Origin of the sequence: Gottfriedia sp. S16(2024) (assembly GCF_050473765.1) — a bacterium.
Classification (GTDB): Bacteria; Bacillota; Bacilli; order Bacillales; family Bacillaceae_G; genus Gottfriedia.
The window spans coordinates 4,667,789-4,725,459 of record NZ_JBFLUO010000001.1; the positions used below are offsets into that span (position 1 = coordinate 4,667,789).

Here is a 57,671-nt window from a genome sequence, read left to right on the forward strand (position 1 = left end):
AGCAAACTCAATACTTTAAACTGTTTTCTACATTTTAACTTAAAATCCAATAAAATAACAGAACAATGTTTGTGTTTTTTTAAATATTTTTCCTTTTTCTTACTTTAAAATAATATTTATACACCAAAACACGAACATTCAAAAAGAAAGTTTAAGAAAATACGGGATTAATGGGATTGTAAAAGATTTTAAGAACATAAAAAAACTTTCTAACTATTACCAGTTTTTATTGTCTTTCCTGTCCTTCCTGTCTCCTAAGCCATTCATGTTCCAGTATGCTGAATAAAAAAGTGTCTCTCCAGCCGTCTCTTAATAATAAATCTTCACGCATTTTACCTTCTAAATTTAAGCCACATTTTTCAAGTACTTTTGCTGATGCAATATTTCTAACATCACATGTAGCAAAAATTCGATGGAGCTTAAAATTTTTAAATCCAAATGATATTACTTCTTTAGTAGCTTCACTAGCAAATCCCATGCCCCAATAGTTCGGATGAATTATATACCCTATTTCACCTATTTGATTGATTTCATCCCTAATATTAAACTCAATCGATCCGATTAATTCACCAGATTCCTTTTCTATTATTGCAAATGCAAATCGAGTCCTATTTATTTGTTTCATATCTCCTAGTATAGTTTGAACGAATTCCTTCGTCTCACTTTCAGTATTCGGTCCCCACGGCTGAAATTGACATACAACTAATTGTGATGCATATTTATGTACTTCCTGCCAATCACTTTCAACAAATTCACGTAAGATTGTTCTATTTGTGCTCAAATTTAAATTCATATTGTCACCTATTTCTATTTTATTTACAAATAAATTTTAACATATTTCAAAATATTTCATAAAATCAATTACATAAGAACTGGGCGAAGGATAAACTAAAATGAAAGAACTGCATAAAACAAACTTCTTTTCTAGCAAAACAAAAAAAGAGCCTCTATTAGATAGAGACTCTTTTTATAATATTAAAGTTCAATTGGAGCTTCTTGCTCAGGTTTCGTATCGAATTGAACTCCTACTACGTGAACATTTACTTCAGATAATTCAAGACCTGTCATCGTTAATAATGCTTGACGAATATTGTCTTGTACATTACCTGCTACAGTTGGGATTGACTTACCAAATTTAACTAGAATGTATACATCGATTGTAATTCGATCTTCTGATAAATCAACTCGGACACCCTTACCATGATATTTCTTACCGATAATTTCAGAAATACCAGATGCTAAGTTTCCACGCATGCTTGAAACACCTTCAACTTCAGCAGCTGCAATACCAGCAATTACTTCGATTACTTCAGGTGCGATTTCTACTCGACCTAATGTCGCAGTACCCATTTCTAAAATTTGATTTTCGTTCATACAGATCCCTCCACTTTATCCTTTAACAAGCGCATGCTCCTCAAGGAATTTAGTATTATACTTCCCTTTTACGAAGATTTCATTTTGCAATAAATTTAAATGGAATGGAATTGTTGTGTAAATTCCTTCTACCACAAATTCTTCAAGTGCTCTTATCATTATAGCAATTGCTTCTTCTCTTGTCTTGCCATGCACGATAACTTTCGCAATCATTGAATCATAATATGGCGGAATTGTGTACCCGCTATATACAGCAGAATCAACACGAACATTCGGACCACCTGGTGGTAAATACGTAATGATTTTACCAGGAGACGGCATAAAGTTCTTATCTGGATTTTCTGCATTAATACGACACTCAATAGACCATCCTTTTAAAGAAACGTCTGCTTGAGTCATTTTTAATGGATGACCTTTAGCAATTAATAATTGTTGCTTAATAAGATCAATTCCAGAAATATATTCAGTTACTGGATGCTCAACTTGAATACGTGTGTTCATCTCCATAAAGAAGAAGTTTTTAGTATGTGGCTCATAAATGAACTCAACAGTACCTGCTCCCCAATAATTTACTGCTTCAGCTGCACGAACAGCTGCTTGACCCATTTTTTCACGAGTTTCTTCGTCTAATACTGGAGATGGAGCTTCTTCTACTAATTTTTGAAGACGACGTTGAATTGTACAATCACGTTCTCCAAGATGAATCGTATTTCCATGTTCATCTGCTAAAACCTGAATTTCAACATGTCTAAAATCTGTTATATATCTTTCAAGATACACACCTGGATTACCGAAAGCTGTTTGAGCTTCTTGTTGAGTAATTTGAATACCTTTTTCAAGTTCGTTTTCATCTTTTGCTACACGGATTCCTTTACCACCGCCACCAGCTGTAGCTTTGATAATAACTGGATAGCCGATTTCTGCAGCAATCTTTTTACCATCTTCTATACTTTGAATAATACCTTGTGAACCAGGTACAACAGGTACACCTGCTTCTTTCATTGTTTCACGAGCAACGTCTTTTGTACCCATTTTAGAAATAGAATCAGCCGTTGGTCCAATGAATTTCACATTGCACTCTGTACATAATTCTGCAAAACTAGCATTTTCTGATAGGAAACCATAACCAGGATGGATTCCATCACAACCAGTTAATTTTGCAATACTAATGATATTAGTCATATTTAAATAACTATCTTTTGATAATTTAGGACCGACACAATAAGCTTCATCAGCCATTTGAACATGTAATGCTTCTTTATCTCCTTCAGAGTAAATAGCAACTGTTTCAATATTTAATTCTTTACATGCTCGAATAATACGAATGGCGATTTCTCCTCGATTCGCTATTAAAACCTTTTTCATTTCTTCACCTTCTCTAGTAAAGTACTGTTAATTTTGTAGCTACTTAGGCCTTTACCAAGAATAATGGTTGACCGTATTCTACTAATTGACCATTTTTAGCAAGTACTTCAACGATTTCGCCTTCAATTTCAGCTTCAATTTCATTAAATAGCTTCATTGCTTCAACGATACAAACGATTGAATCATTTTTAATACGATCGCCGATTGATACGTATTCTTTAGCATCAGGAGATGGAGATGCGTAGAATGTACCTACCATCGGTGATGTAATCTTATGTAAGTTACTTGTATCTTCTTTTTCTACTACAGGTGCAGCAACTTCTGCAGCAACTGGTCTTTCTAAAGTTGCAACTGGAGCAGATGTAACAACTGGAGCTAGCTCTTGGTGTACAACTGGTGTAGATGTAACTACAGTTGTTTGTCCACCTTTTTTAATTTTAACGATAGCACCATTATCCTCAAATTCGAATTCATTTATTGTTGATTGATCGATTAACTTAATTAACTCTCTAATTTCATGAATTTTCATTCTGTTCACCCCTTAAGACATATAGTCTAATCTTATAACCTAATACTAAACTTTTCAACAAATTATTTTAACCAAAGTATTTCCTAATTATTTTTAGCTATTTTACAAGGAATATTTATATATTATTCCTTACCAAAAATAATTCAATATAAACTATTATAACAGGGAAAACCAAAGACAGAAAGTGCGTAGGAATTAGGAATAATCCTAAAATTCACATTAATTATTAATAAGCATATTAAAAAAAATGAAATGGGACCTCTCAAAAGTCAAAGTAGATGGGAACCTCGTTCAAATAGCCCTGCAAAAGGCAAATAAGAAGTCCAACTATATTGAAGAGATGAAAAATGCAATTAAAATCTGAAAATCGCAAATAAAGTTAGCAAAACTGCAATTAAATCCAAGAGAATCGCAAATAAAAATTATAATTACCTACACTAGCTAGGGTATTATGCCTAAAAATTGTACTATATATAAATACTTTAAAACGAAAAAACTAGCAAATGTGCTCCAACTCATACTAAATCACATAAAACTCTCCTAATTTATAAAAAAATAAATCAATACTCTAAACTATAAATGAATAGTTCTCTTGAGATACCCCTAATACTTTGCCATATAGTTAATGTTAGAGAAGCTCTGGTCACGCCCCATGAAAAAGCGAGCATCCTGTAATGGAAATCAACCTCACGCGGGCTTCCTTTTTTAAAAAAATAATAGCCAGTAGAGTAAACTTCTACTGGCTTTGTTCAAAAAATTATTTAACTTGGAATTTTACAACTACTAGTTTTTCACCTAAGACACTTCTTGTCATTTGAATGATGTCATTCGCTGCTTTTCTGCTTGGTTTTGCTGACGTTACATCTACTTTTACTTCATCTTTGTCAGAACGAACTAGTGCATCTTTATAGCCAGCTTCTTTAATCATAGATTCTACATCTGATTCTAATGCAGTTAATTTTTGAAGTTCATTCATATTAGTGAATGCATCACTCTTCTCTTTTGCTGATGCAGTTGCTGAGTCAACAGTAGCTTTATATTCATCAATTAATTGACTTCTTTGATCTTCTTGTTCCATTCGCTGTTTTAAGAATACTTCACTAGTAGAATTTTCTTGAGAAGCAGTTTCTTTACCGTTTTGTTTAGAAGTATTTGTTTTAGAAGTATTTGTTTTAGAATCAGTATTAGAATCTGTCTTCTTAGTATCTTTAGGAGTTGAGTCTAATGAATCTGTATTTGTATTGTTATTCATGTTCATAAAACTTGTTGTTTTTAAATTATCAGGTGTCGTAACATAATAAACTGATAATACAACAACTAAACTTAACATTGTTAATAACCAAATCGTTTGTTTTTTCATTTAAATTTTACCTTCTTCCTCTTATTTTTTTGGTTGTACAGAGACACGATAGCTTGGTACATCAAGTAATCGCGTTACAGCTTCTCGAATCATTGACTTTACTTCAAGGTTTTCAGCGCCTTTAGCAATAACGAGTACACCTCTAATTCTTGGCATTTCAGTTTCGGCTACAACAGGTTCTTGTTTATCACCGTTATCAATAATGACTACTTGCTCTTCTTGTGATTGATCATCAATATTTCGTTTTCCACCTTGTTTATCTGTTTCCTCAGTTTCTTGAGTACGATTCGTTTTATTTGTTTGATAAACGTTCTTTCCACTACCTTCAAGATTTACTACTACTTTTACATTACTTACACCAGCCATATTATTTAATGTTTCTGTTAGCTGCTGTTCATATTTTGTTTCATATTCTTCCATTTTGTTTGATGATGATTTTCCACCATCACTTCCAAGAGTCTCAACAGCTTTTTCATTATTTTTTGGTGTTCCACTCGTTTCTGTCGAAATAGGTGAAAGCATTGAATTCGTTTTTTGATTTGTATTAGCAAATAGATTGCTAGCAATCATCCAACAAATCCCGAGTCCCAGTAGAGCTAGTACATATTTTCTCGTTAGTTTAAATGGACTTTTTTCTTTGTCAGAAGAGGTTTTGTCATCGCCATTTCCTTTTAGAAAGTCTGCTAATTTTATTGGTGGAATCTTTTTCTTCATTTGTCATTACTCCCCTCCTTCCATTTTGACTTCGATTTGCTTGTCCTCAAGCTCCCATTTATTTGCTAAAAAAGTTTGTAACTCTTGTTGTTTAATTTTTTCATCGTCTGTCTGAACAGGCTGATCGGAATTAATTGATACTTCTTGAACAGGCTCTACATTGCTTGTCTCATCTTTTTTAGGGCCTACGTAAACGATTACTTTAGATAGATCTTGTGCTGTTTTTACTGTAGTAACTCCATCTTTAACTTGTAAATCCACATTTGTAATGACCTGTTCAAATTCTTTTGAAAAGCTTTTTTCAACGTCCTTTTTCATTTGGACAGCCATTTGTTTTAATATATATGCACGTTCTGCTTCTTGTATTTCATTTTTCTTATTATTTATTTCATTTTTTATTTCGCCATTTGCTTCATACGTTTTAGACTGGTACCCTGCTAGCACTTCTTGTATATTTACTCTGAATAATTGAAAAATTGGTTGGAGCATCATGACAATTAATAATAGACTCGCTACAAATCGTACATATTTTGCTAAGCCGGTATTTGGAATTAACATCATAATGACGGTTGCAACTAATATATAGACGATAATATTTGAAACCCAGTGTATAAAGAATTCCATTTTCTCACCTACCTAAACATGACGACAATGTTTCCTGCCGCTATTATTAAAGTCATACTTAAGAAAAACATTAATGAAACGATTGATAAACAAACAAATAAATAAGTTACACTTTTTCCGATCGTATCAATCGTGCTAATGATATTTTTACTTCCAACTGGTTGTAAGATCGCCGCTGAGAATTTATAAATTAAAGCTAAAACCAATATTTTAATAGCTGGGAATACAACGATTGCTAATAAAGTAACTAAACCTACAATCCCAACTGTATTTTTTAACAATAAAGATGCACTAATAACTGTATCTGTAACGTCTGCAAAAACTTTACCAACAACTGGAATAAAATTACTTGTCACAAATTTAGCTGTTTTTACTGCTACCCCATCCGATACTGCAGTCGTCAAACCTTGTACACTTAACACGCCTAAAAAAATAGTTAAAAAGATTCCTAGTACACCTACAGCAACATTTCTTATTAAAGAAGCTAATTTTGTTACCTTTAACTCATCATTGATAATGCTTACAATACTTAAAATTGTAGATACAAGAATTAAAGGTAGTACAAAATACGTCACTAGTAATCCGCTTGTATGCATTAAAAATATTAAGATTGGATGGAAAACGCCAACAGATATGACACCACCTGATGTCGCAATCAAAGCTAGTAAAATAGGTATTAATGCTCGTAAAAAATCAATCATGACTGTAATTGCATCTTGGGTGGCCTGCGTAGCAATATAGAAACTATTTAATGCAAAAACTACTAATACTAGAAAAACAACATTATCTGCAATCTTACTGACCGTACTCTTCTCAAATGCATTTTGTAATGATTGGAGTAAAGAACTAAATATAACTAACATAATTAAGATCCCTAATATTTTTCCATTACTTAATAACTCAAAAAATATATATTTAGCAAATGCAATAAACCATTCTTGTAATGAAAATTTCTTTTCTCCCTTAATAAATTGGATAAAGTCCCCTTTTTGACTCTCGGGTAAAAAACCACCATATTGATGAACTACTTCATCCCAATATTGTTGCACATCATCGATCCCTAACTTTTGTATTTGTTCATTTACTATTTCAGCAGGTGGAGGAGCAGCTTGTACAATTCTTGGTACTAAAAAAAAGAGAGCAAAGAAAAGAAGAAAAACTTTCATCCTTTTTGACATAATGTCCTCCTTTCCTTACATCTAAGAAATTTTTGGTAAAAAACTTAAAATTGTTTCTATTAAAGCTGTTAAAATCGGTATTGCAAGAACCAAAATAAGTACTTTGCCCCCTAATTCAATCTTGGAAGCAATTGCTCCTTGGCCAGCATCTTTCGTAATTTGAACTCCAAATTCAGCTATGTATGCGATCCCAATTATTTTTAATAAAGTTTCAACATACACATTTTTAATACTCGCCTGATTTGCTAGCTTTTGAATTTGTTCCAATAAGAATTGCACCTTATCCAATAAAAATAAAAATAATACACAGCTTATAAAAACAGTTATTGCTAAAGTAAAATTATTCATTTTAAATTGATTTAATAAAAGAATGACAAATGTGGCAGCTAACCCAATGCCGACAATTTGGATGATTTCCAAAGACTCTCACCCCTAATCTAATGAAATAGAAATACATCCCGAACTTTATTAAATAGATCACCAGCTTTTGTGATAACTTGAAGAAATACGATAATGAATGCAGTTATAATCGTCCATGTAGCAAACTCTTCTTGTCCGGCTTTTTTTAAAACCGCATGGATAATTGCAGCAATTACTCCAATCCCAGCTATTTGAAACATAAGAGCATAATTTGTAATCAATCTAAATCCCTCCTACAAGAGTAATATAACGATTAATATTCCACTTAAAACTCCTAGCATTTTAGACATTCGTTCATAACTGCCCTGCGAATCGATTGCTTCTTGCTCTTCTCTTTCCAAATGTTTTAATGCTAAAATGATTTGTTTTTGTTGTGAATATTTATCATGCATACCAATCGTCTCACCAAACTGTAATAATACTTGTATGTCAGACTCTTTAATCGAGACAGTTTTAGCATATTTCATTAATGAATTTTCCCAGGCTTCTTTCGCTGAAAATGCACTCGTTTCAAGTTGAATTGCAAAATCTTGTAAACAGCTATTAATCGGTCCTTTTAATTGACTCGAAATTCTTCTAAACGCTTCTTGCAGTGGCAATTGACTATACATTACCTCTGCCTCAAGAGATTGAAGAGCCAACTTCCAGCCCCTTAATTCTTTTGTCCGTTCTGATAATCTACGTGCAAAATAAAATCCAAGCCAGCTTGTTGAAAAAATGATAACAAGCGCTCCAATCCACCTCATTTAAAACACCGCCCTTGGATGAAATAAACTAGAGCAATCCTTATTTTTAATGTCTGTAACAGTACCAGGTGAAGGAAAACTTGAAATTTCGATAAATCGTTCAAATGTCCCATTTTGAAACAAAGGCAAAAGAGAAGGGCGTTTTCTTATTTCATCTAGTGAATAGCCATGGACGGTCACTATTAATTGAACACCGGCAAAGATTGCTTCTAAAATCGCATCTACATCTTCCTTTTTTCCAATTTCGTCTACAAGAATGACATGAGGACTCATCGACCTTACAAGCATCATCATTCCTTCAGCCTTTGGACATGCATCTAATACATCAATTCTTTCACCAAATGTATATTGAGGTACCCCTTTAACTGAACCAGCTATCTCAGATCGCTCGTCAACAATACCGACCTTCCCAGGCCTTATTCCCCTCATGGCATCACCTTGACTCACCACTCTAGCAAAATCCCTAAGTAATGTTGTTTTCCCTGCTTGTGGCGGGCCAATCAGCATAGTGTTTTTCCATCTTCCTTCATAAACATACTTTACAAATGGATTAGCTATTCCTACTTTTTCTTTTGCAATACGAAAATTATAAGAACTAATATCTCGAATCATTTTAACCATTCCGTTTTCAGTTACAACGCGACCAGCTAACCCGACTCGATGACCACCTTTAATTGTGATATAGCCTTTTTTCAATTCTTCCTCAATCGTATAAATTGAAAATTGACTTAGCTTCCCAAGAATCTGCCCGCCTTCTTCTTCTGTTAGGATATAAGGTATAAAATTTGATTGATTATTAGAAATTACTTCAACTGGACGCCCGATCCTTAACCTTAATTCCTCTACTTGTTGTAGGTCTCCATATGAACGCTGTAGCTTTTCTTTAATTAATGTAGGCAATACATTGAAAACCTCTTCCATAAAAGGTCACATCCTATCATTTAAAAACTGCCAACATGATTAAAAACACACCACAAACTACTAAAACTAATCGAATAGGATCTAATTTAGATGCAACACCTATAATCCCAATAGCCATTGTTGAAATGAGAATAATAGGTCCAACTGTTGCCAAAACACTATTTACTGCTAATGCCTTCTTAATGTCGTTTAAATATAAAATTGTAAAAGCAGCAATCAATTCTACACTTCCACCAAAAACTCTGAGCATTCCCATACTTAGAACTGCTCGATCCATTGAATCAATCCAATCCTTCATAGCTACACACCTTTTCCTTTTTTCATTCTTTTTTATTACTAATATGCTGAACATGTCCATTTCAGAAGACAAACATTAATTAGAAAGCACAAAAAAAGAGAGAAGTCGTATAACTTCTCTCTTAGCTTGTTTGCATATTACATAGTCAATATTGGATTAAAAGGGTTCATAAGTCACTATTTAGGCTTAATCCTTAAAATTACTTACTCATAGATTAATTTATCAATTTTAATAAGTTGTTTGGAATGAAAAAGATGCTCGACCCCTATGTGAGATACCGGAAGGCTAAAGGTCCGGCCCCAAGGAAAGTGCGCATCCTGTAATGGAAATTAACATGACCATACTTTCTTTAATGCAAATTAAAATATCATATAAACGAAAAAGATTATAACCATAATAACTTGTAATACCGCTTTTGCTAATGAGCTGCTAATAAATGAGACAACTGTCGCCCATGCAGATTTAATCGAATCTTTCGTATTCTTCCCTTGTAATTTCTCAGCTATAAATACAGAAACGAATGGGACAATAATTAAGCCAAAGGGAGGAAAAACAAACGAGCCAACGATTACAGCTAAACAACCTACTCTTTCACCAGTTTTTGTACTACCGTATTTTTTAAGAAAATATTTATTAGCCAGAATATCCGCTAGAAAAATAACAGCTGTAAAAATCAGCATAATAATCCAAAACGACATATTTAAATTACTTTTATTAATTCCAAAATAATAAATTAAAAACCCTACCCATAATACTGGTACACCTGGAATTATTGGTTTGATTAGCGCAATAAACGCCAATGCAAAACAAATGATAATCAATGTCCAAAGAACAATTGATGTAACCATTTAATCACCCTTACTTATTTAAATTTGTTAATAAGAAAAAGAGACACTTGTTAAATAAGTGCCTCCATTTTTTACATTTAATTAAGATTTTGCACGTGAAACGTAGCTAGCTTCAGTTGTGTTAATAATTAATACTTCGCCTTCATTAATGAAGATTGGTACTTGTACTACTAAACCAGTTTCCATTGTAGCTGGTTTTGTAACGTTAGAAGCAGTATCACCTTTAATACCTGGTTCAGTTTCAACTACTTTTAGGTCAACTGTGTTTGGTAATTCAACACCTAAAATTTCACTTTCAAAAGTCATGATATAAACTTCCATATTTTCTTTAAGGAATTTTAATTCACGTTCAATATTTGCTTCTGGTAATTCAATTTGCTCATATGACTCGTTGTCCATGAATACATGTTGGTTACCATTAGCATATAAATATTGCATTTTACGGTTTTGAATATGTGCTTTTGCTACTTTCTCACCAGCACGGAATGTTTTTTCTTGTACAGCGCCTGTACGTAAGTTACGAAGTTTTGAACGTACGAATGCAGCACCTTTACCAGGTTTAACGTGTTGGAAATCGATTACTTGCCAAAGCCCACCGTCAGTTTCAATTGTTAAACCTGTACGAAAATCGTTTACTGAAATCATTAAATATCCTCCTAAAAAATGAAATGGTTCTATAAGTATGTATTGTGTAAAAAAGAACCATTTCTCTTACCATGAATTTCTTTTACAACTTTATATCATAAAGTAAAATACGCTTTTTGTGTAGTTCTATTTTCTAATCTAATGAAAACTTATAAAATGATTAGGTTTTTTGGTGAAGACATTAAGTTTTCGTTACCACCAGTTTTAACGATTAAATCATCTTCTATACGAACTCCACCTAGATTTGGAATATAAATACCTGGTTCACAAGTTACGATCATATTTGGCTCTAATACTGTATCAGAACGGAATGATACGCCAGGTCCTTCATGTACTTCTAAACCAATACCATGGCCAGTTCCATGTCCGTAATATTCTCCATAACCTTTTTCCGTGATATAATCACGAGTTAAAGCATCAGCTTCTTTACCAGTAATTCCTGCTTTAATTCCGTTAACACCACGTAATTGAGCTTCAAGAACGATATCGTAAATTTTCTTCAAATCAGAATGAGGCTCACCAACAGAAACTGTTCTCGTCATATCTGATACATACCCTTTATAGTATGCACCAAAATCTAACGTTACAAAATCACCTGTTTCAATTACTTTTTCAGATGCTACACCGTGCGGAAGGGCAGAACGAGTACCAGAAGCAACGATTGTATCAAATGATGATGAAGTAGCACCTAATTTACGCATAAAAAATTCTAACTCATTAGATACTTCTAATTCAGTAACACCTGGACGGATAAATCCTAAAATATGATCAAAAGCAGATTCTGCAATTTTAGCAGCTTCCTTAATGATTGAAATCTCTGCATCTGTTTTAATTAAGCGTAATTTTTCAATTAATCCACTTACAGGAACTAATTCTGCTTTTGCTACTTTGCGGTAAGAACCAAATTCTGTAAACGTAACATGATCTTGTTCAAACCCAAGTTTTGATACGCCTAATTTCTCTGTTAAAGCTGCAACTTCAGCTGGAATTGAACCTTCATGCTTAACGATTTCATAACCTTCACATTGGCTAGTAGCTTGTTCAATATAGCGGAAATCAGTAATGAATAAAGCTTTGTCCTGAGTAATTAAAGCAACACCAGCAGAACCTGTGAAGTTCGTCATGTAACGTCTGTTGTATGTACTAGTTACTAATAATGCATCTAATCCTTTTTCTACTAAAGCTTCACGTAACTTTTTAATTTTTTCCATTGTTTTGCTCTCCCCTACTTATGTTTTTTAACGCACTTAAACCTAAATCATATCCATACACACCTAAACCAACGATTTGCCCTACAGTTACTGCAGCTAATACTGAAGTATGTCGGAACTCTTCTCTTTTATGTATATTTGAAATGTGTACTTCAATAGTTGGCACGGTAATACTTGCAATTGCATCACGAATTGCATAACTGTAATGAGTAAATGCGCCAGGATTAAACAGAATCCCATCATAGACATTATTTGCTGCATGCAGTTTATCGATTAATTCACCTTCATGATTCGATTGAAAGCAATCAATCGTATCCCCATCTTCATGTGCAAGCGATGCTAAATGATCCTCAATATCCTTTAATGTAGTTGAACCATAGATAGAAACTTCTCTCTGACCGAGCATATTTAGATTAGGTCCATTCAATAACAAAAACTTAGCCATTTTAAAAGTCTCCACCCATCATTTTTCGCATATTTATCCCAAACAAACATATCTTGGAATACCCAAGGTTTATTTTATCATAGGCCAGACTATTTTGAATAGCCACGCAAATATGCCTTTTGCTCTTGAAATGCAAAAGAAACAGAATATGCAATAAAAGTTCCGTATAAAATGAATAAACAGATTGTAGTAACTGTCGTATCAGACGAATAATTCTTAATTGCTTTTAAATCGAATGCTAATTTACCAAGGACAATAAAAACAATAACCCAAAGGAGCACACCAAAAAATATACCTGGCAGAACTCCGTTAAATTTTCTACCGATAAAATAAAATACAAATGCAATAATGATCGAAATAATTCCTATACCAACTATAGAAATTAAGTTTTCAATATAACCATTTGCCCATTTTCCAAGTTTGATTCTTTCTAAAACAAAATTTGGACCAATTTGAGTAAAATCAAAATAACTAAGAACTAATAAAACAGTAGACCAAAATATACCACCGAAAAACCCAATACTAGCAATCTTATTAAAGTTCTTATTCTCTTTTGCATCAGCATCGCCACCTTGCACTAGGTATTCATTTTGATTTTTACTTTGACCCTGATCCTGATTTTGATCCTGATTTTGATCTTGATTTTGATTGTTTTCTTGATCCTGCATTTCCTTTTCTTGTTCTTTATCTTTATCTGGCATATATCATTTCCCTTTCCATACATTGCTAAATATCTCTGAGTATTATGTCCAACAAAGAAATCTTTAATGTGATTCTGAATTTTTATTAGAAAATTAAAAATTTTTCGATTATTACACTATTTTCCTACTTCTTACTTGCACCATTATTATGCTTACATTTACAATAGATAGTAATAGATAAAAAACAAGTTTAGGTTGGTGCAACATGAGAGAGAAAAATAAAGCAGTTTATGGGGGGCAAGCAATCGTAGAGGGCGTAATGTTTGGTGGCAAAACACATACAGTCTCTGCAATCCGCAGGTCAAATGAAGAAATACAATATTATGAAGAACCGATACATATAAATCGGACAATGCAAAAATTAAAGAAAATCCCTTTCGTCCGTGGTGTAGTCGCGATTATACAAGCAAGCATTAATGGATCCAAGCATTTAAATTACTCAACTAAAAGATACGGGATTGATCCACAAGATGATGAGAAAATTGCAATTGAGCGTGAAAAACAAAAAGGTACGCTTGCAACTTATCTCGGACTTTCATTATTAGCCGTTTTATCATTTTTAGTTGGTAAAGTTATTTTTACACTTGTACCAGTTCTTCTGGCTGCAACATTGAAACCAATTTTTGAAACCGATTTTCAACAAGTCATAATAGAAAGTGTCTTAAAACTATGTTTTTTATTAATTTATATTTACTTAGTTTCCTTGACTCCATTTATAAAAAGAGTATTTATGTATCACGGTGCAGAGCATAAAGTGATAAATGCATATGAAAACAATATTCCTTTAACGATCGAAGGAGTCCAATCACAATCTCGACTACATTATCGTTGTGGAAGTAGCTTTATTCTATTTACTGTAATTGTTGGTATGTTCATATACTTCTTAGTTCCAACAAGCCCACTTTGGCTAAGAATTGTGGATCGACTTTTATTAATCCCAGTTGTTATAGGCGTTTCGTTTGAGGTTCTACAATTAACAAATAAAGTTCGAAATATTCCTATATTAAGATGGGTAGGTTACCCAGGATTATGGCTTCAATTATTAACAACTAAAGAGCCGACTGATGATCAAGTTGAAGTATCCATCGCTTCATTTAACCGACTTTTAGAAGTGGAAAAAAATAACAAGATTTAATTGACAGAATTTTGTAAAAAATATCAACTTATTGGATAAAATGTAATAAACTATAAGAAACAATATTTTTCTAATACATTTAATAACTAATTTACTCTTCACTTAGGAGGTGCTTAAAGTGAATCAAAAAGTGTACTCATCAATATTTTATGGAATAATAGCATTAGCACTTTTTGGCTTAATTGCTCAGTTGATAAACGATCCTGCAAAATTATTACAACGGTTTTTGTTTATTGGATTAATCCTTTTAATTATTTATTTTATTTATAGAGTTTTTTCATCTTCAAACAGCCAAAGAAGCCATCAGGACTCCTATCGTAAGGCTGCAAAACAAACTGTAAAGAAATATAACACTCAAAAATCTAGCTCGTTAAAAAAATCGATTAACAAATCAAAGCCCACTTCAAGAAAAAGTACCTCCACACCTTTGTTAAAAAAACGAACAAAGGATGCAAGTCACTTAACTGTGATTGAGGGTGAAAAGGGCAAAAAGAAAGACCGTGCTTCCTACTAAGCACGGTCTTTTTAATTATTCGAATTCGATTGGGTTTCATTCGACTTTTGAATATTTTTTAATTCTTCGATTCGATTTTTATCTTCTTCAAAGAACTGTACTAGTTCTCCAATTCGATCAATCGCTTCCCAACTCATATGATGTTCCATTCCTTCAACATCTTGATAAATTAAGTTTTCATCTACCCCAATAATTCTTAAGAATTGCTCAAGTAATACATGGCGATAGACAAGTCTTTTTCCCATCTTTTTACCTTTTTGTGTTAGGATTAACCCTCTATATTTTTCATAAATTAAGTAATCGTCTTTATCTAGTTTTTGCACCATTTTGGTCACTGACGATGGGTGTACAGATAATGCTTCGGCAATATCAGATACGCGAGCATACCCTTTATCTTCAATTAAAAGGTAAATTTGTTCAATATAATCTTCCATACTTGGTGTGGGCATGATCTTCCTCCAATACAGTCATTCAAACTTTATTCCGTCACAATAAGCATCAAATAAAATGATACAACACATAAACCAAAAGTGCAATTAAGGTGAACTCATTTAAATGTTAATAGATCGTCATTCTGTATAAGAGTATGATGAAAATAATAAGAGTGTACCTATGAAATAGATACACTTCATTATGTAAAATATTGAATTTCTCCATTAGGAAAATACTTTTTTATATAACCAGAAATTGTCTCTTAAATTGAAGCAGCTTCTTCTTTTTGATAAACATATTTTCCAATTCCGTATTTTCCCCATTTATATTTCCTTTTCTCTTCATCCATTTCAAGTTTAGTATTAGGATACCTCTCTAAAATCACCTTTTTGGCAGGCTTAGTAAAACGATGTTGAAAAGTTCAAACATCATCTTCTCATTTGCCAATTCACCTAATGCATCCTTTAAACGAATAAAAAAAGCTCCTCATAGCCCACTACTCAATCTTCATGCATATAAATAGGAGCACAACAATAAAGCCAAAATGATATCCTGCATAATTTGCAGTCTCTCAGATTTATTTGCTCTCTTCTTCCTTTATTCGCCCTCCTCAATGCAAAAAAAGAAAGCCAAAAAGGCTTTCAATAAAAAACTACTTACGTAAATTCCATTCCTCAGTATTGTATTTAGTAGCAGCTAATTCCTGTACTTCCTTCTCTTGAGCCTCTGTTAATTCATAAGGCACCAACTCGATATCTAGGCCCATTTCGAAGCCTTTTTCAAATGCTTCATACAAGTCAGCCATTGTTTTAGGAGTAGTACTTTCTGCATTGATCCATGTTGCACGATCTAAGAATCGTTTTTTCATTCTATCTCTCACTGCGTCTGAAGAGAAAATATATAGGTCATATAGCATATCAACATCAATATTTAAAGGAATTGAACCGTGCTGAAGAATTGAGCCCTTCTGTCTCGTTTGAGCACTTCCAGCAATTTTTTTATCATTTACAACAACTTCATACCATGATGGAGCATCAAAGCAAACGGCACTTGCTGGGTTTTTTAATTGATTTTTTTCTTCAGCAGTTTTTGGTACAGAAAAAGATGCATCTAAACCAAGTAGCTTGTACCCTTCTAAAATTCCCATTGAAATAACTCGATATGCTTCTGTAACTGATACCGGCATATTTGGGTAGCTTTCTGGGACAATTACGCTATAAGTTAATTCATCGTGATGAAGTACGCTTCTTCCACCAGTTTGGCGTCTTACAAAATCACCGTTATATTTTTTTAATGCTTCTAAACTTATTTCTTGGTTTTTTTGGAAATATCCGATTGTTACAGTAGGATTTTCCCATTCATAGAAACGAAGTGTTGGAAGAAAACCTTCTTCACTTTGCCACTTGATTAAACATTCATCAAGAGCCATATTATAGCTACCTGATTTTACTCCGCTATTAATAAAATTCCACTTTGTCTTTGTCATGTTGAAAATCTCCTCATTTTTCGATAAATTTTTACTTTTTTAATGAAAGTTTCTTGCACAATCCTACTAGAGAATTATAATAAGATAAGTAGGTAATTGAAAGGTGTTGAAAAATTTGAGTCAGTTTTTACCAATAATTTTTGTCGTACTAGGTATCATTGTATACTCAATAGTTATGTATTTCTACCAAAAACGTTTAATTAAAACGTTAAGTGAGGAAGAATTTCGTGCTGGCTACCGTAAAGCTCAGCTAATTGACTTACGAGATCAAGAAGATTTTAAGAACGGCCATATATTAGGTGCTCGTAATATTCCGTTCGCACAATTAAAAACGCGTTCAAAAGAAATTCGTAAAGACCAAGCAGTATATTTATATGATCAAATGGGCGTTCGTCCTGGACAAGCTGCACGTATTTTACGTAAACAAGGTGTAACAGAACTTTACCAACTTAAAGGCGGCTACAAACTTTGGTCTGGTAAAATAAAAAAAGGTTTATAATCCACATTTAATTTAAATGAAAAAACTACTTCATTTTTGTGAAGTAGTTTTTTGCGTTTTATGTAGGAGCCATTAAAACCAAAAACTCATTATTCTTTATGAGTTTTTGGTTTAGCGTATTTCTCGCCTTTTGTATCTACTTTTATAGACTCGATGATTACTGGAGTAACAGGTTTTTCCATTGAATCTACTTCAACAGCGTCAATTTTCTTAACAATATCGATTCCTTCAGTCACTTTACCAAATGAAGCATATTGTCCATCAAGGTCAGGAGTATCGTTCGCCATTATGAAAAATTGACTTCCAGCACTATTTGGATCACCAGTTCTTGCCATAGATAGTACACCTGTTGTATGTTTTAAGTTATTTTTAAAGCCGTTTGATGTAAATTCGCCATCAATTGCATATCCTGGACCACCGCCACCAGTTCCCTGAGGATCGCCACCTTGAATTACGAAGTCTCTAACAACTCGATGGAATGTTAATCCATTATAAAATCCTTTGTTTGCTAGTGAGATAAAATTATCTACAGTGTTTGGTGCAATATTAGGATATAATTCAGCTTTAATAACACCATAGTCTTTTACCTTTATCGTTGCTATTGGTAATTTCCCATGTTTTTTACCATTTGCAGATTTTTCATTATTGTTTCCACATGCTGCTAATAAGCTGAGCGTTAATACAAGACAGCTTATTAAAATTGCTCTAATCGATCTTTTTAACATTTTCCCTTCTCCCCCTCTTTCATTTCTTTAGTTTACCAAATTTGACCATGCATTATCTATAGTTTCGAAAAATTGGGAATTTTTACACAGACCGAGTTATTTCACTAAAATATAAAAAAACTGCTATTCAAATATGAACTGAATAACAGTTTCCTTTAATTGAATTATCCAACTCGTTCAGATGGTTCCTCGATTTTATTTTTCGCAAATGGAAACCACCAATTCCATTTTCCAAATAACTGCATTAAGCTAGGAACTAAAACTAAGCGAACGATTGTAGCATCCAAGAAAATGGCTATAGCAATCCCGATTCCCATCTGTTTAACAGGTACCATATCCGTAAAAGCAAATGCTCCTGTAATAACAATCATAATGGATGCTGCTGATGTGATGATTCGGCTCGTCGATACTAATCCTTCTCTTGTTGAATAAGTATTATCTCCCGATTCATAATATAGCTCTTGCATTCTCGACATTAAAAATACTTCATAGTCCATACTTAAACCGAAAACTAATCCAAAGACAAACACTGGTAAAATCAACATGATATCAGATTGAGGTAGGCCAAAATTACCACCTTGAAATAGCCAAGTAATGATTCCAAACGTTGCACTTAAAGATAATACATTCATCAATATCGCTTTGATTGGAATGATAATGGACCTAAATGCAATCATTAGTATGATAAAAGTACTAACCATAATCACAAGTAAACCGTATACAATATTATCTGTAATCTCATCAAATAATTCTTGTTCAAATTTCACTTGGCCACCTACAGTATAATCAAGTCCCTCAATTTTCCCATTATATTTATCTTCAAAATCCCTTACCCATTGCTTTCCTTTTCCTGATTTAGGATCAGAATTAAAGAATACTTGAATATAAGTTTTATTCTTTTTAATATAGGCATCAATCGCAGGCTGAATTTTTGATGCATTTGGAGATTTTAAAGCAGGTAATAATTGCTGAGCGTTTAAATTAACTGCATTTAATACACTTTTAACTTCATAAACATTTTTGTCATCTTCAAGCTTCTTCTGAATTTTATCTAATGCGTTAACATTATTTTGCTTTAAAAAATCAGTATTAGATTCTAAAACAATTGAGATCGTTCCGTGTTTTTGAGCTTCCGGAAGAAAAGCTTTTTGATATTTTTCATAATTAATTCGCGACGTTGCATCCTTTGGTAGTGCATCAATTGTCGGTATATTTAGGTGCACATCCCTGATTGGAATGACGAAAAGACCTAAAATGATTAATGATGTTAGTGCCATGATGATTGGTCTTTTCATAACGAAATTTGCAAATTTTCTCCAAACTGCTTGTTGCTGGTCTTGGCTTCGATTCGCAATCGATTTTAACGTACCTTTATTAATATTTTTACCAAGAGCTGAAAGTACTGCTGGTAATAAAGTTAAAGATAAAAATAAACTAACTAATACAACAACTGCCCCACTTATTGCGACACTTCTAAATAGATCAATATTTATGAAGTACAGCGCTGATAATCCAATAAATACACAAATACCTGAAAAAATAATCGCTCTTCCTGCAGTTGCAAATGTTACACTAATTGCTTCTTTCACTGTTGAATGATTTTGTAATTCAGTTTTATAACGGCTTACGAATAATAACGCAAAATCGATTGATAATGCTAATCCAATCATCGGTGCAACATTTAAGACAAAGATTGATAAATCAACATGCTTACCTATAAAGAATAGAATTCCAAATGTACTTAAAATACTAATCATACCGATTATGATTGGAATAGCAGATGCAACTAAACTTCCAAACGCAAAAAATAGAACGATAAACGCAATCGGAACACCAATCATTTCTGCTTTCTTTAAGTCTTCTTGACTAGTTTTATTCATTACATCACTAATGATTGTAAATCCAGTTGTCCCTACCTTTACTGTATCATCTGATAATGACTCTACTTTTTTTGCAAATTTATTGTTTAGATCAACAAGCTTATCGTGATCCTTCTCATTGTATAAAAGAGACATGTAAGCAATATTATCTTTTTTCATACCCGGATTCGTTAGAGGGTCATGAAATTGTTTTATATTCTTTTCTTTTTGAACTTCCTTCACAATCCGTTCAATGTCAGATTGGAATTCGACGCTTGTGGCACCCTTTTTTCGCTCAAGTAAAATGATGAGTGAATCTGGCGATTGTTCAAATTCTTTTTCAAGTACATTCTTAGCTTTTTCATACTCTCCAGGTGTTCTAAAACCATCTCCATCTAAAATGCCAGGTAAATGCTTCGAATAAATACCTAGAATGATTGAAAATACAGCTAAAATTGCAATAACAAAATATCGGAATTGATAAATCGTTCGACCCACCTTTTTCCAAGCACTATTTTCACTTACTGTACTTTTCATTTTTCCACTCCTTATTTACATATCCTACCAATATCTTATCAAACCGATGTAAATTCGCCTATTGATTTATATTTTGAGTCAGAAAACATGTAAAAAAACGCCCATAATATAAATCAATTTGATTTATATTAGAGCGTTAAAATCTTGAAACTATGATTGCAATGATGATTCCAATTAATGCTCCAACAACAACTTCATATGAAGTATGACCTACTAGTTCATTTAATGCTTTATAATTTTTAATTCTTCCATGAAAAAAATCATTTAATAACTTTGCATGTTTACTAACAGCCAATCTTACACCAGAAGCATCATACATAATAATCGTAGCAAAAATTGCTGAGATTGCGAAAGTAACATTTTCAAATCCTTCTGTTAATCCAACACTTAATGCTAATCCAGTAACTGTTGAGGAATGTGAACTTGGCATACCACCAGAAGCAAAAAACTTAGATATATCAAATTCTTTTTCTTTAAATAAATGAATAATGACTTTTAAAAACTGCGCAATAAACCACGCTATTACGGCTGAAATTAATGGTTCGTTATGAAGAATCGTCAAAACGTGCCTCCTTTTGGTGTAAATAATTGTTATTCCATTATTATACTTTCTTACATAATTGTATATTCATTAATAGCTTATAAGAACAAAATAATTTTTGTTAAATATTAAATTGCAAAACAGAGTTTTACTTTTGGAACAATCTTATTAGTTCACTGTTTTATTTATCATAATGGATTTTACTAATAATTTCCATATATTTGACATATCTTGGGGAACTTTAATCACATCATACAAAATTAAGAAATATATAAATTTTTAATAAATTATCATTTTTGAAATTGACAATCCATATAATTCTGATAGACTTAGTTGTAATTAAATTCTAGGAGGAAGCTCATGAGCCAAACCAACGACTTAAAACCCATCATTGAGGTCGTGGAATCGTTACTTAATGGTTTAAGATTTGGAACAATCACATTAGTCGTTCAAGATGGGAGAATTATTCAAGTAGAAAAGCAAGAAAAAATACGATTAAAGTAAATATGTTCCTGCTGACTAGAAAAACTAGAGGCAGCTCAAGTCTACGTATGAAAATGTAGATTTGAGCTGCCTTTTCTTTTTAGGATAACTTGGCTTCAATAGTCAATTGGAGGAAAGAAAATGAGATTTGAAAATTGGAACGTGAAAAGCATTCCTGACTTTTCGATTGATAATGAAACAAAAGGTGCACTTGAAGTACTAGAGTGGGCTTACAAAACCTATGGTGATGACCTAGTTTATGCTTGCAGCTTTGGAGTTGAGGGAATCTTATTAATTGATTTAATTTCAAAAGTAAAACCTGATGCAAAGGTTGTTTTCTTAGAGACCGGCCTACATTTCAAGGAAACTTATGAATTAATAGACCGCGTGCAAGCTAAATATCCAAGCTTACAAATAGAAAAGAAAACACCAAGTCTGACTTTAGAAGAGCAAGCAAGTATTCATGGAGATGAGTTATGGAAACGTGAACCGAATAAGTGCTGTAATATTCGCAAAATCCTACCGCTTCAAGAAGCTCTAAAGGGGGCTCCAGCTTGGGTGTCTGGCTTAAGAAGGGAACAATCTCCTTCAAGACAAAAAACAGAATTTCTTAATCTAGATAATAAGTTCAGCTCAATTAAAATTTGTCCGTTAATCCATTGGACTTGGAAGGAAGTTTGGCGATATGTCTATTACAAAAATCTACCGTACAATCCTTTACACGATATAGGGTACCCGAGTATTGGTTGTGAGGTATGTACATTACCTGCTTCAAGTTCTTCAGATAGTCGCTCTGGTCGTTGGTCTGGATCACAAAAAACTGAATGTGGGTTACATGATTAGTTGTCTATAATAGATGCTAAAAAATGAAAGTTTATTCTTACTAACTATTAAAATAGGAAAATTGAAGGAGTGTTTAGAAATGAGTTTAGCCCCTCATGGCGGTGTCTTAATTAATCGCTTTAATCCAGAAGTTACTGTTAAAGATGGTTTGAAGGAAATTCCTTTAGATTTAATTGCGTTAAGTGATCTAGAGTTAATTGGAAATGGAGCTTATAGTCCCCTTACTGGTTATTTAGGAAAGGATGATTATGAGCAAGTCGTAAGCACAATGAGATTAAAAGACGGGAATGTGTGGAGTATTCCAATTACCCTTCCTATTAGTGGACAATTAGCTAGCAATCTAAAACTAGGAGAACTAGTTAAACTGACTTGGGAAAATAATGTATATGGCTTATTAAAGATTGATGATATTTATACACCTAACAAATTACTTGAGGCTCAGTTTGTTTATGGTACAACTGACACAAACCACCCTGGAGTAGCAAAAATGTATTCTCGTGGTGATGTTTATTTAGGTGGCGAAGTAACTGTTATTAGACAAATTAATCGTACTCAATTCACTGAACATTATTTAAGTCCAAAAGAAACGAGAGAAAAATTTGCATCATTAAATTGGAAGAAAATAGTTGGGTTTCAAACTCGTAATCCAGTTCATCGTGCCCATGAATATATTCAGAAAACCGCACTTGAAATTGTGGATGGTTTGTTCTTAAACCCATTAGTTGGAGAAACAAAATCGGACGATATTCCTGCAGAAGTCCGAATGAAAAGCTATAAAGTATTACTCCAAAACTATTATCCAACAGATCGTGTATTTTTAGCCGTATTCCCTGCCGCAATGCGATATGCAGGACCAAGAGAAGCTGTGTTCCATTCGATTGTTAGAAAAAATTACGGATGCACGCATTTTATTGTTGGTCGTGATCATGCTGGTGTTGGTAATTATTACGGAACTTATGATGCACAAAAAATCTTTCAAAAGTTTTCACAAGACGAATTAGGTATCTCTCTCCTATTCTTTGAAAATAGTTTCTATTGCTCAAAGTGCGAAAATATGGCATCTACCAAAACATGCCCGCATAGTAGCGAGCATCACGTAACGTTATCCGGTACGAAGGTTCGTGAAATGCTAAAAAAAGGTGAAATTCCTCCTTCTGCTTTTAGTAGAAAAGAAGTTGTTGAAGTACTAATTGAAGGTTTAAAAGAACCTGAATCAATTTCTGTAGAATAGGAGTAAAGTTAAATGTCTAAAAATATCGTTTGGCATCAGGCTAGTATTTCAAAAGAAGACCGTCGTCAAAAAAACAATCACCACAGCTGTATTTTATGGTTTACTGGTTTATCTGCTTCAGGTAAATCGACGATTGCTAACGAGGTTGCAAAAGCACTATTCCATCTTAATGTTCAACAATACGTATTAGATGGTGATAATATTCGTCACGGTTTAAACAAAGATCTAGGATTCACTGATTATGATCGAACTGAAAACATAAGACGAATTGGTGAAGTAGCAAAACTCTTTGTTGATAATGGGCAAATTGTCTTAACGGCTTTTATCTCCCCATTTATTGCTGATCGAAATATCGTTCGGTCATTAGTCGAACAAGATGAGTTTATTGAAGTTTACGTAGAATGCTCCGTTGAAACTTGTGAAAGTAGAGATCCGAAAGGACTTTATAAAAAAGCGAAAAATGGTGAAATTCAAAACTTTACGGGCATCAGCTCTCCGTATGAAGCACCAATAAATCCAGAAATTACATTAAATACTGATAAGCAATCTGTACAAGAATGTGTTGAAACAATATTGCAATTTTTAAAGAGTAAAAATTATATTGGGTAAGGTGATGTTCGATGGCATTTGAGAAAAAATGGAAAGACAATCTTAAGCTAAATGAAACTGAAAAAAAGAAACTCGTTAAGGATGGACTTAAAATTTACGATGACATCCCCTACTATGCTAAAAATGGGTTTGAATCAATTCCAAAAGATCAATGGGATTTATTCAAGTGGGCTGGATGCTATTTACAAAAACCAAAGGAAGCCGGCTATTTTATGATGCGAGTTAATGTTCCGTCTGGCATATTAACACATGAACAGCTTATAACATTAGCAGAAATCGCTCGTGATTATGGTCGAGATGTATATGATATTACAACCCGACAAGCGATCCAATTTCATTGGTTAACAATTGATCAAATACCAGATATTTTCACTCGTTTAGAAAAAGTTGGTCTATCTAGTGCTGGTGCATGTGGAGATATAACACGTAATATCGTTGGAAATCCACTTGCAGGGATCGATCCGAATGAATTATTTGATACTACACCTATTGTGAAGGAAGTTTATGAATTCTTTCAGTTTAATGAAGAATTCTCGAATCTGCCTAGAAAATATAAAATGTCAATCAGTACAAATAAAAATAATGCTTCGAATGCAGAAATTAACTGCATTTCATTTATTCCGGCTATTAAAGAAATTAACGGCAAAGAAACTTCTGGTTTCCATTTAAAAGTTGGTGGCGGGCTATCTTCCGCTCCACATTTAGCTCAAGAACTGGATGTATTCCTGTTACCACATCAAGTGAAGGAAGTTGCAATCGCCGTTACAACAATCTTTAGAGATTATGGCTACCGTGAGAAACGCCATCACTCTCGTTTAAAGTTTTTAGTCGCTGATTGGGGCGTAGAAAAGTTTAAAGAAGTTTTAGAAGGATATACAGGTAAGCTATTAACAAAAGGAACTGGCTTTGAACAGTCATGGAATGCAGGATATTTTTATGGGGTACAACCACAAAAGCAAGAAGGATTAAATTATGTTGGATTAAGTATCCCTGTTGGAAGATTGCATTCTAAGGAAGTTTTTGAGTTAGCTAGAATTGTAAAAAAATACGGTAATGGTGAAATACGCAATTGTAATTCACAAAATTTAATTTTGCCAAATATTCCAGCAGAAAATATTGATGAATTATTGAAAGAACCAATACTTGAAAAATTCACACCAATACCGCCAAAATTTATTGGTTATTCTGTTGCTTGTACAGGAAATGAATACTGCAATTTAGCTTTAGTCGAAACGAAAGCTCGTATGAAGGAAACAGCTTCTTATTTAGATGAAAAAATCACTTTAGATGTACCTGTTAGAATTCATATGGTTGGTTGCCCTAACTCTTGTGGTCAAAGAGCAATCGCTGATATAGGACTTCAAGGAATCAAGGCTCGTAATGAGAAAAAAGAATTAGTAGAGGCTTTTGAGATCTATGTAGGTGGTACATTAGCCAACGGTGGTAAATTAAATGAAAAATTAAAAGGGAAGGTTGAATCCCCTGCCCTTCACCTAGTATTAGAAAAATTCTTGCAGCACTTTAAGGAAAATAAACTCCCTTCAGAAGCCTTTTTAGATTATGTAGCAAGAGTTGGAATTGAAGAATTACAAACATATTTAACTTCCATTCTTGAAACTGTAAAAGCATCTTAAAGAAAGTCGGTGACATATGTTTTTATATCGATTTGAAGCATCAATCGAAGGCCGTATAGTTCCTATTGTAATATTAGCAAGTGATGATGAAAAAGCATTTAAGCTTGTTGATACAGAACTTGAAAAGTTTTATGTAAAAAAACCGGACGTTAAAGAACTACTAATGTATGAAAAGAAGAAAGTAAGTCAAAGTGGTGGATTTGTTTTAGATATAGAAGTTTTAAGTAAACGATGATGACGAGGTGTGTGGAATGAATGGAAAAGTTTATTTAGTTGGTGCTGGACCAGGGGATGTTGATCTAATTACAGTAAAAGGACTAAAGTGCATTCAAAATGCAGATGTCATTATATATGACCGACTAGTTAATAAAGAGCTATTAGAGTATGCAAAAGAATCTGTCGAGTTAATATACGCTGGTAAACTCCCAAACTACCATGCATTAAAACAAGAAACAATAAATGCTTTCTTAGTGAAGTATGCAAAAAAAGGAAAAAACGTAGTTCGATTAAAAGGTGGAGATCCTTTCATTTTTGGTCGTGGTGGTGAAGAAGCAACTTATCTTGTAGAACGTGGTGTCTCCTTTGAAATCGTTCCTGGCATTACATCAGGTATAGCAGCTCCAGCTTATGCTGGTATACCTGTCACCCATCGCGATTATAGTAGTTCCTTTGCTTTTGTAACAGGTCATTGCAAAGAAGAGGATACGGTTAAATGGGCCTCTTTAGCTAAAGGCATTGACACACTAGCAATTTATATGGGAGTTAATAACTTACCATATATTCGTCATCAACTAATATCGAATGGAAAACACCAAGACACCCCTGTTGCACTGATTCATTATGGTACTACTGAACAACAGCGAACGATTATTAGTACATTAAAAAATGTAATATCAGACGTTGAAAAAGAAAAAGTATCCAATCCTAGTATGATTATCGTTGGAGAAGTAGTTAATCTACACCATCAATTACAATGGTTTGAGACTAATTATAATTCTATGAATGAACATAGAAACATTAATTATTCCTCTCTTTAAATTCTCGCCTAGAAAAAACGAGGTGATTTAGAATGGATGCAATCTTATATGTTTGTCATGGAAGCCGTGTAAAATCGGCTGTCCATTCAGCCATACAATTTGTTAAAAAAGTACAAAAACAAATTGATTACCCTATTCAAGAAATTAGTTTTATTGAACTCGCTGAACCATCAATTTCAGTAGGATTAGAGAATTGTTTGCGTAAAGGAGCAAAATCAGTAACTGTATTGCCGGTTTTACTCCTTTCTGCAAATCATGCAAAGGTGGATATTCCTCTTGAAATCGCGAAATTTCAAAATGAATATCCACACATAAAAATAAAGATTGCCACTCCAATCGGAATTCACAAAAACATGATCGAATTAATCAAAAAAAGAATAAATGAAAAGGTTAAGCATTTGATAAAGCCAACTAAAATTCTGCTAGTTGGTCGTGGAAGCAGTGATCCATTAACGATAGATGATTTCAATTCAATCGTTAAACTACTTGAAGCAAAATTAAAGTATCCTGTTCTCCCCGCTTTTATGGCAGTTTCAAAGCCGTCGATTCAAGAAGCTTGGAATCAACTATTGACTGAAAAAAATCATCAAGTAATAATCGTTCCTTATTTATTTTTTTCAGGAACTCTTATGAATGAATTACAAGATAAAATAAAAGCTCTACCTCTAGAATTGCAAAATAACTGGATATTATGTGACACCTTAGGGTACGATGACTTAATTACATTAATTTTTAGTGAAAGAATACTTGAAGCTCAAGCAAAGGAATTAATTACTGCAATAAAATAAAAGCTCTTGTTTCCTCAAATAGAGAACAAGAGCTTTATTTTTATTTACTTTCAACTTTTATAAAATTAGTTGGTTGGTAAGTTGGAAGAGTTTGTAAAAATCGATTAATCCTTTTTGTAGCTTCAATTAATTGATTTAATGAAGTTGCGTAAGAACATCGAATATACCCTTCACCACATTCTCCAAAAACATTTCCCGGGACGACCGCTACTCTCTCTTTTAATAATAATTGTTCAGCGAACTCCTCCGATGTTAAGCCCGTATTCTGTATTGATGGGAATACATAAAAAGCTCCACCTGGAAGATGACATGATAAGCCAATTTCTTGAAGAGATTGCACAAGATAATTACGACGTTGCATATAACTGCGTCTCATTTGTTCTACATCATGATCTCCATTTCGAAGTGCTTCAACTGCAGCATGCTGTGACATAGTAGGTGCACACATAATTGCATATTGATGAACTTTAAGCATATGGGAAATAATGTCCGAAGGTGCTGCTACAATTCCAAGTCTCCATCCTGTCATTGCAAAAGTCTTAGAAAATCCAGAAATTAAAATTGTATGGTCTCGCATTCCATCGATATTTGCAAAGCTTGTATATTCGCCATCATAAACAAGTTCAGCATAAATTTCATCAGAAATAACAATTAAATTATGTTTTTTAACAAATACGGCTAAATCCTCTAATAATTCTTTTTCCAGTAAAGTACCCGTTGGATTATTAGGATTACAAAGTAAGATCGCTTTTGTTTTCGGTGTAAGCTTCTTCTTCAACGCTTGAAGATTGATTTTAAACTCTTCTTCTCCTGTCGTTGCTAAATGAACTGGTACACCGCCTGCTAGTGAAACTAAAGGAGCATATGAAACAAAGCATGGATCAATAACGATTACTTCGTCTCCAGGATTTAAAATTGTTCTTAAAGCAATATCAATCCCTTGACTTGCCCCTACAGTTATAATTAATTCATCTTCTGGATTATAATGCACATCAAATTTCTTAGCAAAATAACGACTTACTTCCTGACGTAATTCTAGCAGTCCAGCATTTGAAGTGTATGCTGTATGCCCTGTTTCTAACGAATAAATACTAGCTTCCCTAACATTCCAAGGCGTGACAAAATCTGGTTCACCTACCCCAAGTGAAATGACATTATCCATACTAGCCGCTAAATCAAAAAACTTACGAATCCCTGATGGTTGTAGTGTAGTTACTGTATTTGATAAATTAAATTTACTCATGGCGTGATCACCATGCGCTTATCACTTTGTTTTTGACCGTATACGATACTATCATGTTTATAACGTTTTAAAATAAAATGGGTAGTCGTTGATAATATAGATTCTAAAGTCGATAGTTTTTGGGATACAAATGAAGCAATTGATGTCATTGTTTTTCCTTCAACTACAACTGATAAGTCATATGTTCCTGACATTAAATAAACTGATTTAACTTCCGGGTATAAATAGATCTTTTCAGCAATCTCATCAAACCCTACCCCACGTTTTGGAGCTACTTTTACATCAATCATAGCAGTTATACTTTCTTGAACTGGCACTTTTCCCCAGTCAATAAGCGTAATGTATTGAAGAATAATACGATCGTTTTCAAATTTTGTTAATATATCAGCTACCTCTTCTTCTGTAGCTCCAATCATTTTTGCTATTACGTCATTACTTAAGCGTCCATTTTGTTCAATACACTGAAGTAATTGTATTTCTTTTTCTGTCATATTCTTATACTCCTTATGTATTCCATTTTCTGGAATTACGTTAGATGTTCATTCTATTCATCTATATTTTATTAATTTAGTTAGATGACACTTTTGAGAAGAATTCTTCATAAATAACTTGTACTGCATTTTTCTCGTCGTATGATTTTACTCCAAACATCATACTTACTTCTGAAGAACCTTGGTTTATCATTTCAATATTTATTCCCGCATTTGCTAAAGCTTTACTTGCTCTTGCAGTAGTACCAACGTTATGACGCATCCCCTCACCTACTAACATAATCAAAGCAAGGTCTCTTTCAACGACGACATGGTCTGCATCTAATTCATCTTGGATCCGTTTAATAATTTGAAATTCTAATTCAACTGGTAATTGATTTTGGCGAATAATAATTGAAATATCGTCGATTCCACTTGGCTGATGCTCATATGAAATCTGATAATCCTCAAGTATCTGCAATATTTTACGCCCAAATCCTATTTCTCTGTTCATTAAATACTTGCTTATATAAATACTACAAAATCCATTATCACTCGCGATCCCAATTAAAGGACCGTTTGATAACGTACGTTCCTTAACGATTCGTGTACCGGGAGCTATTGGATTATTCGTATTTTTAATGTTTACAGGAATACCAGCTTGAAAGGCAGGGATCAATGCTTCGTCATGAAATACGTTAAAGCCTGCATATGATAACTCTCTCATTTCTCGATAAGTTAATTCCTTAATTTCCTTTGGATTACGAATAATCGTAGGATTTACAGAAAAAACTGCATCAACATCAGTAAAGTTTTCATATAAAGTAGCTTTAACTCCGTTGGCAACAACAGAACCAGTAATATCTGAGCCACTGCGAGAAAATGTAACGATATGTCCATCTTCTGAATATCCAAAAAATCCTGGGAAAATCAGAATTCCAGATTTCTTTCTCAATTCAAATAAGTTCTCATAGCTTTTCGCTAAAACTTGGGCATGTCCTGGTTCATTTGAAACAAATAAACCTGCTTCTTTTGGATTAATATAACTTGCCTCAAGTTCTTTTAACTGAAAATATGATGCTACTAATCTCGCACAATTATCTTCACCACATGCCATAACAGCATCCATATATCTTGCAGGATGATCTTTTTTACTACTTATCGAAAGTTCGATACCTAGTGAAATTTCATTCATAATATCCTCAGATAAACCTAATCCATTTGCAATTTCAGAATACCTTTGAATAATTTGATTGAATTCTTTCGAATAATCCTTTCCTGCTAGGGCAAGTTGTGCGCAACTAATTAGTAAATCGGTAACTTTGATATCATCTGGAAATCTTTTGCCTGGTGCAGATACAACGATAATTTTACGTTCAACATCTGATGTAACAATCTGAAATACTTTTTCAATTTGTTCCGAAGTGGCTAATGAAGACCCACCAAATTTTACGATTTTCATTTTTATTACCCCTAATTTAGTTAATTTTCAGTTAAAAATAATGTTACAATTATCCTCCTTATGCGAGAAAAAATCAACACCAATTAATAAGTTTTTTGGGAAATTTTAGTATTTTACAAAAAGAATTTGATGTTGTTGTGGGTATTTATTCAATCTAGTGAAAAGAATAGCACTAAGAACGTGTAGATTCTTTAGGGATGAGTTTAGGCTTAAATAAACAAGGCGGTATATGCATGAAATGGAGAAAGCAGAAATAAAGGTATACTAATAGTTTTAAAGACACTATTTCTCTTTAGTCCCTCCTCCTCTCGTCAATTTTCTTTTATACTTTGTTTACCATTGGTCTTTTAAATTATTGTATAAAAATGCAAATAAAAATAATTTTAAAAATGTTGAATAAATAATTCAAGAAATCGAACAAAAAATAGCAATGACAATAAGAAAACTCCCTATTTTAACAATTAGGGAGCTTTTTATGATCAATCTAGTAATACTATGAAATTTGTATACTTGAAGCAGATATCGTCCCACCTTAACGATTCGTTATTGACTTAGCGATTGATTAGCTTTCAAACATTCTTTTTATAATCTCCTTTCAAATTTAACTGAAAATTCACACTAAAGTAAAGAAGCTTTAACAATCCTTCCCTATGCTTAGTAAGTAACCTACTAGCGAATTAGGAGGGCGAGTATATTGAATTGGAACGCATTGAAAAAAGCAGTTCTTGCTTTTGTTCTTACGACTACATTATCTGCAGGAGTATTTATGGTCTCTGGTAATCCGACTGCTAGAGACATTCCTATTAACACCAAGAAAGATAAGAACCGTTTCATTCAAGTACAATTACTTGGCATTAATGATTTTCATGGACAATTAGATACGACCCGAAAATTTAACGGCAGGAATGTTGGCGGAGTAGAATATCTTTCCGCATATTTAAATCAAAAGAAAAAGGAAAACAAAAATACTATTTTAGTTCATGCTGGTGACATGGTTGGTGGAAGTCCTCCAATATCCTCATTCCTTCAGGATGAACCTACAATTGAAGTATTAAACAAGATGGGGTTTGATTATGGGACACTAGGAAACCATGAATTCGATCGTGGTGTGAATGAAATGATGAGGTTGATCCAAGGTGGAAATAATCAGAAAACTGGTTATTTTAACGGAGCAAATTTCCCCTATTTATGTGCCAACGTAATCGACGATAAAACTGGTAAGACCATCCTGACTCCATACAGTATAAAAAATATTGATGGCGTTCTGATTGGATTTATCGGCGTCGTAATAAAAGATACTCCGAAGATTGCACCACCAAACAAAACAGATGGCGTAAAGTTTATTGATGAAGTAAAAGCAATCAATGATTCAGTTAAAACACTTAAAAAACAAGGTGTAAAAACAATCGTGGTGCTGGCACATAATGGTGGAAATCAGTCCAAAGCAAATGGAAATGCGACAGGTGAAATCGTTAGAATTGCCAAAAAAATGGATGATGAAGTTGACGTAATAATTTCTGGACATACACATACTTTTCTTAACAAAGAAGTAGACGGAAAGCTGATTGTCCAATCTTACTCTTATGGAACAGCTTTCTCCGATATTCAGTTAAAAATTGATCCAAATACGAAAGATATCATAAACAAAAAGGCAAGTATAAAGATTGTCTATCAAGATGATATTAGACCAGATCCTGAAATAAAGAAAATGATACAAAATTATGAATCTAAAATTGAACCGATCGTAAATAAGGTCGTTGGAAAAGCTGCAAACGACATTTTAAGTAAGAAGAATCATAATGGAGAATCTAGTTTAGGAGATATGATTGCAGATTCACAACGAATTGCAATGAAGTCCGATTTCGCATTTATGAACTTTAGTGGAATCCGTGCTGATCTTCCAAAAGGGGATGTAACTTTGAATGATTTGTTCACGATCCAGCCATTTAAAATTAAACTCGTTAAAATGACATTATCTGGTGAACAAATTCGGAAACTTCTCAATCAGCAATGGCAGGAAAGTGGAAGTGTTCGAATGCTACAAATATCAGGCTTAAAATACACTTGGGATAGTACGAAGGATTCTGGGCAAAAAGTTATTAATATCATGCATACAGATGGTACTCCAATTAATCCACAAACTAGTTATACTGTTACTACAAATAGCTATCTTGCCAATGGCGGTGACAATTTCTCGGTATTACTAACAGGGAAAAATAAAGTGGAAGGTCAAACAGATTTTGATGCTTTTGAAGATTATGTGAAGGAACAAAAGTTACCATTGGTCCAGGCATTTGATGGTCGGATTAATCGGATTAAATAGATTTTTAGAAGGTTTAAAAACACGAGTTTCATTTTGATATGATTCTATAATACTACTCAGAAGTTCGACCATAAAAAAAGTTCCCTTCGATGAGGGAACTTTTTTTATTTATGCTTTAATATAACGTAATACAGGTTTACGAGCTGCTAAAGTTTCGTCAAGACGACTTACAACAGTTGTATGTGGAGCCTCTTGTACGATTTCTGGATTTTCTTCAGCTTCTTTAGCAATTGTAATCATTGCATCGATGAACGCATCTAAAGTTTCTTTCGATTCTGTTTCAGTTGGTTCGATCATGATACACTCTTCCACGTTTAATGGGAAGTAGATTGTTGGTGGGTGGTAACCAAAGTCTAATAGGCGTTTAGCAATATCTAAAGTACGAACACCTAATTTCTTTTGACGTTTTCCACTTAAAACGAACTCATGCTTACAATGACGATCGAATGGTAGATCGAAATGAGGCTCTAAACGACGCATCATGTAGTTAGCGTTTAGTACCGCATCTTCAGTTACTTGTTTTAATCCTTCAGGACCCATTGAACGAATATAAGTATATGCTCTTACATTAATTCCAAAGTTTCCGAAGAAAGGTTTAACACGACCAATTGTTTCTGGACGGTCTGAATTTAATACGTACTCATCTCCAACCTTCTCAACGATTGGTGCTGGTAAGTAAGGAATTAAATCTGCTTTAACTCCAACAGGACCAGAACCAGGACCACCTCCACCGTGAGGACCAGTGAATGTTTTATGAAGATTTAAGTGAACTACGTCAAATCCCATGTCTCCTGGGCGTGCTTTACTTAATACAGCATTTAAGTTTGCTCCATCATAGTAAACTTTACCACCAGCAGCGTGGATGATCTCAGAGATTTCATAAATATCTTCTTCGAAAAGACCTAATGTATTAGGGTTTGTAAGCATTAATGCTGCAACATTTTCATCAACAACACGACGTAAATCATCTAAGTCAACTAAGCCTTTTTCATTTGATTTAACCGTAATTGTTTCGAAACCTGCAACAGTAGCTGATGCTGGGTTTGTACCATGAGCAGAGTCAGGTACGATTACTTTAGTACGGTTGAAGTCACCACGGCTTTCGTGATAAGCACGGATAATCATTAATCCAGTCCACTCACCATGTGCACCTGCAGCTGGTTGTAAAGTAACTTCATCCATTCCAGTAATTTCTTTTAATTCTTGTTGAAGCTCATGCATTAATTCTAATGCACCTTGAACAGTATACTCATCTTGAAGTGGATGAATATGCGCAAAACCTGGAATACGAGCTACAGCTTCGTTGATTTTTGGATTGTATTTCATCGTACATGATCCAAGTGGGTAGAACCCTGAATCTAAACCATGATTACGTTTAGATAAAGCAGTATAATGGCGCATTAAATCTAATTCAGAAACCTCTGGTAATTCCGCTTTTTCTTTACGGATATAAGCACTTGGGATAACTTCATTAATATCAATTTCTTCTACATCCATTATAGGAAGACTATATGCAATACGACCTTCTTTACTTATCTCAAAAACTAACGGTTGATCCTTCAGCATGTTGAATCCCCTTTCCGTCTACTAATAATGCTAATTCTTCTACAAATGTATCAATATGTTGTTTAGAACGTAATTCAGTTACTGCGATTAACATATGATTTTCCATAGTAGGTTCAACTTTTGCTAAGTCATAACCACCGATAATTTTCTTAGTAAATAATTGTTTATTGATTTCAGAAACATTTTGTTTTACATCTATTACAAGTTCGTTGAATGCAGCACCTTCGAATACAACCGAGATACCGTTTTCAATTAATTTTTTCTTCATATATTGAGTACGAGAAATGTTTTGCATTGCCATCTCTACAGCACCATTTTTACCAAGAGCTGTCATTGCAACAGAAGCTGCTAATGCATTAAGAGCTTGGTTAGAACAAATATTTGAAGTCGCTTTATCACGACGGATATGTTGCTCGCGAGCTTGAAGTGTTAATACAAATCCGCGACGACCTTCTCCATCAACAGTTTGCCCTACTAAACGACCTGGCATTTTACGCATTAATTTAGATGTTGTAGCGAAGTATCCACAGTGAGGTCCACCAAATTGAGTTGGAATACCAAATGTTTGAGCATCACCTGCAACGATATCCGCTCCGAATTCACCTGGAGGAGTTAAAGCTGCTAATGCTAATGGGTTACTTGAAACAACGAATAAACTTTTACCAGTATGTGCAATTGGTTCGATTTCAGCTAATCCTTCTACTTGTCCATAGAAGTTAGGATATTGAACAACAACACATGCTACATTGTCATTCATTTCATTTTTTAATTCTTCGATATCAGTTCTTCCATCTTTAATGCCAATTTCAACTACCTCTAAATGTTGACCTTTTGCATAAGATAAGATAACTTCACGTGATTGTGGATGAACACCTTTTGAAACTAAAATACGTTTTTTACCATTGTGACCTGCTGCTAAAGTAGTTGCCTCTGCTAAAGAAGTACCACCGTCATACATTGACGAGTTTGCCACATCCATACCAGTTAATTCACAAATCATTGTTTGGAATTCAAAGATTGCTTGAAGCTCACCTTGAGAAATCTCAGGTTGATATGGTGTATAAGCAGTATAAAACTCTGAACGGGAAATAACATGATCTACAACTGTTGGTAAATAATGATCATAAACACCAGCACCTAAGAAAGAAACATATTCTCTTAAGTTAGCGTTTTTCTTTGCTAATTCGCTTAACTCCTGAATTAAATCGGTTTCAGATTTTGCCTTTTTAATGTTTAATAAGCCATTAAAACGAACTTTTTCAGGAATATCACTAAATAATTCATCAACTGATGAAACACCTACTACTTTTAACATCTCTTGACGATCTTGCTCTGTCATTGGTAAATAACGATGCATTAAGGTAATCCCCTTTCTCCCCCTAGTTACTTCTTCTCTCTTTTGTAAAATGGTTTTGAAACTACAACTGCTTTTAATTTTTTATTTCGAATTTCAACTTCAAGTTCAGTACCTAAAGCAGAAAATTCAGATTTGATTAATGCAAGTCCAATATTTTTCTTTAATGTTGGAGATTGCGTACCACTTGTAACTTCACCAACTACTTCCCCATTAACAAGAACAGGATAGTGAGTTCTTGGAATACCTTTGTCAATCATTTCAATTCCAACAAGTTTACGAGGTACACCTTGCTCTTTTTGATTTTTCAGAACTTCTTTACCGAAGAAATCTTCTTCTTTATTTAATTTCACAGCAAAGCCGATACCAGCTTCTAATGGAGTAATGTCTTTTGTTAGTTCTTGACCATATAATGCTAAAGCCGCTTCGAAACGAAGTGTATCACGTGCACCTAATCCACATGGTTTTAAACCGTCTTCCTTACCTGCTTCTAATAGTAAAGTCCAAAGCTTAGACGCATCTTCAGCAGCTAAGTATAGTTCGTATCCATCTTCACCAGTGTAACCTGTACGTGAAACTAAAACATTTAAATCACCTATTAATACATTATCTTTGAAAGTGAAATACTTAATATCAGAAACGTTCTCATTCGTTAAACGTTGTAAAATTGCAACAGATTTTGGCCCTTGAAGAGCTAATTGTGCAACTTCATTACTTTTATTAACTACTTTTACATCGCCTTCAACATGTGAAATTAACCATGCGAAATCTTTTTCAATATTAGACGCATTTACAACTAATAAATAGTGTTCTTCGTTATGTTTATAAACTAGTAAGTCGTCTACCGTTCCAGCATTTTCATAGCACATTGCAGTATATAATGCGCCTTCTTCATTTAATTTTGAAATATCATTTGTCATCATTTTTTGTAAATATTTAAGACTATCTTTACCAGTTACTTCAATTTCTCCCATGTGAGAAACATCAAATAAACCAGCTGCTGTACGAACAGCTTCGTGTTCTTCTTTAATGCTCGAAAATTGCACAGGTAGCTCCCAGCCACCAAAATCAATTGTTTTACCACCTAATACTTTGTAATCTTCAAACAATGGTGTGCGTAATAAAGTCGTCATGTAGCCATTTCCCCCTTATCTACATGCTAGCATGATGGAAAACTAAATTAATAGTTCGTCCAGCTAACCATTAAATAATTTACATATTTTGTATATTTTCGGAAAAACTAGTAGAAAACAAGAAAATATTATCAAACTATATTAGTTAACTGTTTTTTCTTAACAATAAGAGTTTTTTGTTTAATAAAAGAATAATAAATTTTTACTTTTTTCTACACTATTATCCTAACATTAAACGACAAGTTTCAGCAATATCAAAGTGAATTTTTTTAAAAATAAAATAACGAACATTATAGCTGTTATTTCACAATAATGTTCATGATTAACCAATATAAAAATGAAATAGGTGAGGTTTACATGTCAATTGAGATTAAATTCCATACAGAGTGGCAAGAGGAGTTCTTAGAGAAGCTTGAAAATGATGGACCATGGTCAAATTGGGAGAATTATAAGCTTGCCTATCATACTTCTACAAAATTAGTAATTCCATCTTTTACAGGAATGATTGCTCCTACTCATTTACCTAACTTAACTCCATTGCCTCATCAATTAGATGTAGCAACGACTGTAATTGAAAAAATGAATGGAAAAGCAATTTTAGCTGACGAAGTAGGATTAGGTAAAACAGTTGAGGCTGGTTTAATTTTAAAAGAATACATGATTCGTGGTTTAGTTAATAAGGTGCTTATACTAGTTCCAGCATCACTTGTATCACAGTGGACCTTTGAATTAAATACAAAATTCCATATTCCTGCAATCGCACAACAAAAAAAGAATTATGTGTGGGATAGCTGTGATGTTGTTGTATCATCAATCGATACTGCAAAAAGAGATCCTCATCGAGAAAAAATATTAAGTATTAATTATGATCTCGTCATTATTGATGAAGCTCATAAACTTAAAAATAATAAAACAAAAAACTATGAGTTTGTACAACATCTTAAAAAGAAATATTGTTTATTGCTTACTGCTACTCCAGTTCAAAATAACATAGAAGAAATTTTCCATTTAGTTTCTTTATTAAAACCTGGCCATTTAGGTAATAAATCTAGTTTTGAAGAATACTTTTCTGCTAAAAACCGCTCACTAGAACATGAAGACTTATTACGTGAACTAATTGGAAAAGTAATGGTTCGAAATCGTAGACAGGATACAGGCATCGAATGGACAAAGCGAAAGGTAGAAACAGTATTAATTAATTTTAATGAGGAAGAACAAAAACTTTATGATTTAATCGATGAATGGCAGAAATCACAATATACTGGGGTAAACTCAGCCTTCTCCTTTTTAACATTTAAGCGTGAAGCTTGTAGCAGTCGCGAAGCAGTTTATGTATCAATGAAAAAAATGCTTCAAAGATTTGAAAAAGAAAATATCGAGATTACCGATCCTTATATTGAGAAAATTTTTCATCAAATTAATCAAATTACCTCTAATTCAAAAGCAAATAAAGTAGTTGAATTAATAAAAAAAATAAATGATAAAGTAATTATTTTTACCGAATATCGCGCAACACAGTTATATTTACAATGGTTATTAAAGCAAAACGGTATTACATCTGTACCATTTCGGGGTGGCTTTAAACGTGGTAAGAAAGACTGGATGAAAGAATTATTTAAAAACCGTGTACAAGTTCTAATTGCAACTGAAGCTGGTGGTGAAGGTATTAACCTACAATTTTGTTCAAACATGATTAATTATGACCTTCCATGGAATCCTATGAGACTAGAACAAAGAATAGGTCGTATACATCGACTTGGACAAACAGAAGATGTAAGCATCTATAACTTTGCGACCGTTGGCTCAATTGAAGAACACATACTAAGGCTACTTTATGAAAAAATCAATTTATTTGAGCGTGTGATTGGAGAACTGGATGATATTCTAACCAGAATACCTTATAAGGATTTTGAAGCTCATATGAATGAAATATTTATTCACTCTAAAACTGAAGGTGAAATGAAAATTAAAATGGAAAATTTAACGTCCATCATTCAATTACAGCAACATAAACAAGCAGGTGATAGTTATGCAGCAACATGAAATCCATGATTATATCGAATACTTTTTCACACATAATGATTGTGAAATCATAAAGAAAACTCCGACATATTTAGAAATACAATTAACAATTGAGATGGATAAAAAATTAATGAATCGCCCTTTCTATTGGCATTATTTAGAAAAAACAGGCGGCATCCCAAATCCAATGAAGTTAACACTTATTACAGATAGTGATAATGCACCTGAAGATCTTAAAGGTGAACAAATTCATTTCGGTTCGCCACGTCTTCACCAAATTTTCTCAATCGTTAATGAACTAGGACAGTCAATTAGACTTTATGAAGACACAAAAGCACCTATGGGCCAACAAATTGCATTACACCCTTGGTTAGCTGTTAATTATCAGGTTTCTTTTACTTGTGATCATAAAAAAGATTATTTATATTCTTTTGGGATCCATTTAATTTCTGGAAAAATTATAGAAGATTTTCATACAAAACTTGAAAAAATCCAGTTCAACTCTAAAATACCTGATTTTTGCTATTCGATGTCACCTATAATTAAACCAATTAGTGGTTTAAATCGAATGGAACAATTACTTCGAAACAAAATTGAAAAAGAAGATATGGAATGGGCTGAAGAAGCACGGAATAGATGGCAACATGATTTAGATTTATTAAATCAATTTTATGAAGATGATGAAGACAAACCTGAAAATTACCATGTAGAATTCAATGCACTTAAAGAACTTTATGAACCAATTATTCATGTTGATGCAATTAATGGTGGACTTTTTTATCTATCACCAAACACAATGAATAAATTAAGTTAAAGGCTTTTAAGTGAAGAATTGTTAATGAGGGAGATCTATATTAGATTGTTCCTCTTCCTACTTTTAAAAATTTTATAGAAAAAAAATAAAGACTGACTTCTAAATTTGAAATCAGTCTTATTTACTAAATACTTTTCTTTTCTTTTTCTTTACGATTTTGAATTTTTTTCATAAATAAAGCTAGACTTAATGGTAACATTCCAAACATGTTAGTAGAAAATGGAGCTTTCAACTCTTCTTTTTCTTGTTTTATTGAATCACGTTTCTCTTTTGGTTGATCGATATAATTAATAAATTGTTCTGTCATATATTTTACATAATCATTTGTTTTCAAAAGAAATCACCTTACTTTCTTATCACTTATCTTTACTATCTCCTCCTTTTGAATAATTTAAACAGTCAATGATTTCCAACGCAATTTCAATTGGCGTTAAATTATTCGTTGAAATCACATAATCTGCTTTTTTATATTGTGATTCTCTCCTTTGAAATAGTTCAGTCAATTCTTCTACCGATCGATTTACAGCGTTTGGTCGGTTAGAATCCAAATGTATTCTTTCGTATATTATTTCAATTGGTGTTTCAAGATAAATTATTTTGCCAGTTTCTTTCATATACCCAATGTTTTCATCACGAAGAATGATTCCACCTCCTGTTGAAGTGATCATTTTTTTTGATGGTAAATTTTTTAATATTTGCGTTTCTATCTCACGAAATCCGCTTTCACCAAACTCATTAAACAATTCTGGTATGCTTTTGCCTGTTTGAGAAACAATTTCCTCATCTAAATCAATAAATTTTTTGTTTACTTTTTTAGCTAATTCCTTTCCAACAGTTGTTTTACCACACCCCATAAATCCTACTAAATAAATTGATTCCATTTCATCCTCCAACTTAATCGATCCAATCAAATACTTGGTTTGTACTTTTTTTATATTTAAATTGAACTACATATTTTTTTATTTTTGAATTACTACTAGTTAAAGTTACATGATATTCATCATTTGTTATTAAAGAAGTATTCAATATAATTTTTGTATTATTATAATACTTTATTGTATTTCCTTGAAGTGATAAATTACCATGCCTTAAATCGTAAATTGCTTGTGAATGTATACGGTCTAGTTCGTTTTGATTTCTCGTATAAGAATAAAAGGTATTTAACGAATGAAAGATATCAATCTGTATTAGAAAAAAAATTAGTAAAATATTTATCATAAAGATCGTGTAAGGTATATACACTCCATTTTCACCAAGTATTTTAAATTTAATTGATAAATATCCGAATAGTTTTTTCATAAGTCCCACCATTTAAATCGATTACTTTTACTAGGATTTGCCTTTCACTTATTTGTACAAACTTTATATCCTTTATATTTTGAAGTACAATTTCATGTCCTAATCCAAGCCTTTGTCGTCTAATAATCGTTGCGTATTTACGATAACTAATCGTAACTTGATTAAACTCTTCAAAGTGAAGAAGGTCAGGATGAACTGTAAAACTTATACTCTTGTTTGCCTCTTTTTGAACTTCTTTTATAAAATTATCTAATTCTAATCTATTTACGGATTCATAACTGTAATTACGTTTAACAAAGCTTTTTAAACTTGAAGTTGAAATCGAAATAATCATTAAAAATAAAACAAGTGAAAAAAGTGTTTCAAGTAAAGTAAATCCTCTTTCATTCAGTAAATTCTTCACATATTTCACTTTCCTTATTTCGATCAGTCCAAAGAATACAAATCGAATTTAAATTATTTCTAAAGTTTATTTTTACTAAAAACTCTCTTCCATTCTTTGTATGGAAACCCTCTTTAAAATCTTCTCTGTTAATAAAATAAAGATGAACCATATCTGTTAATAGGTCATCTGCCATATTGTTAATCGTTAACTTATCTTTTTTTTGTAAAAATAATGACATGGAAGGAACAATCATAATACAAAAAATAATTAATAAGTTTAAAGAAATAACTGCCTCGATAAATGTAAACCCTTTTTCATTTCCGATCATATTTAAATCGACCACTTCCTAAATAAAAAGTAATAATATATTCAGCTTTTTTATATTTAATTGAAATTGTTCCAGAGCTTGAGATATTACCATCGGAGTTAAATCTTAACGGAGGTTTTAAAGTAAGGTAAGTTATGCTAATTGATTTGTCAAAATTTCGAATAACTACAGGGGGATTTAGTAAATTATCTTCCATTTCATATTTATCTTGATAAAAGATGATCCTAGTAGGAATTTGTTTTATTATAGCGTTTCTTTGTGCAAGAAAAATATCATTTTGAAGCATTTGAATAAATAATGTTAACTTTTGTTCATCTTCAATCTTCCTAACTTGATTGATTGGTAAAATTAATAACAATATCATAATTGAAAGGACTAATAACATTTCAACAAATGTAAAACCAAACGAATTACCCAACTTTTTTTTAAGGTATAGATACGGATCCAGTTGCTTTGTCATACGATAACTCAACTTTGTTATTGCATTTATATGTTGTTATATAGCCCTGTTCTTTTAAGACTGATAAACTTTCAGGTAATTGTTCATTTTCTAATCGATACGATTCAACACTTGACTGGACCATTTTTTGAAGTGCAGAACATCCTTTCGTTTGAATCGACTGTTGTTGCTTTCCTAAATTTGGTATTACTAGCAATAAAAGAAGTGAAATGATAAATAAAACAATTAACATTTCAATTAAAGTAAATCCTTTTTCATTCAAACTAACTCCTCCTAGATATTGTTCATCAATTGAAACATAGGAAACAGGATGGCTATATACAGTGATAGAATACTTGATGAAATAAGGATTAATATAATCGGCTGAATGATCCTTATCGATCGGTGAAAGTATGCTTCAATACTGTCCTTTAAATAATCAGCATAATCAGCAAGTTCTTTACTAAGAGTACTATTGTTCATGCCATGTTCAATCACAAATATAATATCTTTATGAAATGCACGTTCATTTTTAAATGCTTCCTGCATAGAAATTCCGTTTAAAATTTGATTGTAAAATACTACGGCTTTTTCTTTTATAAATGTCCTACTATCATTATTCTGCATCGTTTTTAGGGCATCAACTATGGGAAATCCAGCATGTAATAATATACTTAACTGCATTGAAAATTCATAAGTATTCATTGTTATTAAATACTTACTAACTAAAGGAATTTGAATTAATTTATCCATCCGTTCGATTGAATTTAATTTATTAATTGCAAATAAGTATCCATAAGCGATCAATCCAATTAAGAAAAGAGAAGAAAACATAATTGAAGGTAATCTTTTTATAACTTGTAGATAGATGAAAATAAAAGAATTCTGATTGGAATGGAATGTTGAAAATAGCATTTCATATTGAGGAATGATTATATTTCTAAACAAAAACAAAATTAGCACCAATATTGCGATTAAAAAAATAGGATACCCCATGATTTTCCTTATATAAGCTCTATGTTGGATCTTTTTTGTAAGCATAAAACTGCCTTCATTTAGCGCTAAGGACAAATCGCCATGCTTTTCTGCATAATACAAGTAAACGAGTACATCTTGATGAAGACCAAGCATTTTAGCAAAATCGATAAATGATCTTCCTTCCACCAAAGCTATGTTAGCTTTATGAATCAATTCTTTTAGGTCATCTGGGAATTGAATCGTTAAGAATTCAATTGCTTGAATAAGAGGATAACCTTTTTGTAAAAGTTCTCCTAATATTTTTAATAGCTTAGCTTGTTCAATATAAGTTAATTTTCTTTTATTAAAAAATTTACCCATAGATCATACTTCTGTCCAAATGTTTGTTATCAATAAAACCTAAGGCATATCCTTTAATGAGTTGACTATTTAATGTAGATAATTGAACTTCTTCTTGTATCCCTCTAAATTCATTAATAACCGAATTTAGAGCATTACCATAAAGCAATTCATATACCCCTAATCTTCGGTGATTTCGATTAACAAAACAATTTGGTTTACATTCACCTTCACAATAACGGCATTTTATTGGAACTAATCTTTGAGAAACGATTGCAACCATTGCCTGAAATAATTCCTCTTTTGGAATTCCAAGCTCTAACATTCTATATAATGCACCTTTTGTGTTGTTAGAATGAATTGTCGTTAATACTAAATGACCGGTCAATGCTGCCCGAACGGCAATTTTCGCAGTCTCTTCATCCCTAATCTCTCCTACCATTACTATATCCGGATCAGATCGAAGAATAGCTTTTAATCCTGTTGCATATGTTAAGCCTGCTTTTTCATTAACTTGGACTTGAAAATATTCATCAGATTTCCGTTCAATCGGATCCTCTAAAGTAATAATATTTCTTGCTATGTCTTTTTTAGCTGATTGTAATAATGAATATAAAGTTGTCGTTTTCCCGCAGCCAGTTGGTCCTGTAAACATCATTAGCCCATGTGAATGATGTAATAAAGACAAAAGCTTACGAGTTGTAGATGGGAATAAGGAAAGACTTTCAATTGGGGCGATTTTTTGTTGGGGATGAATACGAATAACCATTGATTCATCAATAATTGTTGGTAAAGTTGCCAAGCGAAGTGATAATATAATTTCATTAATATTAACAACTAAAATTCCAGTCTGTGGCCGCCTTATTTCTCCTATATCCATACTTCCTAAAAATTTTAAATGCATGATGATCCTCTTAGACTTCTCCTTATTTATTCGTTGAATAAGTTTCAAATCACCATCAACACGAAAAAGGATTTGTACATCATCTTTTTTTGGTAACAAATGTATATCCGATGCTCCAAAATAGCATGCTTTTTTTAGAAGTTCTTCAACCATTTTTTCTACTGATACCATTTTTATTCCCCCTTTCTATATAAGCAATTATATTTCTGTTCCCCTTGTCTATCAAATCATGATATTTATAAAACTGAACGAAAATATTAAATTTAGCTAAAATTTATTTACAAACTAAAGGTAATTTAACGAAATAACTTTCAAAAAAATCAATTATATATTGTAAAACAAAAAGTATGTTTTCAAATTAATGTATAGAAAATCATTAAATAAGAAAAATAATATCAGATATAGTTCATTTGAATATCTATTGAATCAATTTAGAATTGTATTAATACATTGTTTACAATTGTAACTTTCTTATTTTATAATAATGGATGGGTAGAAATTTTTTATGGGGGGATTTAGGATGGATCGAATGTTCCGCGTTCTAGGATTCTGGACAGCAATATTTACGGTAATGTTCTTTGTTGGACATATGTCAGCAGCTGCACTTATTTTCGCATGTCAAACAGCATTTTTCGTAGTATTAGGCTATCTAAAGCTTTCTGAGCGTATGTACATCTATATCTTTGGCGCATACTTAACTGTGTTCTTTATTGGATTTACATATTATAGTACTTTCTTATTAGTACCTGGCTTTAGTGAATAATAGAAAAACCAGTCATATGACTGGTTTTTTTATTTGTATTCATTTAATGAAATCAATTCATTCAACTTAGTATGATCGTTTGTTGACATACCTTTTGTTTGTAATAGCCATTGAAACGAATCGCTTATTCCCCCTGGCATAATTAAAGATTGCACTGCTCTATTTTGTTTATATTCGCTTGAAAATGGATTTGACTGAGCATGCGGAATAAGCCAATTTAATATACCAAAATCTAATATTGCTTCTCTTTGGCTAGAAAAGTATAGATTTTCAATATGATTCTGTAATCCGAACATTTTTAATTCATCCCAGTGAATATGAGTTGTAATGTCCATATGTCCCAAATTCTCTAGTATATTTGATTTCATTTCGTGCTTGTAATAACCGCGCAAACTTCCCTTAATTCGATGGGGTGCATCCCATTCTTCCCTCGTGAAACCATAATCAACAGTTAAAATGATTCCTTTACTAATTTTCGATTGTAAAAGATCATAAACTTTTTTCATACCAACAGGAATTTCAACTCTTTGCCCATTTGTTCCAACAAAATTATTTCTTCTTAGAAAATCACTAATTTTATCATCTTGTATTTTAACGAGATTTTCTTTCAGATTATTTAGCTCATCAATTAAAATTACTACCTCAAGCCATTCATTTTGATTAAATTCAACTACTCGAACGGGTAAAGCGTCAAACAATTCGTTTGAAAATACCATTCCATTTTTGATTTGCTCGATTTCTAATATATTTGAGAAGTATTTACAATTCAAATGGTTCGCCAATAATTCTATTTGTAATTTACGATGATATTGACTTGCATCAATCATATAGTAAGTTAAATTACGATATATTTCGGGCTCTTTTTTTTCACAGTACGAAAGAAAGGATGATGCGAATCTGCCATTTCCACCACCAACTTCAACAAAAAAAGGTTCGATTAGCTTATTCTTAACAAAACGACAAAATGAAGCTGCAATTACTTCACCATATACTGAACCAACTGAGCTTGAAGTATAGAAATCACCTTTTCGTCCAATTTTTTCATTTTCCATTTGATAATAACCTTTTTCAAGATCATATAGCACTAACGAAATAAATTGTTCGTATGTAATAAAACCTTCTTTACTGTTTTTTATTGCATTAATAATTATGTTTTTCATTGTATTACCTTATTATAAAAATGGATTATGTCTTTTCTCATCACCAATCGTTGTAGTTTCTCCATGACCACTACATACAACGACATCATCAGGTAAAGAAAGAAGCTTACCTTTTATACTTCTGATCAACTGGTCGTGATCCCCACCTGGTAAATCAGTTCGTCCAATGCTTCCTTCAAATAATGCATCACCAGAAAAAACTGTCTTTATTTCTTTACAATAAAATGAAACACTTCCCGGTGAATGGCCTGGAGTTTCAAAAATTGAAAATAAGAAACGACCAATTTCCATTTTGCCTTCTTTTTCAATCAAATGATCTGCTTCTCTTGCAAAAATTGACTGATTTCTCATAAATAATTCAGAACCATTTTTTTGTCCATCTGTTAACCAATCTGCTTCATATTTATGAATATAAACGGGTATATTATATTCATCACGCACATCATCAACAGCCCCAATATGATCAAAATGAGCGTGGGTTAAAAGGATCGCTAATGGCTTTAATTTATTTTCTTCAATAACATTAAAGATTACATGTGCTTCTTCGCCTGGATCAAAAATAACCGCTTCATTCATATCATTACTTAAGATGTAACAATTAGTTTGTAATGGACCTAATGGTAATTGTAAAACATTCATATTCATACCCTGCTTTCTTTTTTAATCTATATAATACTATATCATAATTTTGTTTCAGCACTTAATTTCAAATAGACAATTGTTCACAAAAGTTTTACAATAATAATGATGTGATAGCAAACAGGGGTTGCTTGACGAAATTTATAGGGGGTTTACAATGGGTACAGTTATTATTTTTATACTAGTAGCTATTCTAAGTGTTCCTGCTTTATTAGGATCATTAAAGAAGAAGAACTTTTTAGCCGTTTTTTGGTCTGCCGCTACATTAGTTTTATTTGGTTGGTTTGCCATTATGACAATTTTACATAACGGTTATCCACCAGCGCACTTATAATATTTATTTATTTTGTAACGGACTATTTTCTACATATAGAAAACATGTTACTAAAATAAAAAAGCTGACAAAGTTGTCAGCTTTTTTATTTTGAGAATGATTGGTTTTCTAAATTAAATAAAGACGCTAACAGTATTGGGAAAGTCTCTGAAAAAATGGATTCAAACATAGAGAGTGGCAATGGATTGATTCCTTTACCTAATTCAAGTGTAAATCCTGGTTTCCGAAAATCTTGTATATACCAATCCTTAAAACCTGCATGGCTATCAATTGTTTTTACTGCCTTATAGGGACTGATACTAGAAAAATAATTTGCATAAACCTCCGAGATAGGCGGTTCAAGATTGTCATAACCCCAATAAAATTCTTTACCTTGAGTATGCAAAGCCAAAATAAGATCAAACTTCCTTTCGATTACTAAGTTACTCATTGCAATTGTTTCTGGTTCAGTTAATGGAGCATCTCCGGGGTAGTCTCTATGAGAGAAAGTTTTTTGTTTCTTTCTTTCTTTTTCTAACTCCCAATTTGCAGGAAATTGATTGTTTAAATCAACACCTCTAATATTCGCTTTCCATCCAGTAAAACCGTCATTTCCTTCGTTAATTTTATGAACAAATTCCATATAATCACTTTGTTCAACAGTTTCATTTATAACCAAATTTACCCCATCGGGATTTACCATAGGGACAATAGACAAGGTATTTTCACTAAATAAACCTAATAATTCTTTATGAAATGGCAAATCCTCAGTTGTTAAAGTGTTACAGATCCAATAAAGCATTTTCATGATTACACAGGTTGTAATCCATTCATTTGCATGAAACGAACCATTCCAATGCACCTTTCTATGTCCACTTCCAATTTGAATCTCATATATTGGTTGATTTAAGACGCTCCGCCCAATTGTATTTAAACGAAGAAAAGAAAATTCTTGTACTAATAAACTAATATCTTTCGAAAGTTCATTAAAATCGTATCTTCTTGGATGAAAGGATAAAGGTAGATTGTTTTTATACAAAATTTTCACCTCATCAGTTATTTTCTAGTTAATTGTATGTAATTAAAATTAAGAAAAGCACTTTCGTTTATGAAAGTGCTCTCATGCTGTTGAAAAACTACCTGTCAATTAATTATTAAATTTTCGTAAAAGGAGTAGAGTGATGTTGATTTCCATTGCAGGATGCCAGGATGCTCGCTTTCCATGGGGCGAGATTCTTTAGCCTCCTCGGCGAGCCTGCGGGGTCTCAGCCTTCCCGCTAATCCCATAGGAGTCCAGCATCCCTCCATTCCAATCAACTTATTCATCAAAAAATGTCTGCGATAAACCCTAATCAAATAGCATTTACTTAGAATAATCGAATTTGTTTTCTAAAAAAGCTTATAATATTTTTAACTTCTAAAAAAAATCATTTCTAGTGTTATTGAAATAATAAAATTGCTCAAACATATTTATATTTAAAACCATTAAAAGATTATTCAAAAAATGCTAATTTTATCATTATTAAATGTTCACTTAAAGTCCGTTTTCCCTATTGACGATTTTATATTGCAACACTCTGAAAGCACTTTCGTTTAGGAAGTGCTTTATTTAGCTTTTTATCATTGTCATATTGAATTATTAAAGATTCATGAATTCGACTACTGTGAAGATACGTGATGGCTGAGAGATGGAGTTAAAAGACTTGCAGGAGGAATGAATATGACAAGGGATCCAAAATTCTTGCCGTACTTAAAGGCAAGCATCCTGAAGTGGAAATTAACATGATATTACTTTTTTATATGAACTACTTTTTCTGTTCATAAGAAAAGCACTCCCATTAAGGAAGTGCTTTTCATGTTTATTCAAACTTCGTATCAGCTTTTTTATATTTAACTTCATAGAAACGAAGTAAATCTTTATAAATAATTGAGTTTGAATACTCAAGTGATTTATTTGCTTTTGCTAAGTCTTCTTTAGGTGGTTTTTGACCTTTTAATTCTTCACCAGTATTTGGATCATACATCTTCTCACCAGTGTAAATATATTTATCAGTAACAATTGTTCCATCACGGAAAACTACAAAGTTTTTGTGTTTAGGAGAGAAAATATCATTACCAAAGTTGATAGATGTTTTATTTGGATCTTCACCTAATAAGTTTAAAATTGTAGGTTTAACATCAATTTGACCTGCAACTTTATGAACTGTTTCACCTTTAGTTTGTCCAGGTAAGTGGATAAAGAAAGGTACTTTTTGTAATTTAACATGTTCTGCAGGAGTAATGTCTTGTCCTAATACTTCACTCATTGCACGGTTATGGTTTTCAGAAATACCATAGTGGTCACCATACATAACAATGATTGTATTATTATATAAACCTTTTGCTTTCATTTCTTCAATGAAATGTTTAATTGATTCATCTAAATAACGTACTGTTGTTACATAATTATCAACAGTTTGGTCTCCAGTTTTTAAACGTGGGATCATTAAGTCCTCATCATTTAATTCGAATGGATAATGGTTAGTTAGTGTAATCATACGGTTGTAGAACGGTTTAGGCTCTGCTACCATTTTGTCTACTGCTTGTTCAACGAAATATTTATCTTTTAGTCCCCAGCCAATAGAAGTAGCTGCAGATACTTTAAAGTCAACTTCATTATAATAACGATCGTAACCTAGACTTGGATACATCATATCTCGGTTCCAGAACGATTTATTATTTGAATGCATTACTGAAGTGTAATAATTTTGATCCTGTTTAAGAATCGCTGGTGTAGCTGTAAACGTATTACTACTGTTTGTAAAGTATACAGCACCACGATCTAACGGGAATAAACTATTATCAATTAAGAATTCAGCATCAGATGTTTTACCTTGTCCAGTTTGGTGGTAAAAATTATCAAAATAATAACTTTCTTTCGTAAATTTATTTAAGAAAGGAGTTATTTCTTGTCCATTAATTTTTCGTCCAATTACGAAATTTTGTAATGATTCTAATGAAACTACAACAACGTTTTTACCTTTATATTTACCATGTAATTGTGCATTCACACCAGTATCGTTAGCACGAATAAAGTTTTCGATTCCTGCTAATTGACTATCATCAGCCATCGCTTTTTGAGCAGATGTTTTTGATTGAATAACCATATCATATAAATGGTAATTATATAATCCTAAGAATTTAACAATGTATTCTCTATCAAATGAACGCGTTAATAATTGAGGACGCTCAGTTTCTGCTAAACCAAGGTTAACTAAGAAAATAGCAACTGCTACTAAGAAATAAGCTGTTCTAGCTTTCCCTTTAATGTTACCAGTAGTAAAGAATTTTTTACCCCAGAAATAATTAACTGCAATTAGGATAAAAATATCTGAAAAGGCTAAGATAGTTTTATAGCTGATCATTGCTTTAACACTTGAACCTAGATCGCCAAAGTTTCGTGTCATAAATAAAACTGGGATCGTTACGAAATCATCAAAGAATGAATAATAAGCCGTATCGGCCACTAATATAAAGGACATGATTATACTAATCCAAATAACTGCTCTATTTCGTTTTGGTCCTTTTGCAAAAAGAGCTATACCTAAAAATATTAATAATGAAGATATAGGAGCAATTATTAAAATAAATTCTTGCATTGAATTTTCAATTTCTAAATCAAAATAAAATTGGCTTAGAATCGTTGCTTTAATCCATAAAAGGAATACAGCAAGTAACGGGAATCCAAAGTTTTTAATAAACTTTTTCCACATATTCTGTTCCTCCTCTTGTTAAGACTATTAATCTATTTTATCTAATATAAAAACAATGTTTGGCATTTCACATATCTATTTTATTGGCATTTTAATACCAAGAATTTTTGAAATGATTCATACAATTATTAGCTACTAATGTATGGATCAAAAAAATTTTATCTGACGTACCTTAGGTTTTTTTCTAACGTCATTCAATTTATCATAAACTAGTTCCCTCGTCAAATAACTAATTTTTTTTTCAATTCAATACAATAAACATAATAAGGCACTTCAATTAGAAGCACCTTAAATTTAAGTTAAATTTCATTAGTAATAAATTTTTTTACTAAATATGCAGCTCCAATTGCTCCTGCATCGTTCCCTAACTTGGCAATTGAAAGTTTTGTCGAATCACGCACTGTAGTAAAAGCAAATTCGTCAAAATATTTCTTTAGTGGTCTTAATAGTAATTCACCTGCATTTGATACTCCACCACCAATAATGATATTTTCAGGATTTAATGTATTTCCTACTCCGGCTAAAACTAAAGCAAGATATTTCATTACATGATTAACGATTTCTTCTGCAACTTCATCACCATTTGAATAAGCTTCAAAAACATCCTTTGCTGTTATTGGCGAATCATTCGACATTTCTTTTAAAACTGTCTCTTTTGTCGTATTTTGTAACTTCTCATTTGCTATTCTTGCAATTCCTGTCGCTGAAGAAATTGTTTCTAAGCATCCCGTTTTTCCACAATTACATAGTACTCCATTTTCAAGTTGTACTGTTATATGGCCAATTTCACCTGCAGATCCACTAATTCCATGCGCAACATCACCATTTACAATTACGCCTCCGCCGACACCTGTACCTAGTGTGACCATTACTACATCTTTTGCTCCATTTCCAGCACCTTTCCACATTTCGCCAACAGCTGCTATATTTGCATCATTATCAACGATTACAGGAATACCTGATTCCTTTTCTAGAATTTCCTTTAAAGGAAAATTAACCCACCCTAAGTTTACTGCTGCAAATATAAGTCCATCTTCTAATCGAACTGAACCTGGAGCTCCAATACCGATTCCAGCGATATCTTCTTTTGTTTTATCCATCTGTTTAAGTTTTTCTTCAATTGCAATTGTAATTGTTTTAGGAATATGCTTACCACTATCAGATTTATCAGTTGGTACTTCCCATTTATCGATGAATTCCCCGTTATTTGTTAATAATGCTAATTTAATGCTTGTACCACCTAAATCTACACCTACAATCATTTTAGCCATTATGCCTTCTCCCTTCGCAGTGAAATCGTTTGCAATAGATTCTAAAAAAAACGATTTCTTCAAACCGTTTTATTTTTTATTTGATCCATTTCTTTCTTTAATATCATAGTAGCAATTTGTAAATCTTTACTTTCAAGTATATTCGCTAAAAATAATTCTTTTAGCTCATCTTGCATTAACATTAAGTCAGCTAATCGATCACCTGTATAAATAAAGGTGCCATAACTTTTTAGAAATTGTTGAATATCATATACGGATTTCATACTTAACTCCTATTATTTTATCTTTCTAAACATGTAATAAGTATAAGTTGCAAACGATTACTCGTCAATGTGAGATACCAAACAAACCATTAATTTTATAGGCATTTATAATTATTTTTTAGGCTTCATTACTTCCTCTAAAGCTAAATCATGTTTATAGAGATATGTAGCGTATTTTATTCCGATATATCTTATATGCCATGGTTCATAATTGTATTCTGTAATCTTTACTTTGTCCTCTGGATAACGAATGATAAATCCAAATTCATGTGCATGGTCTGCAAGCCAAGTTCCTTCTATCGTTTCTCCAAATGCTTGTTCAAGCTTGTTACCGAAGTTTGGAGATGATACATCTATTGATAAACCAGTTTGATGTTCACTTGTACCAGGAACAGCACTAAAAGATTGCGTCCAATCTTCACCATGAATTTGTACATAATAATTATACAAGCTTTTTTGTCGATCAAAAGAGCGATATGCTGACACTGGAGTAAGCTTTATGCCATCTTTTTCTGCTCTTTCAAATAATTTTTCTAAAGCATGAGCTGCCTCTTTCCTCATTAATGTCTTATCTTTGTTTACACCATGTAAAGGAACAATCGGATAAACTAAATCCGGTGGCTCATACCCATCTGGTAGCTTTCTTTCTTTATTAACTAATACTAAATTAGATGTAGGATTCTTTACAGCTAATAATCCATCCTCAACTTCTACTGCTGTATAATCGTAATTCGGAAATTTCAGTGATGTCTTCTGATGATTGAAGTAATTTTGATTTCTAAAAAATAGAGCTAGTCCAATAATAATTATGATAAATATTATTAAAACCCAATAGTACTTCCCATTTATCTTTTTCAAAATTACCTCCCTAACATCTTTTTTGTTACTTTAACAATATAAAAAAATGGCATATTTTTCAAATAATCTATACACTAAAACCTCTTTCAATAGAAAGAGGTCTTAGTTGTACAATTTATAAAATAGGTTCCATCGTTTTTCTTAATGTGTCTACGGAGTTTTTAAACTGTCGTTGCTCTAATTCATTCAAATCTAGTTCAACAACTTCTCGAATTCCACCACGATTAATTACTGCTGGAACACCAATATATATATCGTGTTCTCCATATTGTCCGTCTAAATATGCAGAAACCGTAATAATACTATTTTCATTTTTTAGAATTGCTTTTGTTAATCTAACTAAGCCCATTCCAATTCCATAGTATGTTGCACCTTTTTTCTTAATAATGTGATATGCAGCGTCACGTGTATTTAAAAAGATTTCATCAAGCTCTCTTTGACTGTATTTTGGATTTTTCTTTAATACATGGTGTACTGGTGAGGTACCAACATTTGTTTTAGACCAAACTGGTAGTTCACTGTCACCATGTTCACCGATAATATATCCATGGATATTTCTTGCATCAACATTAAAATAATCCCCAAGCATATATCTAAAACGCGCAGTATCTAAACTTGTTCCAGATCCGATTACTCTTTCTTTTGGTAATCCTGAAAATTTCCAAGTTGCATAAGTTAATATATCTACTGGATTTGTGGCAATTAAAAAGATACCGTCAAATCCTGAAGCCATAATTTCTCCAACGATCCCTTTAAAAATAGCGCAATTTTTTGCAACTAAATCTAAACGAGTTTCTCCTGGTTTTTGAGCTGCTCCAGCCGTAATGACGACTAAACTCGCATCTTTACAATCACTGTAATCTCCAGCCCAAATTTTTGTTCTAGAATCTACAAAAGGCAGACAATGACTTAAATCCATTGCGTCCCCTTCTGCTTTATCTTTATTTAAATCAATCATAACTAATTCTTCGGCAACACCTTTATTTAACATACCAAAAGCATAGCTAGCTCCAACTGCGCCTGTTCCGATAAGTGCGACACGATTTATTTCTTTGTGTAACATAATATCCACCTCATTTGTGTTATAAAAGTGTAAGTAACTGGGACTTCTATATTATATATGTATTTCCACTCAAAGTTTGTGAAACTTTTTACAAATTTGTTACAATATTAGTCGTATACAAATACATTGTGTGCAATGTTGAATTACTCTAATTAAGTCTTACCTATTTTCAAACAAATCGTGTCACATTATACACTTATTAAATCGCTTTTATGATTCTTGATTCTGTTAAAACCAACGGCATTATAATGTCATGTTTTTCTGTCGGTAGTTCATCAATGATTTGAATGTCATAAGCTAAGGCTAGGAGTTGTTTATTATAATCTTCTAAGTAGCGATCATAATAACCACCACCATATCCTAGTCTTTCACCATTTTTTGTATATGCTACGCCAGGAACAATGATTAAATCAATAAATTCTTTCTTTATTTCCTCGCATTTTTCTTCAATTGGCTCTTGTATTCCAAAATACCCCTTCTTTAAATCATCGAAGGAATTGATTTTGTAAAAATGCATTTCTCTAGTTTCATGATTGCATTTAGGCACAACAACTGATTTATTCATTTTCCAACAAGCAGTTATTAAATACTTAGTATTTATTTCATGCTCCATTGGCATTGTTGTTGCTATTATATCTGCATTCTTCATTTGTTCTGTGCTTAATAATTTTTCAATAATTTGGTTTGACTTTTCTTCTCGGTCCGATACTGAAATATTTTTCAAGTTTTTCATCATAGAATTTCTAATTTCTTTTTTTTTCATAATAATGTCCTCCTTAGGTCAGGATTAAATTTTCAAGAGTTTAATAAAATGTATTCTAATTAAAATTATAAGTATTTAAATATAAAAAAAACAGTAGGAAAATTCCTACTGTTTACTTTGTTTCGCGATGAACTGTAACTTTTTTAAGTCTTGGGCAATATTTTTTAAGCTCAAGACGGTCTGGGTTATTACGTTTATTTTTAGTAGTGATGTAGTTACGATCTCCGCATTCTGTACATGCTAATGTAATATTTACGCGCATTTTATTTTCCCTCCTGACATAGTGACATAATCAGACTTGTATATAATAACATTCTTTCGCGATAATTTCCATAGTTTTTATTGATTCAATGTATTTCTTTTGAAATTTTTTTTATTGAATTATGTACAAACTTATTCTCATAATTCAGAGTATATTTTTGAAAGACAGCTTGATGATGTAATACACTCCCTTGATCGATTCGAATATTTGAACTAATCGACACATATGGGCCAATTACACAGTTCTCTTCAATCGTAACATCATTCCCAATTATAACGGGAGAAACAATCTTAACATTATTATTTATCGTTACATGTTCACCTAAAAAGATTCTAGGTAAAATTTGAACAGCAGGAATAGGTAAGTTTAATTTCTCTTCAATCCAATCTACGTTCAGCTTTGCAAACCTTCTAGGTGTCCCATAATCAATCCAATAACCTTCTAAATGAAAAGCATTTAAACCGATATTATTTTTTAACATTAAAGGTATTAGATCATTACTAATGTCAAAATAACGATTTTCTGGAATTTGAATTAATAATTCAGGATTCATAATATAAATTCCCGTATTAACTAATTTACTAATTTCACTACCTTCATTCGGCTTTTCAATAAAATCGATTATTTGTCCATTTTTTATTTTTACATTTCCGTATGATCCACATTTATCAACTTGTTTTACAAACATAGAAAATTTACTTTTACTTTCAAAATGAATTTTAATTGCATCTCTAATATCACCGTCAAATAAAATATCACCATTCACTAATAGAAAGGGGTCATTAAGAAAATGCTTAGACAGTCTTAAACAACCAGCTGAACCTAAACTTTTTTCTTCTATAATATAATCAATTGAAACATTTATTAATTTCATTGCATTAATCGTCTCTATTATTGCTTGGGACATATAATGAAGCTGAATGATAAATTCATTAAACCCAAGTCTTGTTAAATGTAATATTAAATGTTCAATTGCCGCTCTATTTGCGATTGGTAATAGTGGCTTAGGAATGTTGTTAGTAATTGGTAAAAGTCTTTGACCATATCCTCCAGCTAAAATAACAACCTTCATTTATTACCACCTCAATATCTTCTACTAGTTAAAGAAGTATGCTTTATATTACACAAATATGACAAAAGGGCATTCAGGTAAATTTTGTCTGAACACCCTTTTAACATATTTGACTGTTATAAACGATCGTCTTATATTTATTGATTTAATAAATAATGTTTCCCTTTAACTAAATAATAAATATTCTCTGCAATATTTGTTGCATAGTCCGCAATTCTTTCAAGATATCTGCAAATAAATGCCATTTGCATGATATTGGATACATGCTCAGGTGAATTTGCAATACTTGTCATTAGAGTTCTAACAGTTGTTCCATATAGTTCATCAACGAGATCATCAATTTCACCAATCTCTTTAGCAGCTTGTAAATCTTCTGTTCGGTATGCTTCTGAAGCTTTTGTTAACATTTCTAAGCCAAGTTCATGCATTTTTTCGATATTCTCTAATGGTAAGTTTTCTTGACGACTACGTATACGAATTGTCGATTTTGCAATATTTACTGCATAATCTGCCACTCGTTCAAGATCATGAGCAATCTTAATAGCCGTTAAATTTCTTCTTAAGTCCACAGCAACTGGTTGTTGTCTTGTAATAATTACTAAAATTAATTCATTCACTTCTTTTTCTAATTTATTGATGCGATCATCTTCATCGATTACTTCTAAAGCTAATTCTATATTTTCAGTACGAAATGCCTCCAT

66 protein-coding genes and 1 pseudogene (1 of these 67 cut by a window edge) are annotated in these 57,671 nt (G+C 32.4%); 16 read left to right on the forward strand and 51 right to left on the reverse strand.

Annotated elements, in window-relative coordinates; translation table 11 throughout:
• Positions 1 to 226: 226 nt before the first annotated feature.
• From AB1282_RS22485 to AB1282_RS22570, 18 genes are all read right to left on the reverse strand, one after another.
• Positions 227 to 793: a GNAT family N-acetyltransferase gene (locus AB1282_RS22485; protein ID WP_056475163.1), complete on the reverse strand. Its 567-nt coding sequence runs from the start codon at positions 791 to 793 to the stop codon at positions 227 to 229.
• 182 nt (positions 794 to 975) lie between these two features.
• Positions 976 to 1,374, reverse strand: coding sequence for an Asp23/Gls24 family envelope stress response protein (locus tag AB1282_RS22490; protein WP_056475162.1), 399 nt, complete (start codon positions 1,372 to 1,374; stop codon positions 976 to 978).
• Positions 1,375 to 1,389: 15 nt separating this feature from the next.
• Positions 1,390 to 2,739, reverse strand: coding sequence for an acetyl-CoA carboxylase biotin carboxylase subunit (accC, locus tag AB1282_RS22495; RefSeq protein ID WP_056475159.1), 1,350 nt, complete (start codon positions 2,737 to 2,739; stop codon positions 1,390 to 1,392).
• A 43-nt stretch (positions 2,740 to 2,782) separates the two neighbouring features.
• Positions 2,783 to 3,268 carry an acetyl-CoA carboxylase biotin carboxyl carrier protein gene (accB, locus tag AB1282_RS22500; protein WP_056475158.1) on the reverse strand — a complete coding sequence of 162 codons (486 nt, stop codon included), beginning with the start codon at positions 3,266 to 3,268 and terminating at the stop codon, positions 2,783 to 2,785.
• 757 nt (positions 3,269 to 4,025) lie between these two features.
• Complete coding sequence (locus AB1282_RS22505; RefSeq protein ID WP_056475155.1) at positions 4,026 to 4,628, reverse strand: SpoIIIAH-like family protein; 603 nt, start codon at positions 4,626 to 4,628, stop codon at positions 4,026 to 4,028.
• 21 nt (positions 4,629 to 4,649) lie between these two features.
• On the reverse strand, positions 4,650 to 5,342 hold the full coding sequence (gene spoIIIAG, locus AB1282_RS22510; protein ID WP_082459600.1) for a stage III sporulation protein AG: 693 nt from the start codon (positions 5,340 to 5,342) through the stop codon (positions 4,650 to 4,652).
• 6 nt (positions 5,343 to 5,348) lie between these two features.
• Entirely contained in the window at positions 5,349 to 5,966 is a 618-nt protein-coding gene (gene spoIIIAF, locus AB1282_RS22515) for a stage III sporulation protein AF (RefSeq protein ID WP_056475153.1), read from the reverse strand.
• 8 nt (positions 5,967 to 5,974) lie between these two features.
• Positions 5,975 to 7,144, reverse strand: a complete 1,170-nt coding sequence (gene spoIIIAE / locus AB1282_RS22520) for a stage III sporulation protein AE (protein ID WP_056475150.1) — start codon at positions 7,142 to 7,144, stop codon at positions 5,975 to 5,977.
• A gap of 21 nt (positions 7,145 to 7,165) precedes the next feature.
• A complete protein-coding gene (gene spoIIIAD / locus AB1282_RS22525; protein WP_056475648.1) occupies positions 7,166 to 7,555 on the reverse strand; it encodes a stage III sporulation protein AD in 390 nt (129 codons plus the stop codon).
• 26 nt (positions 7,556 to 7,581) lie between these two features.
• Positions 7,582 to 7,785: a stage III sporulation protein AC gene (spoIIIAC, locus tag AB1282_RS22530; protein WP_088072847.1), complete on the reverse strand. Its 204-nt coding sequence runs from the start codon at positions 7,783 to 7,785 to the stop codon at positions 7,582 to 7,584.
• Positions 7,786 to 7,797: 12 nt separating this feature from the next.
• Positions 7,798 to 8,310: a stage III sporulation protein SpoIIIAB gene (gene spoIIIAB, locus AB1282_RS22535; RefSeq protein ID WP_056475148.1), complete on the reverse strand. Its 513-nt coding sequence runs from the start codon at positions 8,308 to 8,310 to the stop codon at positions 7,798 to 7,800.
• A complete protein-coding gene (gene spoIIIAA, locus AB1282_RS22540) occupies positions 8,311 to 9,231 on the reverse strand; it encodes a stage III sporulation protein AA (RefSeq protein ID WP_056475145.1) in 921 nt (306 codons plus the stop codon).
• A 16-nt stretch (positions 9,232 to 9,247) separates the two neighbouring features.
• Positions 9,248 to 9,529 carry a YqhV family protein gene (locus AB1282_RS22545; protein WP_286131759.1) on the reverse strand — a complete coding sequence of 94 codons (282 nt, stop codon included), beginning with the start codon at positions 9,527 to 9,529 and terminating at the stop codon, positions 9,248 to 9,250.
• Positions 9,530 to 9,888: 359 nt separating this feature from the next.
• Positions 9,889 to 10,377: a DUF456 domain-containing protein gene (locus AB1282_RS22550; protein ID WP_056475142.1), complete on the reverse strand. Its 489-nt coding sequence runs from the start codon at positions 10,375 to 10,377 to the stop codon at positions 9,889 to 9,891.
• An 81-nt stretch (positions 10,378 to 10,458) separates the two neighbouring features.
• On the reverse strand, positions 10,459 to 11,022 hold the full coding sequence (gene efp / locus AB1282_RS22555; protein WP_056475139.1) for an elongation factor P: 564 nt from the start codon (positions 11,020 to 11,022) through the stop codon (positions 10,459 to 10,461).
• A 149-nt stretch (positions 11,023 to 11,171) separates the two neighbouring features.
• A complete protein-coding gene (locus AB1282_RS22560; protein WP_056475136.1) occupies positions 11,172 to 12,233 on the reverse strand; it encodes a M24 family metallopeptidase in 1,062 nt (353 codons plus the stop codon).
• Entirely contained in the window at positions 12,220 to 12,678 is a 459-nt protein-coding gene (gene aroQ / locus AB1282_RS22565; protein WP_056475134.1) for a type II 3-dehydroquinate dehydratase, read from the reverse strand. Before aroQ ends, AB1282_RS22560 begins: the two co-directional genes overlap by 14 nt.
• An 89-nt stretch (positions 12,679 to 12,767) precedes the next feature.
• Positions 12,768 to 13,379: a YqhR family membrane protein gene (locus tag AB1282_RS22570; protein ID WP_056475131.1), complete on the reverse strand. Its 612-nt coding sequence runs from the start codon at positions 13,377 to 13,379 to the stop codon at positions 12,768 to 12,770.
• 205 nt (positions 13,380 to 13,584) lie between these two features.
• On the opposite strand from AB1282_RS22570, the gene AB1282_RS22575 reads away from it, so the two are divergent.
• Complete coding sequence (locus tag AB1282_RS22575; RefSeq protein ID WP_429900487.1) at positions 13,585 to 14,514, forward strand: DUF1385 domain-containing protein; 930 nt, start codon at positions 13,585 to 13,587, stop codon at positions 14,512 to 14,514.
• A 118-nt stretch (positions 14,515 to 14,632) separates the two neighbouring features.
• Positions 14,633 to 15,028: an SA1362 family protein gene (locus tag AB1282_RS22580; RefSeq protein WP_056475127.1), complete on the forward strand. Its 396-nt coding sequence runs from the start codon at positions 14,633 to 14,635 to the stop codon at positions 15,026 to 15,028.
• Positions 15,029 to 15,039: 11 nt separating this feature from the next.
• Here AB1282_RS22580 and mntR read toward each other — a convergent pair whose 3' ends face one another.
• The 3 genes and pseudogenes from mntR to AB1282_RS22595 form a co-directional block, all read right to left on the reverse strand.
• On the reverse strand, positions 15,040 to 15,477 hold the full coding sequence (gene mntR, locus AB1282_RS22585; RefSeq protein ID WP_056475124.1) for a transcriptional regulator MntR: 438 nt from the start codon (positions 15,475 to 15,477) through the stop codon (positions 15,040 to 15,042).
• A 182-nt stretch (positions 15,478 to 15,659) separates the two neighbouring features.
• Positions 15,660 to 16,016: pseudogene (locus AB1282_RS22590) on the reverse strand (spore photoproduct lyase family protein); the annotation flags it as partial.
• A gap of 96 nt (positions 16,017 to 16,112) precedes the next feature.
• On the reverse strand, positions 16,113 to 16,946 hold the full coding sequence (locus tag AB1282_RS22595) for a lipoate--protein ligase family protein (protein WP_056475122.1): 834 nt from the start codon (positions 16,944 to 16,946) through the stop codon (positions 16,113 to 16,115).
• Between the two features lie 175 nt (positions 16,947 to 17,121).
• On the opposite strand from AB1282_RS22595, the gene AB1282_RS22600 reads away from it, so the two are divergent.
• The gene (locus AB1282_RS22600; protein ID WP_082459617.1) at positions 17,122 to 17,445 is read left to right on the forward strand and encodes a rhodanese-like domain-containing protein; all 324 of its coding nucleotides are present in this window, start codon (positions 17,122 to 17,124) and stop codon (positions 17,443 to 17,445) included.
• Positions 17,446 to 17,534: 89 nt separating this feature from the next.
• On the opposite strand, the gene AB1282_RS22605 is transcribed toward AB1282_RS22600, so the two are convergent.
• The 3 genes from AB1282_RS22605 to AB1282_RS22615 form a co-directional block, all read right to left on the reverse strand.
• Positions 17,535 to 18,170 (reverse strand): peptidylprolyl isomerase, encoded by a 636-nt coding sequence (locus AB1282_RS22605; protein ID WP_056475117.1) that lies wholly within the window; start codon positions 18,168 to 18,170, stop codon positions 17,535 to 17,537.
• Between the two features lie 164 nt (positions 18,171 to 18,334).
• Positions 18,335 to 20,566 (reverse strand): MMPL family transporter, encoded by a 2,232-nt coding sequence (locus AB1282_RS22610; RefSeq protein WP_056475114.1) that lies wholly within the window; start codon positions 20,564 to 20,566, stop codon positions 18,335 to 18,337.
• Between the two features lie 136 nt (positions 20,567 to 20,702).
• On the reverse strand, positions 20,703 to 21,128 hold the full coding sequence (locus AB1282_RS22615; protein WP_335486216.1) for a divergent PAP2 family protein: 426 nt from the start codon (positions 21,126 to 21,128) through the stop codon (positions 20,703 to 20,705).
• 339 nt (positions 21,129 to 21,467) lie between these two features.
• Between AB1282_RS22615 and AB1282_RS22620 the strand changes: the two genes are divergently transcribed.
• The 8 genes from AB1282_RS22620 to AB1282_RS22655 all read left to right on the forward strand — a co-directional run bounded on the left by AB1282_RS22620 (position 21,468) and on the right by AB1282_RS22655 (position 27,732).
• A complete protein-coding gene (locus tag AB1282_RS22620) occupies positions 21,468 to 21,611 on the forward strand; it encodes a YezD family protein (RefSeq protein WP_056475111.1) in 144 nt (47 codons plus the stop codon).
• A 120-nt stretch (positions 21,612 to 21,731) separates the two neighbouring features.
• Positions 21,732 to 22,433: a phosphoadenylyl-sulfate reductase gene (locus AB1282_RS22625; RefSeq protein WP_056475110.1), complete on the forward strand. Its 702-nt coding sequence runs from the start codon at positions 21,732 to 21,734 to the stop codon at positions 22,431 to 22,433.
• 79 nt (positions 22,434 to 22,512) lie between these two features.
• Positions 22,513 to 23,664 (forward strand): sulfate adenylyltransferase, encoded by a 1,152-nt coding sequence (gene sat, locus AB1282_RS22630; protein ID WP_429900490.1) that lies wholly within the window; start codon positions 22,513 to 22,515, stop codon positions 23,662 to 23,664.
• A 12-nt stretch (positions 23,665 to 23,676) separates the two neighbouring features.
• A complete protein-coding gene (gene cysC / locus AB1282_RS22635; RefSeq protein WP_056475104.1) occupies positions 23,677 to 24,273 on the forward strand; it encodes an adenylyl-sulfate kinase in 597 nt (198 codons plus the stop codon).
• An 11-nt stretch (positions 24,274 to 24,284) separates the two neighbouring features.
• Positions 24,285 to 25,907 carry a nitrite/sulfite reductase gene (locus tag AB1282_RS22640; RefSeq protein ID WP_056475101.1) on the forward strand — a complete coding sequence of 541 codons (1,623 nt, stop codon included), beginning with the start codon at positions 24,285 to 24,287 and terminating at the stop codon, positions 25,905 to 25,907.
• Between the two features lie 16 nt (positions 25,908 to 25,923).
• Positions 25,924 to 26,142: a DUF3906 family protein gene (locus AB1282_RS22645; protein WP_056475100.1), complete on the forward strand. Its 219-nt coding sequence runs from the start codon at positions 25,924 to 25,926 to the stop codon at positions 26,140 to 26,142.
• A gap of 16 nt (positions 26,143 to 26,158) precedes the next feature.
• The gene (cobA, locus tag AB1282_RS22650) at positions 26,159 to 26,944 is read left to right on the forward strand and encodes a uroporphyrinogen-III C-methyltransferase (protein ID WP_429900492.1); all 786 of its coding nucleotides are present in this window, start codon (positions 26,159 to 26,161) and stop codon (positions 26,942 to 26,944) included.
• A gap of 32 nt (positions 26,945 to 26,976) precedes the next feature.
• On the forward strand, positions 26,977 to 27,732 hold the full coding sequence (locus tag AB1282_RS22655) for a sirohydrochlorin chelatase (protein WP_429900494.1): 756 nt from the start codon (positions 26,977 to 26,979) through the stop codon (positions 27,730 to 27,732).
• 40 nt (positions 27,733 to 27,772) lie between these two features.
• On the opposite strand, the gene AB1282_RS22660 is transcribed toward AB1282_RS22655, so the two are convergent.
• From AB1282_RS22660 to AB1282_RS22670, 3 genes are all read right to left on the reverse strand, one after another.
• The gene (locus AB1282_RS22660) at positions 27,773 to 28,975 is read right to left on the reverse strand and encodes an aminotransferase (RefSeq protein WP_056475090.1); all 1,203 of its coding nucleotides are present in this window, start codon (positions 28,973 to 28,975) and stop codon (positions 27,773 to 27,775) included.
• Positions 28,972 to 29,466, reverse strand: coding sequence for an Lrp/AsnC family transcriptional regulator (locus AB1282_RS22665; RefSeq protein ID WP_056475086.1), 495 nt, complete (start codon positions 29,464 to 29,466; stop codon positions 28,972 to 28,974). Before AB1282_RS22665 ends, AB1282_RS22660 begins: the two co-directional genes overlap by 4 nt.
• A 76-nt stretch (positions 29,467 to 29,542) precedes the next feature.
• Positions 29,543 to 30,907: an aspartate kinase gene (locus tag AB1282_RS22670; RefSeq protein ID WP_390311288.1), complete on the reverse strand. Its 1,365-nt coding sequence runs from the start codon at positions 30,905 to 30,907 to the stop codon at positions 29,543 to 29,545.
• Between the two features lie 766 nt (positions 30,908 to 31,673).
• On the opposite strand from AB1282_RS22670, the gene AB1282_RS22675 reads away from it, so the two are divergent.
• Positions 31,674 to 33,230, forward strand: coding sequence for a bifunctional metallophosphatase/5'-nucleotidase (locus AB1282_RS22675; RefSeq protein WP_429901202.1), 1,557 nt, complete (start codon positions 31,674 to 31,676; stop codon positions 33,228 to 33,230).
• 108 nt (positions 33,231 to 33,338) lie between these two features.
• Here AB1282_RS22675 and gcvPB read toward each other — a convergent pair whose 3' ends face one another.
• The 3 genes from gcvPB to gcvT are packed head-to-tail and all read right to left on the reverse strand — an operon-like array spanning position 33,339 to position 37,283.
• Positions 33,339 to 34,796 carry an aminomethyl-transferring glycine dehydrogenase subunit GcvPB gene (gcvPB, locus tag AB1282_RS22680; RefSeq protein WP_056475082.1) on the reverse strand — a complete coding sequence of 486 codons (1,458 nt, stop codon included), beginning with the start codon at positions 34,794 to 34,796 and terminating at the stop codon, positions 33,339 to 33,341.
• The gene (gcvPA, locus tag AB1282_RS22685) at positions 34,768 to 36,153 is read right to left on the reverse strand and encodes an aminomethyl-transferring glycine dehydrogenase subunit GcvPA (protein WP_429900497.1); all 1,386 of its coding nucleotides are present in this window, start codon (positions 36,151 to 36,153) and stop codon (positions 34,768 to 34,770) included. Before gcvPA ends, gcvPB begins: the two co-directional genes overlap by 29 nt.
• A gap of 26 nt (positions 36,154 to 36,179) precedes the next feature.
• Entirely contained in the window at positions 36,180 to 37,283 is a 1,104-nt protein-coding gene (gene gcvT / locus AB1282_RS22690; protein WP_056475077.1) for a glycine cleavage system aminomethyltransferase GcvT, read from the reverse strand.
• A gap of 357 nt (positions 37,284 to 37,640) precedes the next feature.
• Between gcvT and AB1282_RS22695 the strand changes: the two genes are divergently transcribed.
• Positions 37,641 to 39,326: a DEAD/DEAH box helicase gene (locus AB1282_RS22695; RefSeq protein WP_056475075.1), complete on the forward strand. Its 1,686-nt coding sequence runs from the start codon at positions 37,641 to 37,643 to the stop codon at positions 39,324 to 39,326.
• Positions 39,313 to 40,119 (forward strand): YqhG family protein, encoded by an 807-nt coding sequence (locus tag AB1282_RS22700; protein ID WP_429900499.1) that lies wholly within the window; start codon positions 39,313 to 39,315, stop codon positions 40,117 to 40,119. Before AB1282_RS22695 ends, AB1282_RS22700 begins: the two co-directional genes overlap by 14 nt.
• Before the next feature lie 124 nt (positions 40,120 to 40,243).
• Here the strand turns inward: AB1282_RS22700 and AB1282_RS22705 are convergent, their stop codons facing one another.
• Genes AB1282_RS22705 through comGA form a run of 9 tightly spaced genes read right to left on the reverse strand, consistent with a single transcriptional unit; the run spans position 40,244 to position 44,962 of the window.
• Positions 40,244 to 40,453, reverse strand: coding sequence for a YqzE family protein (locus AB1282_RS22705; protein WP_056475068.1), 210 nt, complete (start codon positions 40,451 to 40,453; stop codon positions 40,244 to 40,246).
• Between the two features lie 22 nt (positions 40,454 to 40,475).
• A complete protein-coding gene (locus tag AB1282_RS22710; RefSeq protein WP_390311284.1) occupies positions 40,476 to 41,000 on the reverse strand; it encodes a shikimate kinase in 525 nt (174 codons plus the stop codon).
• A 13-nt stretch (positions 41,001 to 41,013) separates the two neighbouring features.
• The gene (locus AB1282_RS22715; RefSeq protein WP_390311283.1) at positions 41,014 to 41,418 is read right to left on the reverse strand and encodes a hypothetical protein; all 405 of its coding nucleotides are present in this window, start codon (positions 41,416 to 41,418) and stop codon (positions 41,014 to 41,016) included.
• The gene (gene comGF / locus AB1282_RS22720) at positions 41,387 to 41,821 is read right to left on the reverse strand and encodes a competence type IV pilus minor pilin ComGF (RefSeq protein ID WP_429900501.1); all 435 of its coding nucleotides are present in this window, start codon (positions 41,819 to 41,821) and stop codon (positions 41,387 to 41,389) included. Before comGF ends, AB1282_RS22715 begins: the two co-directional genes overlap by 32 nt.
• Positions 41,802 to 42,131, reverse strand: a complete 330-nt coding sequence (locus AB1282_RS22725) for a pilus assembly FimT family protein (RefSeq protein ID WP_429900503.1) — start codon at positions 42,129 to 42,131, stop codon at positions 41,802 to 41,804. The genes comGF and AB1282_RS22725 overlap by 20 nt, the downstream gene beginning before the upstream one ends.
• Positions 42,118 to 42,591 carry a competence type IV pilus minor pilin ComGD gene (gene comGD, locus AB1282_RS22730; protein ID WP_056475058.1) on the reverse strand — a complete coding sequence of 158 codons (474 nt, stop codon included), beginning with the start codon at positions 42,589 to 42,591 and terminating at the stop codon, positions 42,118 to 42,120. Before comGD ends, AB1282_RS22725 begins: the two co-directional genes overlap by 14 nt.
• On the reverse strand, positions 42,557 to 42,853 hold the full coding sequence (gene comGC / locus AB1282_RS22735) for a competence type IV pilus major pilin ComGC (protein WP_082459599.1): 297 nt from the start codon (positions 42,851 to 42,853) through the stop codon (positions 42,557 to 42,559). The genes comGD and comGC overlap by 35 nt, the downstream gene beginning before the upstream one ends.
• A gap of 11 nt (positions 42,854 to 42,864) precedes the next feature.
• Entirely contained in the window at positions 42,865 to 43,908 is a 1,044-nt protein-coding gene (gene comGB / locus AB1282_RS22740; RefSeq protein ID WP_429900505.1) for a competence type IV pilus assembly protein ComGB, read from the reverse strand.
• Complete coding sequence (comGA, locus tag AB1282_RS22745) at positions 43,901 to 44,962, reverse strand: competence type IV pilus ATPase ComGA (RefSeq protein ID WP_056475054.1); 1,062 nt, start codon at positions 44,960 to 44,962, stop codon at positions 43,901 to 43,903. The genes comGB and comGA overlap by 8 nt, the downstream gene beginning before the upstream one ends.
• 349 nt (positions 44,963 to 45,311) lie before the next feature.
• On the opposite strand from comGA, the gene AB1282_RS22750 reads away from it, so the two are divergent.
• On the forward strand, positions 45,312 to 45,554 hold the full coding sequence (locus tag AB1282_RS22750; protein ID WP_056475051.1) for a DUF2626 domain-containing protein: 243 nt from the start codon (positions 45,312 to 45,314) through the stop codon (positions 45,552 to 45,554).
• Between the two features lie 29 nt (positions 45,555 to 45,583).
• Here AB1282_RS22750 and AB1282_RS22755 read toward each other — a convergent pair whose 3' ends face one another.
• Positions 45,584 to 46,714 carry an SAM-dependent methyltransferase gene (locus AB1282_RS22755; RefSeq protein WP_056475048.1) on the reverse strand — a complete coding sequence of 377 codons (1,131 nt, stop codon included), beginning with the start codon at positions 46,712 to 46,714 and terminating at the stop codon, positions 45,584 to 45,586.
• Positions 46,715 to 46,726: 12 nt separating this feature from the next.
• The gene (locus tag AB1282_RS22760) at positions 46,727 to 47,353 is read right to left on the reverse strand and encodes an MBL fold metallo-hydrolase (RefSeq protein ID WP_056475045.1); all 627 of its coding nucleotides are present in this window, start codon (positions 47,351 to 47,353) and stop codon (positions 46,727 to 46,729) included.
• Positions 47,354 to 47,510: 157 nt separating this feature from the next.
• Here AB1282_RS22760 and AB1282_RS22765 point away from each other — a divergent pair, with 157 nt between their 5' ends.
• Positions 47,511 to 47,687 carry a DUF2759 domain-containing protein gene (locus AB1282_RS22765; protein WP_069034124.1) on the forward strand — a complete coding sequence of 59 codons (177 nt, stop codon included), beginning with the start codon at positions 47,511 to 47,513 and terminating at the stop codon, positions 47,685 to 47,687.
• 85 nt (positions 47,688 to 47,772) lie between these two features.
• Here the strand turns inward: AB1282_RS22765 and AB1282_RS22770 are convergent, their stop codons facing one another.
• The 10 genes from AB1282_RS22770 to phoU form a co-directional block, all read right to left on the reverse strand.
• On the reverse strand, positions 47,773 to 48,705 hold the full coding sequence (locus AB1282_RS22770; RefSeq protein WP_056475043.1) for a M14 family metallopeptidase: 933 nt from the start codon (positions 48,703 to 48,705) through the stop codon (positions 47,773 to 47,775).
• Positions 48,706 to 49,525: 820 nt separating this feature from the next.
• Positions 49,526 to 51,418, reverse strand: coding sequence for an LTA synthase family protein (locus tag AB1282_RS22775; RefSeq protein ID WP_056475041.1), 1,893 nt, complete (start codon positions 51,416 to 51,418; stop codon positions 49,526 to 49,528).
• Positions 51,419 to 51,717: 299 nt separating this feature from the next.
• The gene (locus AB1282_RS22780) at positions 51,718 to 52,692 is read right to left on the reverse strand and encodes an ROK family glucokinase (RefSeq protein WP_156339737.1); all 975 of its coding nucleotides are present in this window, start codon (positions 52,690 to 52,692) and stop codon (positions 51,718 to 51,720) included.
• Positions 52,693 to 52,748: 56 nt separating this feature from the next.
• Positions 52,749 to 52,952, reverse strand: coding sequence for a YqgQ family protein (locus AB1282_RS22785; RefSeq protein WP_056475035.1), 204 nt, complete (start codon positions 52,950 to 52,952; stop codon positions 52,749 to 52,751).
• Positions 52,953 to 53,063: 111 nt separating this feature from the next.
• Positions 53,064 to 53,810: a M15 family metallopeptidase gene (locus AB1282_RS22790; protein WP_056475032.1), complete on the reverse strand. Its 747-nt coding sequence runs from the start codon at positions 53,808 to 53,810 to the stop codon at positions 53,064 to 53,066.
• Positions 53,811 to 53,925: 115 nt separating this feature from the next.
• Positions 53,926 to 54,873 (reverse strand): L-lactate dehydrogenase, encoded by a 948-nt coding sequence (locus AB1282_RS22795; RefSeq protein ID WP_056475030.1) that lies wholly within the window; start codon positions 54,871 to 54,873, stop codon positions 53,926 to 53,928.
• Positions 54,874 to 55,072: 199 nt separating this feature from the next.
• The gene (locus AB1282_RS22800) at positions 55,073 to 55,636 is read right to left on the reverse strand and encodes a 5-formyltetrahydrofolate cyclo-ligase (RefSeq protein WP_056475027.1); all 564 of its coding nucleotides are present in this window, start codon (positions 55,634 to 55,636) and stop codon (positions 55,073 to 55,075) included.
• Between the two features lie 112 nt (positions 55,637 to 55,748).
• Positions 55,749 to 55,898, reverse strand: coding sequence for a 50S ribosomal protein L33 (gene rpmG / locus AB1282_RS22805; protein ID WP_056475024.1), 150 nt, complete (start codon positions 55,896 to 55,898; stop codon positions 55,749 to 55,751).
• A gap of 85 nt (positions 55,899 to 55,983) precedes the next feature.
• Complete coding sequence (locus AB1282_RS22810) at positions 55,984 to 56,970, reverse strand: sugar phosphate nucleotidyltransferase (protein ID WP_056475021.1); 987 nt, start codon at positions 56,968 to 56,970, stop codon at positions 55,984 to 55,986.
• Between the two features lie 137 nt (positions 56,971 to 57,107).
• Positions 57,108 to 57,671, reverse strand: the 3' portion of a protein-coding gene (gene phoU / locus AB1282_RS22815) for a phosphate signaling complex protein PhoU (protein ID WP_056475018.1). The gene runs 90 nt beyond the window's last position; 564 of the gene's 654 nt are visible here — the last part of the coding sequence; its start codon lies off the right edge, out of view; it ends in the stop codon at positions 57,108 to 57,110.

Bases quoted from the DNA above. Each gene is read 5' to 3' on its own strand.
- AB1282_RS22670 (WP_390311288.1), bottom strand. From the start codon at position 30,907: ATGAAAATCGTAAAATTTGGTGGGTCTTCATTAGCCACTTCGGAACAA.
- AB1282_RS22620 (WP_056475111.1), top strand. From the start codon at position 21,468: ATGAGCCAAACCAACGACTTAAAACCCATCATTGAGGTCGTGGAATCG.
- AB1282_RS22665 (WP_056475086.1), bottom strand. From the start codon at position 29,466: ATGACAGAAAAAGAAATACAATTACTTCAGTGTATTGAACAAAATGGA.
- AB1282_RS22610 (WP_056475114.1), bottom strand. From the start codon at position 20,566: ATGAAAAGTACAGTAAGTGAAAATAGTGCTTGGAAAAAGGTGGGTCGA.
- AB1282_RS22605 (WP_056475117.1), bottom strand. From the start codon at position 18,170: ATGTTAAAAAGATCGATTAGAGCAATTTTAATAAGCTGTCTTGTATTA.
- AB1282_RS22695 (WP_056475075.1), top strand. From the start codon at position 37,641: ATGTCAATTGAGATTAAATTCCATACAGAGTGGCAAGAGGAGTTCTTA.
- AB1282_RS22750 (WP_056475051.1), top strand. From the start codon at position 45,312: ATGGATCGAATGTTCCGCGTTCTAGGATTCTGGACAGCAATATTTACG.
- spoIIIAF (WP_056475153.1), bottom strand. From the start codon at position 5,966: ATGGAATTCTTTATACACTGGGTTTCAAATATTATCGTCTATATATTA.
- aroQ (WP_056475134.1), bottom strand. From the start codon at position 12,678: ATGGCTAAGTTTTTGTTATTGAATGGACCTAATCTAAATATGCTCGGT.
- AB1282_RS22595 (WP_056475122.1), bottom strand. From the start codon at position 16,946: ATGACAAAGACAAAGTGGAATTTTATTAATAGCGGAGTAAAATCAGGT.
- AB1282_RS22810 (WP_056475021.1), bottom strand. From the start codon at position 56,970: ATGAAGGTTGTTATTTTAGCTGGAGGATATGGTCAAAGACTTTTACCA.
- cobA (WP_429900492.1), top strand. From the start codon at position 26,159: ATGAATGGAAAAGTTTATTTAGTTGGTGCTGGACCAGGGGATGTTGAT.
- AB1282_RS22700 (WP_429900499.1), top strand. From the start codon at position 39,313: ATGCAGCAACATGAAATCCATGATTATATCGAATACTTTTTCACACAT.
- AB1282_RS22660 (WP_056475090.1), bottom strand. From the start codon at position 28,975: ATGAGTAAATTTAATTTATCAAATACAGTAACTACACTACAACCATCA.
- spoIIIAA (WP_056475145.1), bottom strand. From the start codon at position 9,231: ATGGAAGAGGTTTTCAATGTATTGCCTACATTAATTAAAGAAAAGCTA.
- AB1282_RS22560 (WP_056475136.1), bottom strand. From the start codon at position 12,233: ATGGAAAAAATTAAAAAGTTACGTGAAGCTTTAGTAGAAAAAGGATTA.
- AB1282_RS22625 (WP_056475110.1), top strand. From the start codon at position 21,732: ATGAGATTTGAAAATTGGAACGTGAAAAGCATTCCTGACTTTTCGATT.
- AB1282_RS22710 (WP_390311284.1), bottom strand. From the start codon at position 41,000: ATGGAATCAATTTATTTAGTAGGATTTATGGGGTGTGGTAAAACAACT.
- gcvT (WP_056475077.1), bottom strand. From the start codon at position 37,283: ATGACGACTTTATTACGCACACCATTGTTTGAAGATTACAAAGTATTA.
- AB1282_RS22570 (WP_056475131.1), bottom strand. From the start codon at position 13,379: ATGCCAGATAAAGATAAAGAACAAGAAAAGGAAATGCAGGATCAAGAA.
- AB1282_RS22545 (WP_286131759.1), bottom strand. From the start codon at position 9,529: ATGAAGGATTGGATTGATTCAATGGATCGAGCAGTTCTAAGTATGGGA.
- comGD (WP_056475058.1), bottom strand. From the start codon at position 42,591: ATGACAAAGCAACTGGATCCGTATCTATACCTTAAAAAAAAGTTGGGT.
- accB (WP_056475158.1), bottom strand. From the start codon at position 3,268: ATGAAAATTCATGAAATTAGAGAGTTAATTAAGTTAATCGATCAATCA.
- AB1282_RS22785 (WP_056475035.1), bottom strand. From the start codon at position 52,952: ATGAAATCCGTATATGATATTCAACAATTTCTAAAAAGTTATGGCACC.
- comGB (WP_429900505.1), bottom strand. From the start codon at position 43,908: ATGGGTAAATTTTTTAATAAAAGAAAATTAACTTATATTGAACAAGCT.
- AB1282_RS22760 (WP_056475045.1), bottom strand. From the start codon at position 47,353: ATGAATGTTTTACAATTACCATTAGGTCCATTACAAACTAATTGTTAC.
- AB1282_RS22645 (WP_056475100.1), top strand. From the start codon at position 25,924: ATGTTTTTATATCGATTTGAAGCATCAATCGAAGGCCGTATAGTTCCT.
- AB1282_RS22765 (WP_069034124.1), top strand. From the start codon at position 47,511: ATGGGTACAGTTATTATTTTTATACTAGTAGCTATTCTAAGTGTTCCT.
- accC (WP_056475159.1), bottom strand. From the start codon at position 2,739: ATGAAAAAGGTTTTAATAGCGAATCGAGGAGAAATCGCCATTCGTATT.
- AB1282_RS22755 (WP_056475048.1), bottom strand. From the start codon at position 46,714: ATGAAAAACATAATTATTAATGCAATAAAAAACAGTAAAGAAGGTTTT.
- efp (WP_056475139.1), bottom strand. From the start codon at position 11,022: ATGATTTCAGTAAACGATTTTCGTACAGGTTTAACAATTGAAACTGAC.
- sat (WP_429900490.1), top strand. From the start codon at position 22,513: ATGAGTTTAGCCCCTCATGGCGGTGTCTTAATTAATCGCTTTAATCCA.
- AB1282_RS22505 (WP_056475155.1), bottom strand. From the start codon at position 4,628: ATGAAAAAACAAACGATTTGGTTATTAACAATGTTAAGTTTAGTTGTT.
- AB1282_RS22775 (WP_056475041.1), bottom strand. From the start codon at position 51,418: ATGTGGAAAAAGTTTATTAAAAACTTTGGATTCCCGTTACTTGCTGTA.
- AB1282_RS22490 (WP_056475162.1), bottom strand. From the start codon at position 1,374: ATGAACGAAAATCAAATTTTAGAAATGGGTACTGCGACATTAGGTCGA.
- AB1282_RS22715 (WP_390311283.1), bottom strand. From the start codon at position 41,418: ATGAAAAAACTATTCGGATATTTATCAATTAAATTTAAAATACTTGGT.
- AB1282_RS22600 (WP_082459617.1), top strand. From the start codon at position 17,122: ATGTATTTCTACCAAAAACGTTTAATTAAAACGTTAAGTGAGGAAGAA.
- AB1282_RS22655 (WP_429900494.1), top strand. From the start codon at position 26,977: ATGGATGCAATCTTATATGTTTGTCATGGAAGCCGTGTAAAATCGGCT.
- AB1282_RS22485 (WP_056475163.1), bottom strand. From the start codon at position 793: ATGAATTTAAATTTGAGCACAAATAGAACAATCTTACGTGAATTTGTT.
- AB1282_RS22550 (WP_056475142.1), bottom strand. From the start codon at position 10,377: ATGGTTACATCAATTGTTCTTTGGACATTGATTATCATTTGTTTTGCA.
- gcvPA (WP_429900497.1), bottom strand. From the start codon at position 36,153: ATGCATCGTTATTTACCAATGACAGAGCAAGATCGTCAAGAGATGTTA.
- AB1282_RS22675 (WP_429901202.1), top strand. From the start codon at position 31,674: ATGGTCTCTGGTAATCCGACTGCTAGAGACATTCCTATTAACACCAAG.
- spoIIIAB (WP_056475148.1), bottom strand. From the start codon at position 8,310: ATGAGGTGGATTGGAGCGCTTGTTATCATTTTTTCAACAAGCTGGCTT.
- AB1282_RS22575 (WP_429900487.1), top strand. From the start codon at position 13,585: ATGAGAGAGAAAAATAAAGCAGTTTATGGGGGGCAAGCAATCGTAGAG.
- spoIIIAE (WP_056475150.1), bottom strand. From the start codon at position 7,144: ATGTCAAAAAGGATGAAAGTTTTTCTTCTTTTCTTTGCTCTCTTTTTT.
- gcvPB (WP_056475082.1), bottom strand. From the start codon at position 34,796: ATGCTGAAGGATCAACCGTTAGTTTTTGAGATAAGTAAAGAAGGTCGT.
- cysC (WP_056475104.1), top strand. From the start codon at position 23,677: ATGTCTAAAAATATCGTTTGGCATCAGGCTAGTATTTCAAAAGAAGAC.
- AB1282_RS22800 (WP_056475027.1), bottom strand. From the start codon at position 55,636: ATGAAAAAAAAAGAAATTAGAAATTCTATGATGAAAAACTTGAAAAAT.
- mntR (WP_056475124.1), bottom strand. From the start codon at position 15,477: ATGCCCACACCAAGTATGGAAGATTATATTGAACAAATTTACCTTTTA.
- spoIIIAG (WP_082459600.1), bottom strand. From the start codon at position 5,342: ATGAAGAAAAAGATTCCACCAATAAAATTAGCAGACTTTCTAAAAGGA.
- AB1282_RS22795 (WP_056475030.1), bottom strand. From the start codon at position 54,873: ATGTTACACAAAGAAATAAATCGTGTCGCACTTATCGGAACAGGCGCA.
- rpmG (WP_056475024.1), bottom strand. From the start codon at position 55,898: ATGCGCGTAAATATTACATTAGCATGTACAGAATGCGGAGATCGTAAC.
- AB1282_RS22640 (WP_056475101.1), top strand. From the start codon at position 24,285: ATGGCATTTGAGAAAAAATGGAAAGACAATCTTAAGCTAAATGAAACT.
- AB1282_RS22725 (WP_429900503.1), bottom strand. From the start codon at position 42,131: ATGATCGGAAATGAAAAAGGGTTTACATTTATCGAGGCAGTTATTTCT.
- comGA (WP_056475054.1), bottom strand. From the start codon at position 44,962: ATGGTATCAGTAGAAAAAATGGTTGAAGAACTTCTAAAAAAAGCATGC.